50 protein-coding genes and 3 pseudogenes are annotated in these 57,081 nt (G+C 57.8%); 36 read left to right on the forward strand and 17 right to left on the reverse strand.

What is annotated here, in order from left to right:
- A pseudogene (locus tag IP89_RS03970) lies at positions 1-361 on the forward strand (methyl-accepting chemotaxis protein); the annotation flags it as partial.
- Positions 362-407: 46 nt separating this feature from the next.
- Here the strand turns inward: IP89_RS03970 and IP89_RS03975 are convergent.
- Together IP89_RS03975 and IP89_RS03980 are read right to left on the reverse strand one after the other, a co-directional pair.
- Entirely contained in the window at positions 408-2,384 is a 1,977-nt protein-coding gene (locus IP89_RS03975; RefSeq protein WP_043307904.1) for a choline BCCT transporter BetT, read from the reverse strand.
- 113 nt (positions 2,385-2,497) lie between these two features.
- Positions 2,498-3,769 (reverse strand): annotated as a pseudogene (locus IP89_RS03980) (YifB family Mg chelatase-like AAA ATPase); the annotation flags it as partial.
- A 132-nt stretch (positions 3,770-3,901) separates the two neighbouring features.
- On the opposite strand from IP89_RS03980, the gene IP89_RS03985 reads away from it, so the two are divergent.
- From IP89_RS03985 to IP89_RS22680, 4 genes are read left to right on the forward strand one after another with little or no spacing between them, the layout of a single operon-like run.
- Positions 3,902-4,612 carry a TnsA endonuclease N-terminal domain-containing protein gene (locus tag IP89_RS03985; protein ID WP_177326839.1) on the forward strand — a complete coding sequence of 237 codons (711 nt, stop codon included), beginning with the start codon at positions 3,902-3,904 and terminating at the stop codon, positions 4,610-4,612.
- Entirely contained in the window at positions 4,609-6,561 is a 1,953-nt protein-coding gene (locus IP89_RS03990; protein ID WP_043307905.1) for a DNA-binding domain-containing protein, read from the forward strand. Before IP89_RS03985 ends, IP89_RS03990 begins: the two co-directional genes overlap by 4 nt.
- A gap of 2 nt (positions 6,562-6,563) precedes the next feature.
- A complete protein-coding gene (locus IP89_RS22675; protein WP_052080948.1) occupies positions 6,564-7,457 on the forward strand; it encodes a TniB family NTP-binding protein in 894 nt (297 codons plus the stop codon).
- Positions 7,420-8,649, forward strand: a complete 1,230-nt coding sequence (locus IP89_RS22680) for a TniQ family protein (protein WP_081963178.1) — start codon at positions 7,420-7,422, stop codon at positions 8,647-8,649. The genes IP89_RS22675 and IP89_RS22680 overlap by 38 nt, the downstream gene beginning before the upstream one ends.
- A gap of 48 nt (positions 8,650-8,697) precedes the next feature.
- On the opposite strand, the gene IP89_RS04005 is transcribed toward IP89_RS22680, so the two are convergent.
- The 5 genes from IP89_RS04005 to IP89_RS04020 form a co-directional block, all read right to left on the reverse strand.
- Positions 8,698-9,987 carry an RES domain-containing protein gene (locus IP89_RS04005; protein WP_043307907.1) on the reverse strand — a complete coding sequence of 430 codons (1,290 nt, stop codon included), beginning with the start codon at positions 9,985-9,987 and terminating at the stop codon, positions 8,698-8,700.
- Positions 9,988-10,238: 251 nt separating this feature from the next.
- Positions 10,239-11,480: an MBL fold metallo-hydrolase gene (locus IP89_RS22880; RefSeq protein WP_081963162.1), complete on the reverse strand. Its 1,242-nt coding sequence runs from the start codon at positions 11,478-11,480 to the stop codon at positions 10,239-10,241.
- 732 nt (positions 11,481-12,212) lie between these two features.
- On the reverse strand, positions 12,213-13,718 hold the full coding sequence (locus IP89_RS22885; protein WP_081963163.1) for an HNH endonuclease signature motif containing protein: 1,506 nt from the start codon (positions 13,716-13,718) through the stop codon (positions 12,213-12,215).
- A gap of 482 nt (positions 13,719-14,200) precedes the next feature.
- Positions 14,201-14,455: a glutaredoxin 3 gene (gene grxC / locus IP89_RS04015; RefSeq protein WP_043307909.1), complete on the reverse strand. Its 255-nt coding sequence runs from the start codon at positions 14,453-14,455 to the stop codon at positions 14,201-14,203.
- A 13-nt stretch (positions 14,456-14,468) separates the two neighbouring features.
- Entirely contained in the window at positions 14,469-14,987 is a 519-nt protein-coding gene (locus IP89_RS04020; protein ID WP_017516865.1) for a carboxymuconolactone decarboxylase family protein, read from the reverse strand.
- A 128-nt stretch (positions 14,988-15,115) separates the two neighbouring features.
- Between IP89_RS04020 and IP89_RS04025 the strand changes: the two genes are divergently transcribed.
- On the forward strand, positions 15,116-15,940 hold the full coding sequence (locus IP89_RS04025; RefSeq protein WP_043308193.1) for an AraC family transcriptional regulator: 825 nt from the start codon (positions 15,116-15,118) through the stop codon (positions 15,938-15,940).
- A gap of 18 nt (positions 15,941-15,958) precedes the next feature.
- On the opposite strand, the gene IP89_RS04030 is transcribed toward IP89_RS04025, so the two are convergent.
- Positions 15,959-16,909 (reverse strand): GlxA family transcriptional regulator, encoded by a 951-nt coding sequence (locus IP89_RS04030; RefSeq protein ID WP_017516863.1) that lies wholly within the window; start codon positions 16,907-16,909, stop codon positions 15,959-15,961.
- Between the two features lie 110 nt (positions 16,910-17,019).
- Here IP89_RS04030 and IP89_RS04035 point away from each other — a divergent pair, with 110 nt between their 5' ends.
- From IP89_RS04035 to IP89_RS04045, 3 genes are read left to right on the forward strand one after another with little or no spacing between them, the layout of a single operon-like run.
- Entirely contained in the window at positions 17,020-17,820 is an 801-nt protein-coding gene (locus IP89_RS04035; protein WP_017516862.1) for an SDR family oxidoreductase, read from the forward strand.
- Between the two features lie 25 nt (positions 17,821-17,845).
- A complete protein-coding gene (locus IP89_RS04040; RefSeq protein WP_043307910.1) occupies positions 17,846-18,610 on the forward strand; it encodes an SDR family oxidoreductase in 765 nt (254 codons plus the stop codon).
- 56 nt (positions 18,611-18,666) lie between these two features.
- On the forward strand, positions 18,667-19,857 hold the full coding sequence (locus IP89_RS04045) for an MFS transporter (protein ID WP_043307911.1): 1,191 nt from the start codon (positions 18,667-18,669) through the stop codon (positions 19,855-19,857).
- Here IP89_RS04045 and IP89_RS04050 read toward each other — a convergent pair whose 3' ends face one another.
- Positions 19,858-20,433: a helix-turn-helix domain-containing protein gene (locus IP89_RS04050; protein ID WP_235154282.1), complete on the reverse strand. Its 576-nt coding sequence runs from the start codon at positions 20,431-20,433 to the stop codon at positions 19,858-19,860.
- Positions 20,434-20,506: 73 nt separating this feature from the next.
- On the opposite strand from IP89_RS04050, the gene IP89_RS04055 reads away from it, so the two are divergent.
- The 3 genes from IP89_RS04055 (at position 20,507) to IP89_RS04065 (ending at position 23,225) form a co-directional block, all read left to right on the forward strand.
- Positions 20,507-20,803, forward strand: a complete 297-nt coding sequence (locus IP89_RS04055) for a hypothetical protein (protein ID WP_043307912.1) — start codon at positions 20,507-20,509, stop codon at positions 20,801-20,803.
- Positions 20,804-20,819: 16 nt separating this feature from the next.
- Complete coding sequence (locus tag IP89_RS04060; protein ID WP_081963164.1) at positions 20,820-22,127, forward strand: DUF1329 domain-containing protein; 1,308 nt, start codon at positions 20,820-20,822, stop codon at positions 22,125-22,127.
- A 78-nt stretch (positions 22,128-22,205) separates the two neighbouring features.
- A complete protein-coding gene (locus tag IP89_RS04065; protein ID WP_043307914.1) occupies positions 22,206-23,225 on the forward strand; it encodes an NADP-dependent oxidoreductase in 1,020 nt (339 codons plus the stop codon).
- Between the two features lie 276 nt (positions 23,226-23,501).
- Here IP89_RS04065 and IP89_RS04070 read toward each other — a convergent pair whose 3' ends face one another.
- Positions 23,502-24,383 carry a LysR family transcriptional regulator gene (locus IP89_RS04070; RefSeq protein WP_081963165.1) on the reverse strand — a complete coding sequence of 294 codons (882 nt, stop codon included), beginning with the start codon at positions 24,381-24,383 and terminating at the stop codon, positions 23,502-23,504.
- Positions 24,384-24,493: 110 nt separating this feature from the next.
- Between IP89_RS04070 and IP89_RS04075 the strand changes: the two genes are divergently transcribed.
- The 6 genes from IP89_RS04075 to IP89_RS04100 all read left to right on the forward strand — a co-directional run bounded on the left by IP89_RS04075 (position 24,494) and on the right by IP89_RS04100 (position 29,312).
- A complete protein-coding gene (locus IP89_RS04075; RefSeq protein WP_218185984.1) occupies positions 24,494-25,660 on the forward strand; it encodes a PLP-dependent aspartate aminotransferase family protein in 1,167 nt (388 codons plus the stop codon).
- A gap of 92 nt (positions 25,661-25,752) precedes the next feature.
- A complete protein-coding gene (locus tag IP89_RS04080) occupies positions 25,753-26,568 on the forward strand; it encodes a transporter substrate-binding domain-containing protein (RefSeq protein ID WP_218185985.1) in 816 nt (271 codons plus the stop codon).
- Positions 26,569-26,588: 20 nt separating this feature from the next.
- On the forward strand, positions 26,589-27,335 hold the full coding sequence (locus tag IP89_RS04085; RefSeq protein ID WP_043307916.1) for an amino acid ABC transporter permease: 747 nt from the start codon (positions 26,589-26,591) through the stop codon (positions 27,333-27,335).
- Complete coding sequence (locus tag IP89_RS04090; RefSeq protein ID WP_043307917.1) at positions 27,332-28,018, forward strand: amino acid ABC transporter permease; 687 nt, start codon at positions 27,332-27,334, stop codon at positions 28,016-28,018. The genes IP89_RS04085 and IP89_RS04090 overlap by 4 nt, the downstream gene beginning before the upstream one ends.
- A 19-nt stretch (positions 28,019-28,037) precedes the next feature.
- Entirely contained in the window at positions 28,038-28,772 is a 735-nt protein-coding gene (locus IP89_RS04095) for an amino acid ABC transporter ATP-binding protein (protein ID WP_043308197.1), read from the forward strand.
- Between the two features lie 102 nt (positions 28,773-28,874).
- Complete coding sequence (locus tag IP89_RS04100) at positions 28,875-29,312, forward strand: AraC family transcriptional regulator (RefSeq protein ID WP_043307918.1); 438 nt, start codon at positions 28,875-28,877, stop codon at positions 29,310-29,312.
- A gap of 159 nt (positions 29,313-29,471) precedes the next feature.
- Here the strand turns inward: IP89_RS04100 and IP89_RS22890 are convergent, their stop codons facing one another.
- Positions 29,472-30,248: an alpha/beta fold hydrolase gene (locus IP89_RS22890; RefSeq protein ID WP_081963168.1), complete on the reverse strand. Its 777-nt coding sequence runs from the start codon at positions 30,246-30,248 to the stop codon at positions 29,472-29,474.
- 482 nt (positions 30,249-30,730) lie between these two features.
- Between IP89_RS22890 and IP89_RS04105 the strand changes: the two genes are divergently transcribed.
- The 4 genes from IP89_RS04105 (at position 30,731) to IP89_RS04120 (ending at position 35,320) form a co-directional block, all read left to right on the forward strand.
- Positions 30,731-31,417, forward strand: a complete 687-nt coding sequence (locus tag IP89_RS04105; RefSeq protein WP_043307919.1) for a hydrolase — start codon at positions 30,731-30,733, stop codon at positions 31,415-31,417.
- 65 nt (positions 31,418-31,482) lie between these two features.
- A complete protein-coding gene (locus IP89_RS04110; RefSeq protein WP_043307920.1) occupies positions 31,483-32,061 on the forward strand; it encodes an antibiotic biosynthesis monooxygenase in 579 nt (192 codons plus the stop codon).
- A 137-nt stretch (positions 32,062-32,198) separates the two neighbouring features.
- Positions 32,199-34,040 carry an amidohydrolase gene (locus IP89_RS04115; RefSeq protein WP_043307921.1) on the forward strand — a complete coding sequence of 614 codons (1,842 nt, stop codon included), beginning with the start codon at positions 32,199-32,201 and terminating at the stop codon, positions 34,038-34,040.
- Between the two features lie 50 nt (positions 34,041-34,090).
- Positions 34,091-35,320, forward strand: a complete 1,230-nt coding sequence (locus tag IP89_RS04120; protein WP_256203102.1) for an OprD family porin — start codon at positions 34,091-34,093, stop codon at positions 35,318-35,320.
- Positions 35,321-35,393: 73 nt separating this feature from the next.
- Here the strand turns inward: IP89_RS04120 and IP89_RS04125 are convergent, their stop codons facing one another.
- Positions 35,394-36,299, reverse strand: a complete 906-nt coding sequence (locus IP89_RS04125; protein ID WP_043307922.1) for a LysR family transcriptional regulator — start codon at positions 36,297-36,299, stop codon at positions 35,394-35,396.
- Between the two features lie 157 nt (positions 36,300-36,456).
- On the opposite strand from IP89_RS04125, the gene ycaC reads away from it, so the two are divergent.
- The 5 genes from ycaC (at position 36,457) to IP89_RS04150 (ending at position 42,975) form a co-directional block, all read left to right on the forward strand.
- Positions 36,457-37,086 (forward strand): isochorismate family cysteine hydrolase YcaC, encoded by a 630-nt coding sequence (gene ycaC, locus IP89_RS04130; protein WP_043307923.1) that lies wholly within the window; start codon positions 36,457-36,459, stop codon positions 37,084-37,086.
- A gap of 188 nt (positions 37,087-37,274) precedes the next feature.
- A complete protein-coding gene (locus IP89_RS04135; protein WP_043307924.1) occupies positions 37,275-37,727 on the forward strand; it encodes a RidA family protein in 453 nt (150 codons plus the stop codon).
- Between the two features lie 340 nt (positions 37,728-38,067).
- Positions 38,068-40,791, forward strand: coding sequence for a UvrD-helicase domain-containing protein (locus tag IP89_RS04140; RefSeq protein WP_052080950.1), 2,724 nt, complete (start codon positions 38,068-38,070; stop codon positions 40,789-40,791).
- Positions 40,788-41,729 (forward strand): DUF4238 domain-containing protein, encoded by a 942-nt coding sequence (locus IP89_RS04145; protein ID WP_081963170.1) that lies wholly within the window; start codon positions 40,788-40,790, stop codon positions 41,727-41,729. Before IP89_RS04140 ends, IP89_RS04145 begins: the two co-directional genes overlap by 4 nt.
- A gap of 10 nt (positions 41,730-41,739) precedes the next feature.
- Positions 41,740-42,975: an SH3 domain-containing protein gene (locus tag IP89_RS04150; protein ID WP_156114982.1), complete on the forward strand. Its 1,236-nt coding sequence runs from the start codon at positions 41,740-41,742 to the stop codon at positions 42,973-42,975.
- A 335-nt stretch (positions 42,976-43,310) separates the two neighbouring features.
- Here IP89_RS04150 and IP89_RS22895 read toward each other — a convergent pair whose 3' ends face one another.
- Positions 43,311-44,138 carry an inositol monophosphatase family protein gene (locus IP89_RS22895; protein ID WP_081963171.1) on the reverse strand — a complete coding sequence of 276 codons (828 nt, stop codon included), beginning with the start codon at positions 44,136-44,138 and terminating at the stop codon, positions 43,311-43,313.
- A 31-nt stretch (positions 44,139-44,169) separates the two neighbouring features.
- Positions 44,170-44,601 (reverse strand): hypothetical protein, encoded by a 432-nt coding sequence (locus tag IP89_RS04155; protein ID WP_043307927.1) that lies wholly within the window; start codon positions 44,599-44,601, stop codon positions 44,170-44,172.
- 105 nt (positions 44,602-44,706) lie between these two features.
- Between IP89_RS04155 and IP89_RS04160 the strand changes: the two genes are divergently transcribed.
- From IP89_RS04160 to IP89_RS04185, 6 genes are all read left to right on the forward strand, one after another.
- Positions 44,707-44,916 carry a carbon storage regulator gene (locus tag IP89_RS04160; RefSeq protein ID WP_043307928.1) on the forward strand — a complete coding sequence of 70 codons (210 nt, stop codon included), beginning with the start codon at positions 44,707-44,709 and terminating at the stop codon, positions 44,914-44,916.
- A gap of 102 nt (positions 44,917-45,018) precedes the next feature.
- Entirely contained in the window at positions 45,019-45,462 is a 444-nt protein-coding gene (locus tag IP89_RS04165) for a LexA family transcriptional regulator (RefSeq protein WP_052080951.1), read from the forward strand.
- Positions 45,459-46,733, forward strand: a complete 1,275-nt coding sequence (gene umuC, locus IP89_RS04170; RefSeq protein WP_043307929.1) for a translesion error-prone DNA polymerase V subunit UmuC — start codon at positions 45,459-45,461, stop codon at positions 46,731-46,733. Before IP89_RS04165 ends, umuC begins: the two co-directional genes overlap by 4 nt.
- Before the next feature lie 104 nt (positions 46,734-46,837).
- The gene (locus IP89_RS04175) at positions 46,838-47,428 is read left to right on the forward strand and encodes a DUF6088 family protein (protein WP_043307930.1); all 591 of its coding nucleotides are present in this window, start codon (positions 46,838-46,840) and stop codon (positions 47,426-47,428) included.
- Between the two features lie 241 nt (positions 47,429-47,669).
- The gene (locus IP89_RS04180) at positions 47,670-48,656 is read left to right on the forward strand and encodes an AAA family ATPase (protein WP_043307931.1); all 987 of its coding nucleotides are present in this window, start codon (positions 47,670-47,672) and stop codon (positions 48,654-48,656) included.
- Positions 48,657-48,680: 24 nt separating this feature from the next.
- On the forward strand, positions 48,681-51,113 hold the full coding sequence (locus IP89_RS04185; protein WP_043307932.1) for a S8 family peptidase: 2,433 nt from the start codon (positions 48,681-48,683) through the stop codon (positions 51,111-51,113).
- Here the strand turns inward: IP89_RS04185 and IP89_RS04190 are convergent, their stop codons facing one another.
- From IP89_RS04190 to IP89_RS04200, 3 genes and pseudogenes are all read right to left on the reverse strand, one after another.
- On the reverse strand, positions 51,114-52,916 hold the full coding sequence (locus IP89_RS04190; RefSeq protein WP_156114983.1) for a hypothetical protein: 1,803 nt from the start codon (positions 52,914-52,916) through the stop codon (positions 51,114-51,116). It lies immediately after the preceding gene.
- A 79-nt stretch (positions 52,917-52,995) separates the two neighbouring features.
- Positions 52,996-53,223 (reverse strand): annotated as a pseudogene (locus tag IP89_RS04195) (magnesium chelatase domain-containing protein); the annotation flags it as partial.
- Positions 53,224-53,256: 33 nt separating this feature from the next.
- Positions 53,257-53,517, reverse strand: coding sequence for an accessory factor UbiK family protein (locus tag IP89_RS04200; RefSeq protein ID WP_043307935.1), 261 nt, complete (start codon positions 53,515-53,517; stop codon positions 53,257-53,259).
- Between the two features lie 413 nt (positions 53,518-53,930).
- Here IP89_RS04200 and glnK point away from each other — a divergent pair, with 413 nt between their 5' ends.
- The 3 genes from glnK (at position 53,931) to IP89_RS04215 (ending at position 56,965) form a co-directional block, all read left to right on the forward strand.
- Positions 53,931-54,269: a P-II family nitrogen regulator gene (glnK, locus tag IP89_RS04205; RefSeq protein ID WP_021700071.1), complete on the forward strand. Its 339-nt coding sequence runs from the start codon at positions 53,931-53,933 to the stop codon at positions 54,267-54,269.
- Positions 54,270-54,304: 35 nt separating this feature from the next.
- Positions 54,305-55,621 (forward strand): ammonium transporter, encoded by a 1,317-nt coding sequence (locus tag IP89_RS04210; protein WP_043307936.1) that lies wholly within the window; start codon positions 54,305-54,307, stop codon positions 55,619-55,621.
- A 93-nt stretch (positions 55,622-55,714) separates the two neighbouring features.
- Positions 55,715-56,965, forward strand: coding sequence for an ammonium transporter (locus IP89_RS04215; protein ID WP_043307937.1), 1,251 nt, complete (start codon positions 55,715-55,717; stop codon positions 56,963-56,965).
- The last annotated feature ends 116 nt before the right edge of the window (positions 56,966-57,081 follow it).

The following is a 57,081-nucleotide window of genomic DNA, read 5'->3' on the forward strand; positions in this document are numbered from 1 at the left end:
CGAGGCGACCACCGAGATCTCCAGCATGATCGGCAGCATCCAGGAGGAAACCGCCAGCGCCATCCGTACCATGGAGCAGGGTCAGGCGCTGATGCAGGAAGGCCTGGCGCGCAACGTCAAGGTCGCCGCGGCGCTGGCGCAGATCGCCGAGCAGACCAACGAGGCCGGCGAACAGTTTGCCGCCATCACCACCGCCACCCAGGAACAGAGCAGCACCGCCACGCTGCTCAGCAGCAACCTGCAGAGCATCGCCCTGGCCAACAGCGAGCAGCGCGAGGTGGTGGCCAACCTGGCCGAGACCGCGCGCGAGATGGATCGCCTGGCCGCCGAGCTGCAGCGCGAGGTCAGCCGCTTCCAGTAACTCCATGCGCCATGAAAAAGCCCGGCCAGTGCCGGGCTTTTTTGTTTCAGCGCACCACGTGGAGGAAGTGCATGTGCTTCTCGTACTGGTCTAGCACGTCGCCGATCAGGTCGTCACGGCTCCAGCCCATCACGTCGTAGTCCTGGCCGCCTTCCTTCAAGTGCACCTCGGCGCGGAAGTACTTGCGCTCGTCGCGGCCGTCCTCCTGGCTGCCGACCAGGGCGAAGCTGGGCATCACGTAGGCCCGCGGGCGGATCAGGTAGATGAACTCGGGCGACTCCGGTGCGCCGAGCACCAGGCTGACGCGGCCGTCCTCACCATCTTCTATCTGCACCAGGCAGCCCTGCTTGCGCAGCTCCTCGGCCACCGCGTCCAGCGCCGGCCGGGCGACCTCGGCGAGGAAGCGCACCACGTGGGCGCGACGCGGGAACATCATCAGGTTGCGCAGGCGCCGCTGCCAGCCGCCGGCATGGCGTGGCGCCGGGCGCGAGGTGTTCAGCGCCTGGTAGCGGATGCCGCGCTTGGTGGCGTCGAGCTTGAGCGCCTTGAACAGGCCCCAGATGGCGCACATCAGCGCCAGGGTGAAGGGCAGGGCGCTGACGATGGTGGCGGTCTGCAGGGCCTTGAGGCCGTCGGCCAGGAGCAGGGCGATGGCCACCAGGCCCATGGAGGCGCTCCAGAAGATGCGCTGCCAGATCGGCGTGTTGGCGGCGCCGCCGGAGGCGAGCATGTCCACCACCATGGCGCCGGAGTCGGCCGAGGTGACGAAGAACACCACCACCATGATGATGGCCAGCACCGACAGCACCGAGGCGAAGGGGAAGTGCTCGAGGAAGGCGAACAGCGCCAGCGCCGAGTCGGCGTTCACCGCCGTGGCCAGGCCCTGCACCTTGTCGATCAGGATCATGTGGATGGCGGTATCGCCGAACACGGTCATCCACAGCAGGGTGAAGGCGGTCGGCACCAGCATCACCCCGGTGACGAACTCGCGCACCGTGCGCCCGCGCGAGATGCGCGCGATGAACAGGCCGACGAAGGGCGACCAGGCCAGCCACCAGCCCCAGTAGAACAGGGTCCAGCCGCCGATCCAGTCGTTCGGTTGGTAGGCGTAGAGGTTGAAGGTCTTGTTCACCAGGTCGGAGAGGTAGCCGCCGGTGTTCTGCACGAAGGTCTGCAAGATGAACACGGTCGGCCCCAGCACCAGGACCATCAGCAACAGCAGCACCGCCAGGCCCAGGTTGAGCTCGGACAGGCGGCGGATGCCGACGTCCAGGCCGCTGACTACCGAGAGCGTGGCCAGAGTGGTGGTGGCCAGGATCAGCACGATCTGCACCGGCACGTTGATCGGCACGCCGAACAGGTGGTTGAGGCCGCTGTTGATCTGGGTGACGCCGACGCCCAGCGAGGTGGCGACGCCGAGCACGGTGCCGAGGATGGCGAAGATGTCGACGGCGTGGCCAATGGGGCCGTGCACGCGCTCGCCGATCAACGGGTAGAGCGCCGAGCGCAGGGTCAGCGGCAGGCCGTGGCGGAAACTGAAGTAGGCGAGGATCAGCGCGACTATGGCGTAGATCGCCCAGGCATGCAGGCCCCAGTGGAAGAAGGTGATCTTCATCGCCTCGCGGGCGGCGTCCACGGTGCCGCCGACACCCACCGGCGGGTTGATGAAGTGCATCACCGGTTCGGCGACGCCGAAGAACATCAGGCCGATGCCCATACCGGCGGAAAACAGCATGGCGAACCAGGTGGTGCGGCTGTAGTCGGGCTCGCTGTGGTCGGGGCCGAGCTTGAGGTCGCCGTAGCGGCTGACGGCGAGGAATACCACCGCGATGAGGATCAGGGCGACGGCGAGGACATAGACCCAGCTGAGGTTGCCGATGATCCAGCCCTGCAGGTGGTTGAACAGGGCCTGGGTCTGCTCCTGGAGCAGCACGCTGAACAGGACTAGGGTGACGAGGAGGGTGGCGGAGCCGAAGAATACCGGCGGGTTGATGGTGGATTGCGAAGACTTATTTGCCTCCATTGAGCTAGCTCTCCTTGTGATCGGATGGGCCGCCAAGGGCGGGAGGCGGCGCATTCTAGCACAGGTTGATAGCTGAAATCTCTGGATGTATTGTTGCTGATAGATTTGTGCGCTTAATGCGCGGCGCTGGGCCGGTACTGCAGAGCTTCGGCCAGGTGCTGGCGCTGGATATCGGCGAGCCCCTCCAGGTCGGCCAGGGTGCGCGCCACCTTGAGCAGGCGGTGGGTGGCGCGCAGCGACAGGCGCAGGCGTTCGGCGGCCTGTTCCAGCCAGCGCTGGTCCTCGGCTCGCAAGGCGCAATGCTGGCGCAGCTGATCGAGGCCGAGGGCGGCATTGGCGCAGCCCTGGCGTTGCCGCTGGCGCTCACGGGCCGCGGCCACGCGAGCGGCGACTCGGGCGCTGCTGTTGTCGGCGTCGGGCGCGGCATTGAGGCTGGTGCTCTCGCGGGCGACGGTCAGGTGCAGGTCGATGCGGTCGAGCAGCGGGCCGGACAGCTTGTTGCGATAACGCTGTATCTGCTCCGGGGTGCAGCGGCACTGGCCGCTAGGGTCGCCCAGATAGCCGCAGGGGCAGGGGTTCATCGCTGCCACCAACTGGAAGCGGGCGGGGAAGCGCACCTTGTCACGGGCTCGGGCGATGACGATCTGCCCGCTCTCCAGTGGCTCGCGCAGTACCTCCAGCACCTTGCGGTCGAACTCCGGCAATTCGTCGAGAAAAAGCACGCCCTGGTGCGCCAGACTGATCTCGCCGGGTTGCGGACGACTGCCACCGCCGACCAGTGCCGGGCCAGACGCAGAGTGGTGCGGCTGGCGAAAAGGGCGCTGTGGCCAGGCGTTGAGCGGTGTGTGGCTGGCCACCGAGTGAATTGCCGCCACCTCCAGTGCTTCCTCCTCGCTCAGTGGCGGCAACAGGCCGGGCAGGCGGCTGGCCAGCAATGTCTTGCCGGTGCCGGGTGGCCCGCTGAGCAGCAGGTTGTGGCTGCCACTGGCGGCGATCAGCAGGGCGCGCTTGGCGGCCTGTTGGCCCTGCACCTCGGCCAGGTCGGGATAGGCCAGGGCGTCCTGGCGCAGGCCATTGGCCTGGTAGGGCTGGAGCGGCGTGTGGCCGTTGAGGTGGGCGGTGATCTGCAGCAGGTGGTCGGCGGCCAGTACGGTCAGGCCTGAGGCCAGGCAGGCTTCTTCGGCATTGGCGCTGGGCACCAGCAGGGTGCGTCCGGCAGCGCGGGCGGCCAGGGCGGCGGGCAAGACGCCCTGCACGGCGCGCAACTCGCCAGACAATGCCAGCTCGCCCAGGCATTCCAGTTCTGCCAGGGCGGTGCTTGGCACCTGGCCGTTGGCGGCGAGGATGCCGAGGGCGATGGCCAGGTCGAAGCGCCCACCGTCTTTAGTATTAAGGAAAATGCTATATGATAAAAAGACCACTTCGCGTGAGAAAAATGCGCCGTGCGCCCTCATATCAAAGGCGTGTCCACCTACCAGTTCCCCCAGCATCTAGACGAGATGATGGAGGGGCTGCACATGGCTGTCCGTAAGATCGGCCCTAGCTCCTACACCAATACCGGCTACATCCCGAACTCCAAGGGGGTGCGGGTACAGCGCACCGAGTCGATGTTGGAACAGCAGTTCCTTTCGCTGCTCGATTACGACAATCGCGTTCGGGGCTACCAGGCCCAACCGTTCAAAATTCGTTGGAGAGGTCCGACTGGGCGTTGGCGTGAGTTCACTCCGGATGTGATCGTCTCTTACACGGCAGACGCTCAAGTTGAAGAGCCTTGGCTCAAGCCCACCGTCTATGAGGTGAAAACTCGAAGAGAGCTGGAAGCGAAGTGGGTCGAGCTACGGCCTAAATTCCAGGCAGCTGTGAAGTGGGCTAGAGACTACGGCTGTCGTTTCAAGATCATCACCGACACCGAGATTCGTACGCCTTATCTGGTCAACGTCGAACACTTCATGCATTACCGCAGCTTCCGTTTGGGGGAACACCCAGATGCAGGTCGGATGCAGCGATTACTTCTCGAAGCGCTCTATGAAGGGAAAAAAGGTACCTCTAGGGAGGTGCTCACCTACATCACGAGCGACAAGATGGAGCAGGCTAGGCTGACCCCCTGGTTGTGGAATCTGGTGACCTTGGAGCTTGTAGGTGCGGACCTGACCCAACCGTTCAACATGAGCTCGCCGATCTGGATCACTGATCGTGGGGTGATTACGCTCGGAGTAATGCAGCAATGAGCACGTCGACCATTCACGTTGGGCCAGGTGCGATCCTGACGTTCGAAGAGCAGCTAGTTTGTGTGCTGCGGTTTGTCTCCACCACAGCAGTTGAAGTTTCGGTTGTCGAAACCGGCAAGAAAAAGACGATTCTGATTGCCGACATCAGCCGTTCGATGGGGAAGCGGGCAGAATTAAGTGCAGTTGAGCTTAATGAGGTCGATCCAGACGCATGGGAGGAAGCTGCCCATAAGTTTCACTGGCTAGAGCCCCTGATGTTCAGGCGGCGATCAGTTGCAGAAATTGGAGCGGTCGCTGAAGAGTTGCTTACCTCTCAACCAACTGTTTATCGCTGGCTGAACAAGCTGGAAGAGAGTCGTAACATTCGTTGCCTGCTGCGCCGCCGCCGTGGTGATGCAGGGACAAAGCGCCTGAGCACAGAAGTCGAGGCGGCGATCCAGCAGGTCATCAAGGAAAAGTATCTCAAGGCTGAAAAGCCCAGCCCAACTGCTGCCTACAGAGAACTGGAGGATAAATGCCGGGAGCTCGGACTGCAGTGCCCAGCTAAAGGGACATTCTTAAGTCGCCTGAACGAAATCCCCCCTTTTGATCGTGAGCTAGCGCGCAACGGGGAGAATGCCGCCTCGAAGTACCGGGCCAATGGCGGATCCTTGCCTGGTGTAAATGGACTCTATTCGCTCTGGCAAATTGACCATACCTGGGTGGATATAGAGCTCGTTGATTCTGTTGACCGAGTCGCTATCGGTCGTCCATGGATCACGGTTGTGATCGATACGTTCACGCGCATGGTGGTCGGTTGGTACATCTCATTTGACCCGCCGGGAACCATTGCAACAGGGCTTGCGATAACTAACGCGATACTGCCGAAAGACAACTGGATGCGAGATCTGGGGGTCAATTACGACTGGCCCTGTCAGGGTAAGCCGCGAGTCATCCATTCCGACAACGCGAAAGAGTTTCAAGGACGGGCGCTAGAGGCGGCGTCTCAGGAGCATGGGTTCGAATTTCGGTTCCGGAAGAAAAAGAAACCTCAGTACGGGGCTTACATTGAGCGCTATCTAGGCACTCTGAACACGAGAATCCACGAGATCAGCGGAACAACCTTCCAGAACGTGGGTGCTAAGGCCGAGTATGACTCTGCAGGCAACGCAGTGCTTACCTTGGAGAATTTCGAAAAATGGCTGGCCCACCTGATTTTAGGTGAGTACCACGTAGAGATTCATTCGGGCTTGAAGGGCAAGAGTGAAGGCCTAAAGAGTCCGTACGCAGAGGAGCCCCGAACTCCTCTACAACGCTTTTATGAGGGACTTTTTGGAACTGACGATTTCCCAGGAACCGGGGTTCTTCCCATCTCTGGGAACCCCGAGCAGTTGTATTTGGATTTCCTTCCAATCGTCAATCGAACCATCCAAACCTATGGGGTCCGCTGGGAGTGCATCGACTACTACGAGCCCGTCGTGGAAAGGTGGATTGGTTCGAAGTCGAAAACGAACAGCAACGAAGGCCGTGAGTTCGTTTTCAGATACGACCCCAGGAACATCAGTAAGCTCTATTTCTGGGAGCCTGATCTGAAGCAGTACTTTGAGATCGGCTACCGCAACATGAGCCGGCCTCCCATCAGCTTCTGGGAGCTGAAGGCCATACGCCGCTTTATCGATAACCGTGGGATAACTGTAGTGGATGAGGACACCATCTTCCGATCCCGCGAGGAACGACGTGCCATCGTCCACGATGCGACAAACCTGACTCGTGGTGCGGCCAGAGAGCGTGAGCGCGAGCGCGCCCACCGTAAGGTGGGGGCTAAGAAGTCAGCAGGCCCAGCGCAAGTAACGCTCCCGGAAACTCTGGCCGAGGAAAGCAAAACGCCCTCCAAGGGGCCGAATCGAGCCTCACCCGGCAAAATCGACCTGCAAAATCTTCCTGATTTTGAAGAGTTCGAAGAGGCCTAATCATGGTTGCGAAGATCATGCGCGAGCCCGTCTCACCCGAGGCGGCACAGCGCATCTTCGAGTTGAGGAAGGAAGTCTGGGTTGGCTATGAAGCCGCGCTAGAGGTGCGCTATCACCTTGAGCAGTTGATGATCCATCCTGACTCAAACCGAATGCCTTGCATGGCGCTGCTTGGCAGAAGTCAGAACGGCAAGTCCAGCATCCTGCAGAACTTCCTGAAGCGTAATCCGCCGGTGTCTGATCCCAATGCAGAGAAGGCATTGCTGCCTGTTCTGCTGATCGACATGCCTGCAGCTCCGATTGAGGGCCGGCTGTATTACCGGATCCTGAGCAAGTTCAATGTGGCTGGCTCTGCTCGTGAATCTGATGAGTCGATGCTCCACAGGATCTGCATCCTCCTGAGCCATCTGGAAACGAAGATGGTGATCATCGACGAGGCCTTCAACCTTAACGGTGGCTCGCATACCCAGCATCAGCGGATGCTCAACGCTATCAGGGGGATCTGCACGACACTGCGGGTGCCGGTCGTAATATCGGGAGTGCCTCAGATCGAACCGATCCTGGCCAGGGATGAGTCGATTGGGAACCGCTTCCGGCCGGTCTATCTCCCGGAATGGACCGACAAACGCCTCGAGGAATATGCCCGTTTCATCAAGACCATCCTGAAGCATTTCAAGCTGGCGAACCCCTCCAATCTGATGGACGAGAAGGCCTTGCTGCAACTCATTCATCTCAGCAAGGGCTTGCTAGGCGAGAGCGTGAAAATCCTTACGGTGCTGGCAGAGATGGCCATTCGCAGTGGCGACGAAATCATCGAGCCCAAGCACATCGACAAGAAGTATCTAGACGCGGCCGGCTATGTACCGCCTGCGACGGGGCGTTCTAAGCACTTTTGATCCTCGAAATCCTCTCCTGGCCTATCGCAGCCGGCCCCGAGAGGATGAGTCACTGTTGTCCTGGATGACTCGGCTTGCGCGAGGCAATGCGGTGAAGCTGCAATGTCTGGCGACGGACATCCTCGGGTTCAGCCCCCAGCTCCTCGCTCATGATTTGGATCGTTTGCCTGACGAGGAGCTGCTGGGACGGCTTGTGAAGCGTGTGGGGTGCACCTATGAGCAGGCCTACTCGACGGGGATGTGGGCATACCAGGGGCTGCTGTGGTTCGAGACACCCAAGGCGCGAGGTCCCGTCGACTGGCTGATGCCGATGGGGCGATCACCTCATGATCGCCGTCGGATCTCCTCGTACACAACTCAGATGTGTTGTGCTTGCCTGGCCAGCGACCCTATCCCCTATTTCCGACGTTACTGGCGACTGGCGCTTGCAGTGGTTTGCCCAGTCCATGGCATCTATCTGCGCGATTGCTGCCCTTGGTGCCACGGACCGATCGAGTTCCACACGACTGACTTCGGATGCCGGCTGCTCCCTTCGGTTGAGCCGATGATGCATTGCGGGAAGTGTGGGCACGACTGGTGTCACGAATCTTGGGATGAGCTTTCTGCACCAGAGAACCTTGTTTGGTTTCAGCGGCAGTTGTGCCAGCTGCTGGTCGACGGCTGGAGTGCGGAGCTACCTGGTGCTGGGATTCTGTCGCCGGCGTTCTTCTGCGGTTTGAAGTGCCTCCTGCAGCGGCTGAATCAGCCCGGCCGATGTCGGCGTTTGAGGGAGTATTTCGCTCTACGAGATGCAGAGCTTCTCTTCGACCCCTGCGAACATGCTTTGCAGCGCTTCGAATGCCTACGATTGGGCGATCGCGCTCGCTTGATGGGCATGGCGCAGGATCTGCTGATGAGCTGGCCTAACCAGTTCGGAGACATAGCGCGAGCCAGTCGGGTATCAAGCTCCTACTTCACCGACTATCGGCATCTGATGCCTTACTGGCTGCATGTAGCTATTCGGAACGAGCTATTCGATCAGGACTATGCGCCGTCGCAGCAGGAGCGTTCAGCTGCGAAGGACTATTTGTTGCGGCATGGTGGTACTGGCAGCGCAGACGAGGTGAATGGTCTCCTAGGCGTTGCATCTGTTAACCACAGGGTTGCTCAACGAAAACGATGGAACCCAAGGGGGCCAGGAGCTCGTGAGTAAAAGGGGATTTCTAGCCTCCGTAATCAAGAGTTTCCTATTCCACCTCACTTATTTGTCATCTAGGCCCAAGCGTCTGCGGGTCAAGTCGCTCATGTATAGCTCGTAGATTTTGGCGTACTCCTTGGCCTTCGTTTCAATGGCAGTAATCTTGTGGAATCGGATGGAGTCGGGAGCAACGATCAGGCTGGCCTGAGGGCCATGCGGGGGCTTGATAGGTGCAGCTTGGGGGGCTGGCCCGTCTGCTAGGTCATGCTTTTCCGGAGGTAGGTAGGCGAGGCGGCTCGATTCAGGGAAGAGAACTATGTTGGTTCCCGTCTCTCCTGTCTGGACCGATGGGAACACCAAGCCTTGCACAGACTTGCCGAAACGCAGCCTCAAGTACTCGAATACCACCTGCGTGGATAGATAGCTCAGCTCATCGTTTCTGCCCTTCGGGCGTGACATTTTTTTCACCAACGACCCAAGAAAGACTTTCCGGTGCAGCGACTCACGGCATCCCTTGTCCAGCAATGTAAGTGCAGGAGGCTCCACCTGATCCATTACAGTGAGATCCAGAAGTTTCACCTCGCTGACAGGTGTCAGGGCGACACTGACTACGTGATCGCCAGTAATGGAGCGGATTTCGCTAAGGCAGGTCTCTCGATCCAATGAGCAGTACAGGGCAGAAATACCATTTGGGGTCATTCGCTGACTGCTGGCCAGGTGTTTTGGGGTGGGCCCGAATTCGCTGGCAGGATTTCGAATTATCTCTTCAGCCTGTTTCTGGCTCTGTGCATGCCTGGCCCTGTAGAGCATTTCGCCATGTGTGACCGTGCGTAGCACTTCCGGCTTTAACTCACCCTCCTCGGTCAATAGCACCGAAAAGACTGAGTCCAGGAATTTGTCTGCACCTGCATTGAAGTAGCGGTGCTTGTATTGGACATCGTCAACGAACTTTTGCCAGCGATACTCGTAAACGTTTTGCTCCAAGCTTCCGTCATCGCCATAAAAGTGCGTTTCGTTCCCCTCGTTGTCCTTCCGGAACTCGGCTGGGACACCCTTGCAGAGATCATCAAAGTAAGGTTCATTTTCAAGCTCGAACCACTCCATGAGTACGATATCGATCTCCGAAACGGCAATGAAGTCTGAGCCGCAGTCGTAGAGCATGCAGAGCTCGTAGTTCGACAGATCGTCCTTGCCAGCAACGTTTTCGGCGACGCGCTCGTAGACGTAATTGAACAGCTGCGCTGACTCCACAGCATAGCCATGGCGGCCGCAGTATTTGCAGTCACCCTCTTTCCCGTGTGTGTCGAACAGTTTCTTGAGCGGATTCGGTGTCACGCAATCGATGCAGATCATAGGTTCTTCCCGGACCTTGGTATTCGTATCTGCCACAAGAGGCGGGTCGATCAACTCGTCGACGTTTCGACGCCTATCCTACACAGCGGCTCTCTTCGGTTTAGCCCACATCCCCTGACTGGTGCTTAGCGATCGTTATGGTGACCACTGGCTGCCAGCGCAAGCTTGTAGTCTGTTGTAGCGGCAGTTAATCGAGTACTCACGATCAGAGCGCCTTCTACTCAAACGGGCAGGTAGCTAGTGGGTAGGCCTCAGCAGTTGCAAAAGTGGCCATGGGTACGGATATGAGTTTCTGGGTATCGCCACCAGTAACCACTTTCAAAATGGATCAGTGCGGCCTGCAGCGGCTTTCCCCGACGGGGACAGTGAGTACATATTCGAAATGCAGGACTGAGTTGCCGATAGGTCGGTCCTGGGTGTCTTGGGGTACCACCGGAGCGCACCCAAAGCTCCACGTCCACTGTGTCAGCAAGGTGCTTATATGCTGAGAAATTACTCTCTGAGCCATGATGGGGGGCGGTTGCAATCACACGACGTGATGCATCCTCAGGCCACTGCAACCAACTCGAAGAGTAGTTAACGCCACTTCCCAGCGGCGAGTCGCCAGTGAACACGAAGCTTGGTAAGTCCCAATTCTCACTGGGAGACAGGAACACCAGGCACTCCTCATTTATCGGAGTAAGGCGCACCAAAAATGACAGTCCAGCCGGAGGCGGCGGGCTAGCAAGCTCAACTGCGTTAAGAGGAATTAGCAAGTCTTTATACCCACCGGCTGCTTGGCGAGTTTTCTCAAACTCCCCAAAATCAAACCAACGCACCGGGACCCTGTGATGTGCCGCTTGCACTGCAATCCGACGAATTCGCTCTGCAGTGTCGATCAGGCCTAGCCAGAAAGTAGCAACTACTTCGCGGGTCTTCCGCTTAGCACCCCAATGCCTAACTCGACTGCGACCACTTTGGAATGCTTTTGCAGCTTGTCCCGCAGACTTTACGCCGAATGGCAGTTCAATCACCCGCGGTTCAAGCTCCTCCCTATCTGGAGCCGACGGGGAGGGCTTATCACGCTCTATTTCACCATTTTTGGCTCTGTACTCCCTTCTTGTGTCGCTGACGTACGAGTGCATCAGCTCCTCGAACTCTGTAGGGGCGCCCTCAAATACGGGGGGGAGTACTAGTTTTTCCATGGAATTGACCAAATCGCCCACAACCTCCGCTGGGGTTGTTAGTAGTTCTGTTAGCGACTCAGCCCATGCTCCCGGCAGCCAGAACTCACCTACCGAAATGCCCGTGCGATCCAACAGATCAACAAGCCCACCTGCATGGTCATAGTCCGCGTGAGTGCAGACCACAATATCCAGATGATCCACGTTGTGCTCAGCCAGCGCTTTTGCAAGACGAACACTGCTCTTACCACCATCGACAAGAATGTCATGCTCCGAACGACGCAGTAAAAACGCGTCACCAGCAACCGGTAGCGCCACGAAATACGACATTTATTCCACCCAAAATCTTGAAAGTGCTTACTCGTGATGCTGCAAAGCTACTTCTGTCAGATAGCGCCCCACCAGCAGAGTCAGTATCCAGAGTTACTTTATGGCACCGCTTAGCCACCCTGTGGCGGAGCCGGCATCCTTCAAGGCAGACTCCTACCTCTCTCTAAACCATCAGGGGAAACACTCCAGGACGGCTAGAGCGGATGGTGCGCTTCCCGCTGAATCGCCGCGTGCAGATTTTTTTGCACATTTATCTGCATATTTTTTGTCTGCATCTGGACCAGATTTTACGCGGCTCTTGGCTGTGTCCAATGCCTGATAAAGGCGGATGTTTTGCAGATTTTTTTTGCAGATTTTCTATTGGATTTTCAGCATCCAGGCGGCGGTTTCGTAGCTGCCAGCCGCTGAAGGCTGCTATCGGCCAAAGCTGCCTGTTCCCTGGGCTACCCCGCATCGTTAGACAGTCTCGGCCTATGCTTTGGCCGTCTTCCGCCGGCTAGTGATGGGCAGAAACCAGCCCAAAGCGGATGGTTTCGAAGTGGCGCGAGCAGGCCTTCCTGGATGCCTATAGGCATCTACGAAACTAGGGCGACTCAAGATTCAATAGGGGTAACTACTATATATCACCCGGATCATTGATCGGAATTTGATCTAAGGATCCCTGCCCACCCGCAGAGCGGCGAGCTCTTGCTTTTAATATAACCCTTGCTATAACTAAAAGTCACACCGAGCTTAATAGCTGTACTTTACTATATAGTATTTCAATAATTCCCCTTCGTTATTGCAGTAGCTACATTCCCTGTAGCTATTCTTGCTTTTACCTTTGCATTTTGGACACACTTCTAGCTTATACAAGGACAAATCAAGATCATCTGCTTGCCCGGACGACATATAGCGTTCGCCACCACAGGCTATACAGTCCTCGCCATAAAGAGTGCCTTTACCTTTGCATGCAGGACATTTCACCTCAGCGTAAAGCGACGGATCAAAGTCCTGAGCGTACTTGCGAAGAACTTGTCTCTCTCCATGACAGTATGGACAATCGCCTCCATTGTGTCTCCCACTGCCCTCGCATAGAGGGCAGTCGTCATGCTCGTAGTCCGACATATCGATACTTTCTGCGTATCTGCGCAGGACTTTCTTATCACCGTCGCATATTCGGCAAAAGTCACCATGAAAACGTCCATTTCCATAGCACACAGGGCAGTCAACAAGATCATACTGGCTGTAATCAACGCGCTCTTCGTACCTGCGCTCTAGCTCTCCCTCTCCACCACAAACCCCACATTCGTCAAAGTGATAACGGCCCTTGCCTTCGCAAAGGCCACATTGGACTAAATCAAACTCTCTGAGATCAACATCAATGTCTTCGTCAATCGTGCCTTCACCATTGCACACAGGGCAGTCATAACTATTAACAGATCCTCTTTGAGCGCAAAGCGGACAACGCACCAAGCCACTTTCTTGTAAAAATTCGTTTTCGAATGACGCAACTTTCGAAAGAGTCGATGTGGTGGTAGAGTCTTTCCTAAGGCGTTCGGCAGAGAGCTCATGAATTATTTTGTCCAGAACAGGTTTAACCTTCTGGGTTTCAGAGCTTTTTGTTAGAGCCGGGACTATTTGAAGCGCTTCTTCCGCTAGCTGTTCAAATCTTTCATGCGCTGGAGAGAAAGGCTGTGAAAGTCTAGTTTTTAGCTCGCCGCAAATTCTCAATACGGACGCGAGCTGCTGGGTTGCTTCAGATTGAGTAGTCCAAAACAACCGCCTGAATGTTATTAAATAGCCTTTGATCCTCAATATATCTTGATTGTCCGCCCCCTTGGGGCCCAGATGACCATTATCAAATTTTGTATGATGGTTGGAGCAAAGCCATATCAGGTTGTGCGGATGGTTGCATTTGGATTTGTGGCTCGGCTCAATATGAGCCGCCTCACATGAGTCACCATTCTGCAGGCAAAGAGCACACTGAAGCCGAGCCTCTTGTTTGAGATCTTCTCTAATTCCTTTGGGAATATAGGGACGATTTGACTTGGGGGGCGTAGGCCAGGGGGACTTCAGCCAAGCGTTATAGTTTTCAAGTTCATTTTTATCGAATAAAAGTAATTCCCCAACTTTCGAGCACTGAAGCTTTCTCGTGTCGCCTGTTTTAACTGAGTTTTTAGTGAAGTATTCGAGTAGAGTTGGAGATAGCTCAAGAAAAACAGCTGCTTCATAAAGATCTAGGGGTTTGGTGTCCATTCCGATTTAGCCGTTAGAAAGGAGGAAGCTTCACGTAAGGGCTTCAGCCTATGCTCAACGGCGGCGGCTCAGCAGTCCCACGTAACCAGAAATTCTTTCAGAGCCCTTTATACACGACTACGCCTGTTGCTCAACGAACCGGAGCCGGGCTTTCGCGCCGACTACACGCTGTTTGATCGGCAGTTCGGATGACCGCTGTGCGTGGGTAATCACCCCTGGTTTCGTAGACACCTCGAACAGTTGCAACGGGATATGGATTCATCTTGTTGGGAGCGCCTGCTTCTGGCCGGATGCTACCGATCGTAAACGGCTGCATTCGGCCAAAAGCAGACGGTGGTGTCGGCGCCTACCGGCCAAAAGCTGTCGCTCGACGACTACTGGATTAGGGCAGGTACGAGCCTGGCGAGATAGATCCGTAGGAATCCAGAGGGATCGAAATGCCCCAGATAGGAAGGCTATCTGGGGCATTTGAACTATCAGCATCAGGGCTGCAGCAACAAATCTAATTCGCCCCTACGCTCAAGCCCAGCCAGGTCGTCAAAACCACCGACATGTACGTCACCAATGAATATCTGCGGCACCGTTCTGCGCTGAGATCGTTGCATCATCTCGGCTAAACGTTGCGGTGACGTCTCCACGTCAATTTCGACGGTGACAACGCCCTTGTTTGCCAGCAGCCTCTTGGCACTCAGGCAATAAGGACATTGCTGAGTTGTATAGACGGTTACCGTGTTCATGGTGATTGACCTTCTAGTGGGCCGACGGCGGGAAATCGATAGCCGTGCCAGCAATGTTGTTCAGGTAGTTGGTCAGGGTTAGCAAGGTGACTTGGGCCACCACCTCGATAATCTTGCTGTCGGTCAGGCCCGCTTCATGTGCGGCGGCGATTTGCCCATCGCTCAGTTGGCCACGGCTTTCGGTTATCTGCCGTGCCAGCGTGGCAACAGCGCTGAGTGAGCCCGAGCGCGCCTTCTGAATTTCGTCTGCACTCAGGCCAGCCTTGCCTCCAAAGAATGTGTGAGCGGCGATGCAGTAGTCGCAGCCGTTGACTTCGGAGGTGGCCAGTGCGGCAACCTCGCGCTCGGCAACGCTCAGCGAGCTTTTGCCTAGCGCTTGGGACAGGGCCAGGTAGCCATTCAGGGCGGCCGGTGCGTGGGCCAGTGTCTTGAAGGCGTTGGGGATGAAACCGAGACCTTTCTGCACGCCTTCGAGGGCGGTGCGCGAAGCAGCGGGGGCTTGTTCCAGGGTGAGAGCGGCGATACGAGTCATGGGTGTTCTCCAGTAGGTTGAGCGGTGAGCTTGTCGATCAAGCTTGGAGCCCATACTAGAAGTCGAAACTTCACTTTCGGATTCAGATCGTCGATGTTATGCAACAGATCGTCCAAATTGAGTCCGCCATGGATCGCTTATCCGTTCTGCTTAAGCACTTCAATCCACACGCCGCCACCTTCCATCAAGGGGCGTTCTGTGGCGTTACTGATATCTACGGACAAGGCAGTTATGGCCATGCCCATCTGCTGCGCTCCGGACGCTTGAGCTTCAGGGACAAGCACAATCAGCTCATCGAGCTGCTAGAGCCGAGCCTGATACTCGTGGCGCGGCCGTTGCAGCATCAGTTGATTGCCACTGAGGTGGATGCTGCCGAATTGGTCTGCGCCACCTTGCACTTCGATGGTGGGGCCAGCAACCCGCTGACCCTGGCATTGCCGGATTACATCGTGCAGCCACTTAGAGAGCTGCCAGGGCTCACTGGCAGTCTCGACTGGTTGTTTGCCGAGGCCTTCGGCGAAGAGTGTGGGCGCGATGTAGTGCTCAATCGCCTCTTCGAACTGATGCTGATCCAGCTGCTTCGCCATCTCATCGCTAATCGCAGCATCACTTCGGGAATGATGGCTGGGCTAGCTAACCCACGGCTGTCTCGCTCGCTCACGGCGATGCACAATGATCCGCAGCGCACCTGGTCAGTAGCGGATCTGGCCACGCTGGCGAGTATGTCGCGGGCAAGTTTCGCGGCGCATTTTCGCCAGGTGGTAGGCATGACTCCTGCAGAGTATCTGACCGATTGGCGCATCGGCCTGACACAGAAGCGCTTGCGTGAGGGGCGGCCCATTGCCGTGATTGCAGGCGAGGTCGGATACGAGAGCCCCTCGGCACTGGCGCGAACGTTCCGCCGTAAGGTGGGCAGCAGTCCGAGTGAATGGCTGCAGCAAAAGGACGCCTGAGCGTGTTCAAACGAGTGATTAGAGGCTTACGCCTCGGACATCCCGTCGTATCGCTTGCGGCGGAACACCAAAGCCGCGGATGAACACTTCGCGCATATGGCGACGATCACGGAAGCCGGTCTCCTTGGCGATCACGTCCAGTGAATGACGGCTCTGTTCGATCATCACCCGTGCCGCCTCAAGGCGCAGACGCTCGATGGCCTTGGCCGGGGATTGCCCGGTTTCGGTAGTGAACACGCGAGTGAACTGGCGCGGGCTGAGGTGCACGGCCTCGGCCAGCTCCTCGACGCTGAGCGGTTTGTGCAGGTTCTGCCGGGCATAGTTCAACGCGTTCTGGATGCGGTCGGATTTCGGCGCAAGGCTGAGCATTTCCGAATGCTGCGATTGCCCGCCCGAGCGGCGCTGATGCATGACCAGCTTGTGCGCCACCGAACGCGCCACTTCCGGTCCAAGATCCTTTTCCACCATACCGAGCGCCAGGTCTAGACCGGCGGTCATGCCCGCGGAGGTCCACACACTGCCATCGATGATGAAAATGCGATCGTCCTCAACGCTGATCTGCGGGTAGAGGCGCTGCAGAGCGGCACCATATGCCCAGTGGGTGGTGGCGCGACGGCCATCGAGCAGGCCGGCCTGGGCCAGCACAAAGCCGCCGGTGCAGATGCCTGCGACGCGTCGCGCTTGTTGCCCAGCCTGTCGCACAAACGCCAAGGCCGCCTCACTTGGCGGCGTATCCAGTGGCGTATTAACCCCGGCGATCATCCAGGTGTCGGCCAGACCCGGACTGTCCAGAGCCTGGGTTTCGATCCCCAGGCCCAGCGACGAGCGCACGATGCCGCCGGTGAGGGAGAAAAATGCGATGGAGTAGAACGGCGCTTCGGCCACGATGTTGGCGTATTCGAAAACGGTCTGGGTGGCGAGCGACAGCACCTGGAAGTTGTCGGAGAGTAGGTAGCCGATTCTGTGCATGGTCAGGTCTCGTTCTAGCGATGTCCTAAAACATGACTGTATACGTCATTTAGGTCTTTTCCAATTCTCGCCATGCTGTGTCCCAAGCCCACCCCACTTGGAGACACGTCATGAGCAACCCATCGAAAGGCACCGCACTGGTCACTGGCGCATCGTCGGGTATCGGTGCCCTCTACGCTGAGCGCCTGGCTCAGCGTGGTTATGACCTGATCTTGGTCGCCCGTAATCGCGACCGTCTGAACGACCTGGCACGCCGCATCACCGACGATACCCAGCGTGTGGTCGAGGTGCTGCAAGCCGATCTCGGCGACACCCAGAGCCTGGCCGCTGTCGAGGCCAAGCTCAAGGACGATGCGAGCATTACCCTGCTGGTCAACAACGCCGGCATCGGTACCCATACGCCGCTGCTCGACAGTGACGTCGGCCTGATGACACGGATGATCGACCTCAACGTGACCGCGTTGATGCGTTTGAGCTACGCCGCGATCCCCGGATTTGTTGCACGCGGCAACGGCGCGATCATCAACATTTCGTCCATCGTCAGCATCGCTCCGGAAGTGCTCAACGGCGTGTACGGAGGCAGCAAAGCGTTTGTCACTGCCTTCAGCCAGTCGCTGCATCACGAACTGGCCGACAAAGGTGTGCGTATCCAGGCTGTGCTGCCAGGGGCGACCGCCACCGAGTTCTGGGACAACGGCGGTCTGCCGCTGGAACATCTGGACCCCGCCATCGTGATGCCGGCCAGCGCCCTGGTCGACGCCGCACTGATCGACTTCGAGCGCGGTGAGCTGATTTCCATTCCATCCCTGCATGACGCCAGCCAATGGCAGGCCTACGAGTCCGCTCGCCAGGCCATGTTCAGCACCCTTTCCACTAACCAGCCTGCGCCGCGCTACAGCGCCCAGCATTGATCGAACCCACCTCAGGAGAACCAGCATGAAACTCAGCGGCAATACTATTTTTATCACCGGCGGTACCTCTGGCATCGGTCGCGGCTTGGCCGAAGCTTTCCATAAACGTGGCAACACCGTGATCATTGCCGGGCGCCGTCAAAGCCTGCTGGACGAGATTGCTCGCGCCAACCCCGGCATCGACACCGTGGTGCTGGACATCAACGATGCACAGCAGATCAAGCAGGTGGCGCATCAGGTGATTGAGCGCCATCCCAACCTCAACGTGGTGATCAACAACGCCGGCATCATGCCGTTCGACAATGCCGCTTCGGGTGATCTCGACGACGAGCAGGCGGTCGGCCTGCTGACGACCAACCTGCTGGGGCCAGTGCGTGTCAGCGCCGCCTTTGTCGAGCATCTCAAGCGTCAGCCGGACGCTACCATCATCAACAACAGCTCGGTGCTAGCGTTTATCCCGATTGCCGTCACGGCGCTGTACTCGGCGACCAAGGCCGCAATCCATTCCTACAGCATGTCGCAGCGTTTCATGCTGCGTGATACCAGCGTCAAGGTGCTGGAAATCGCGCCGCCATGGGTCGACACCGACCTGATCCACAAAAGCGGCGACCCACGTGCCATGCCGCTGGATGCCTTTATTGCCGAGACCCTGGCGAAGCTGGAAACGGCAACCACCGAGGTGATCGTCGATGGCATCACCGCGCTGCGTGCCAATGTCGGCCCCAACGAGCACGCCCTGGTGGAGCAATTCAACCAGTCGCTCATTGACAACCCCATCCCGGTTGCCTGAACCCGGCGCCCGATCTCTTCATGAGGTCGGGCGTTTCTGTATTTCTGGAGAGCACCATGCACAGCTCCATCTCAGCGGCTGATCGCCTGTCGTTACGTTTGCTCAGCCTGGCCTACTTCGTCCAGGCGGTCGGCGCGCTGTCGGTGGTCGGTAGCCTGGAGGCGATTGCCTCCGCCTGGACCTTGAGCAACGCGCAGAGTGCGTTGCTGATCACTGTGTTCGGCGTGACCTTCGCGGTTGCCGCGCCCTTGCTGCAGATGACCTTGGGCCATCTACGCCGTCGCTCGCAGGTGTTGCTTGGACTGTCGATCTTCAGCGCGTCGGCACTGTTGTTTGCTGTCGCGTCGAACTATGAAACGTTGCTGTTGGCTCGGGTACTGATGGGGCTGGGAGCAGGCTTTATCGGTCCCGTTCTGGGTGCCCTAGGATCGAACCTGGTCGCGCGTGAGCAACAAGGCAGCGCCATCGCCATCGTGTTGCTTGGGTTGAGCATCGCCGGCCTCGCCGGAATGCCGATCAGCGCCTGGATCGCCCATGAGTTCGGCGCGCGCAGCCTGTTCTTCGGCATTGGCGCCATTGGCCTGCTAACGGCAGCGATGATTGGGCTGTGGGTGCCAAATCGCGTGGCAGGACAACGCGCCGCGCTAGCCGATGTGTTGGTATTGCTCACACACGCCACCACGCTCAGTGCGTTTCTGGTGGTGTTCTTCGTGACCTCGGGTGTATTCACCACCTACGCCTTCCTTGCCCCGATCATTGGCAACGATTTCCATGGCAGCACAAATGACATCACTCTGGCTCTCGGCGTGCTGGGTGTGGCGGGTGTGTTGGGCAATCTGCTGGTCACGCGTCTGGCACTGCGAGCCAGTGCCGAACGTTTGCTGCTGCTCGGCATCGCGCTGCTGGCACTGGACCTGTTAGGCCTGGCAGTGATGCCAAGGCAGCTTGGTGGCTTGCTGCTGGCCCTGGTGGTCTGGGCGCTGGCGACCGACATTGTGTGGCCCTCGCAACAACGCCGCATCGTCGAGCTGATGCCCGAACAACGCGGCATTGCCCTGGCCCTGACATCCTCGTTCATGTTCGGTGGCATTGGCCTTGGCTCAGCTGCCGCGGGGTGGATCTATCCCGTGTTCGGCTACACCGGCTTGCTGGTTGCCTCGCTGATGTTTCTGCTGCTGGCCTTCGCCAGCCTACGTTTCTCCGAGCGCAGTGCTCGTGTGCAGGCACCCGTTTCTGGGCTGATCTGATCAGCGACTCATCTCGGCCTTCTGCTGAGCGGCCTGACGCAGCCTCTCCAGTCGCTCATGCGTCGACTCATCCGCGCCAGGGCCTGGGCGCAGGCTGAGATCTTCCAATGCGAGTGGCATACCGCTGATATCCGCGAGTTGGACCGGAGCCAACGTTGCGCCGGTCTTGCGATTGATGGGAATCAGCGGTGCACCTTCTGCCAGTGGGTTCCACTTATCACCCCACTGCAGCATGGCAATGATGATCACGTGAAGAGCTCGTCCTTTCTCAGTCAGGGCGTACTCGGTACCGCTGCCGACGGTGTTCTTTACGAGGATGCCGTAGTCCTGAAGCAGCTTCAGGCGCTTGGACAAGATTCCTTTGGATATCTCCAGGTTGCGCTGGAATTCATCGAACTTCGTCGTGCCCCAAAGCAGCTCGCGGATGATCAGCAGGTTCCACCAGTCGCCCAGTACATCCACCGAGCGGGCGACCGAACAATTGCGATCCTCGAAGGTAACTCGCTCCACGTGCAGATCTCCAAATGGATGGGGCGGACTGGTGCTGCTGATAAGAAACCAATTGACAGGTTTCATCATAGCACCTAATTTCTCGCCGCATGGTTCTGTAATAGAACCTAAAGATAGCCGCCCCCTTTGAGGTCACCCCATGATCAAGCAACTTTTAACTGCGACGGCTGTTCTCGTCGCCGTCACAGTGCAGGCCGAACCCCACGACAACTGCATCACTAGTGAACTGGAGGACCGCCTGATCACGGCGGATCTCGCGGTTGCCGCCGGCAATTGCCACTTGGGCCGTGCCAGTGATGAAAGCCAGGCGGTGTCGGCGTTGGAATACGCTCACAGCTGGTTCCTCCAGGCGCAAACGCTTGGTTCCAACCAGGCACGTCGGGGATTGGATTTGGTCGAGCAGAAACTGGCGCAGGTGGGGCAGGCTCATGACTAAGCCAATCACGATATCGATGCTGCTGGCTGCCATGACTGTGAGTGCTAGCCTCGCTGCAGCAGAGCAATTCACGCCGCTGGGCGCCGAGGCGGCCGGGAATGCTGACGGTTCCATTCCAGCTTGGACGGGTGGCTTCAGCCGCGGCGCAGTATGGAGTGACATCGGAAAGCAGTTCGTCGATCCCTTTGCTGACGACCCTGTGAAGTTCTCCATCGACGCCAGCAACCTGGAGACCTACCGGGACAACCTCACCCCCGGACAGATCGAGCAACTGCGCCGTAACCCGGACGGCTATCGCCTGAACGTCTACGAGACGAGACGTACTGCTAAGTACCCCGAGTACGTATACGCAGCCGCGGGCAGAAACTCAGAAACGGCCAGGCTGGTGCCGGGCGGGAATGGCGTGCTCGATTACAAGGGCTACTACCCCTTCATCCATCCCAAGAGTGGGGTGGAGGTGCTGTGGAACCATTTCATGCGCTATCGCGGTGGCAGCCTGCTGCGCACCCATACCCAGGTCATCACCCAGACGAACGGTTCCTTCAGCGAAGTCCAGCTCGAGGACCGTGCCGCTTGGCCGGAGAATCTCAGCGGATTCGACCCGGTGGGCGATGCCAACATCATGATCTTCTCGACGCAGAAGGTGACCGCTCCGGCTCGTCTGGCGGGCAACATCCTGCTGGTTCAGGAGACCATCGATCAGGTCAAGGAGCCGCGCCTGGCCTGGCTCTACAACGCCGGTCAACGCCGTGTGCGGCGTGCTCCACAGGTTGCCTATGACGGCCCTGGTACCGCCGCCGATGGCTTGCGCACTTCCGACAACTACGACATGTACACCGGCTCGCCGGATCGATACGACTGGAAGCTGGAAGGCAAGCAGGAAATCTACATTCCCTACAACAACTACCGTCTGACCAGCCGTGAGCTGACCTCAGACAAGCTGATCGAGAAGGGACATCTGAATCCGAACTACCTGCGCTATGAGAAGCACCGGGTGTGGAAGGTTGTCGGTACCCTCAAACCGGGCATGCGCCACATCTACGCCAAGCGCGTGTTCTATGTCGATGAGGACACTTGGCAGATCGCCCTGGCCGAGCATTACGACAGCCGTGGCGTGCTGTGGCGGCTTTCCGAAGGCTTCCATGTGCAATACGACTACGCCGATACGCCCTGGTACGCGGGGGAGGCCATCTATGACTTCACGAACGGCCGTTACCTGGTTTTCGGTCTGACCTACAACAGCGCACAGCCCATCACATTCGGCTTCAAGGCGAGCAAGTCGGAGTTCGTACCGGCTGCTCTCAGGTCCCAGGGGATTCGCTAACAGCAGTCGCGGGATCGTTCAATCATCCGGTGGCGCCGCACTGCGCCATCGATCACTTAGTGAACCCAGGTGATATCAATGAAAGCCTTCGTTATCGAGCGTTATGGAAAGCAGGAACCCTTGCTACAGGCCGATGTGCCAGAGCCGAAGTTGGGCGAGCGAGACGTACTGGTGCAGATTCACGCAGCCAGCATCAACCCGCTGGATCTGAAGATTCGTAGTGGTGCGCTCAAACGTATTCTGCCTCTACGTCTGCCGTTGGTACTGGGTAACGACCTGGCCGGTGTGGTGACGCGAGTCGGCGCCAAAGTTCAGAGCTTCAAGCCGGGCGATGAGGTCTATGCCCGCACCGATACCCGGCGCATCGGCACTTTCGCCGAATTCATCGCGGTGAGCGAGTCAAACGTTGCCTTGAAGCCAGCAAGCCTGAGCATGGTAGAGGCCGCCTCGATTCCTCTGGTTGGCCTCACAGCCTGGCAAGCGCTGGTGGAGAAGGGCAACCTGCGCAAAGGGCAGAAGGTCTTCATTCATGCGGGGGCTGGCGGCGTCGGTACTCTGGCGATTCAGCTAGCCAAGTACTTGGGGGCGAGCGTTGCCACCACCACTAGCGGTGCCAATCTTGCGCTTGTGAAAAGCCTCGGTGCGGATATCGCTATCGACTACAAGAAGGCTGACTTTTCCAAAACGCTGCGTGACTACGATCTCGTGCTGCATAGCTTGGGCACCGAAGAGCTGGAGAAATCGGTGGCTGTACTCAAGCCCGGCGGTCAGCTCATCACAATTTCCGGCCCACCCGACCCCGAGTTCGCCAAAAATGCTGGCATGCCCAAGCTGTTGCAACTGATCGTGGGGCTGCTGAGCCGGAAGATCCGAAAAAAGGCTAGGCAGCACCACGTCGATTACGCGTTCCTCTTTATGCAGCCTAGCGGCGAGCAGCTGCAGAAGATTGCCAAGATCATGGAGGATGGTGTCATCCGGCCGGTCATCGACAAGACATTCCCTTTCGAACAGACGGACAGTGCTCTGGCGTATGTCGAAACAGGGCGGGCTAGAGGAAAAGCCGTAGTGCAGGTTGTTGCTTCTGAAGATCGGACCTGAACCGCCGGTCTAATGATCAGGTGACTAGGTCAGCAAAGCTGGACGAGGCTAGGCTGATGACCGCAGCAAAGCTCCCCTGCCTTTGTACCGTCAGTCAGCTCTAATTTCGTCAGTAGGCAGGGCACTCACAACGGAAGCCTGCAGCGCCGTTAGCCGCCGCTCTCCAACGGCAGCAGTCGGCCAATAACGGACATCTGTCGCCTGCCCTTGGCGGCCCTTCACCAACAATTTTTCCGTTGGAAGTGGCGTGGTGATATCAGAGGTCAAAGCAGATATTCAGCGAGAAAGATAATCCTCGGCGATACGGATCAACATGTTTGCAGGAGCTGAAAGCGGAGCAGTCGCGCTATGGATGACCAGGGTATTGAAATGAATATCCTCCACCAGCGGGACAAGCTTCAAACCGGGCCATTCAAACGCGTCGAGGGCAATAGGATCGATCAGACCGATACCTGCGCCACTGACGACCAAGGATGCGATAGTCAAGGTATAAGGCGTTTCAATGGTGATTCGTAGCGCCTTGCCCGCAGAGGCCATCACACCGTTCAAGAAGCGCTGGGTCGAATCAGTGGAAGACAGCCCAAGATAGGAGTATTCCGCCAGATCCAAAACGGACACCTGCGGAAGGCCCGCTACCGGGTGGCCGGTGGGCACTGCAAGTAAAGCTCTCCGTCTAGCAATACTTCGAGCCACGATTCCGTGCGTATCAATTTCCTCAGCTGCAAAACCGATATCGCAGCGCCCGCTGGCGATCAGTTCGCGCACCTCATTTGATGAATTGATCTCCAAGCGAATAGCTAGGTCGGGCAACTGTCGCTGGAGCTCAGCCAAGAACTTCGGCATTGGGCCGTAGGCCATTGCCGGCAAGCAGGCGATGGAGAGTAAGCCGCTGCGTCCCTCGCGTAGGCTTTTGGCCTTCTTCTCCAACTGATCCATGCCGGAGTAGTGCTTTTCAACGTCCACGAATAGCGATTTGGCCTCGGGAGTCGGCCGGAGTCGCGAGGACTCTCGTTCGAAAAGCTTGAATCGCAGGTTGCTTTCCAGCTGCCCAATCAGTCGGCTCACGACAGGCTGCGAGGTGTGAATCATCTCGGCGGCCTTCACCGTGCTGCCCGTTACCATTACCGCCCGGAAGGCCTCGATCTGCCGATGGTTCATACTTACCTATATCAAATCAGGATTGATTCAAGACATCTTTGCATTGGAAGTTATACGGTCAATCGCACACCTTAGGAAGCCTACGCACATGGCGATCCCAAAGGCCTTCCGTGAAATATCTTTATCTGCCAGCCAATCTCCGTCACATACGCGCCGCAATGCCCGATTTCCATGCGCTGAATATGCCGGTTCACCGGGCTTCAACGCTGACGTATCCCTCTGCGCGGAGTTTCCTCAAGCGCCATGAGCGTATGCTCGATGGCTTCAGTTACGGCCTTTATGGCACGCCCACCGGCAAGGCACTGGAAAAAGAGATCGCGGCGATCGAGGGGGGAGAATTCAGCATTCTGCTACCCTCCGGCCTGGCTGCGGTGACTCATCCGATGCTGGCCCTGCTCAAGCAGGGTGACCATGTTCTACTGGCCGACTGTGTCTATGGCCCGACCCGAGATCTGTGCACGTCATTGTTGGCGCGGTATGGGATCACCCATACCTTCTTTCCCGCCGACGCCGCGACCATCGAGCCATGGCTCACCTGCGCGACCAAGCTAGTGGTGCTCGAGTCACCTGGTTCCTACACCATGGAGATCCAGGACATCGCCGCGATTGCGGCTCAGGCCCATCGGAAATCCTGCTTAGTCCTGATGGATAACGCGTGGGGACTCGGGCTGATTAACTGCTTCGAGCATGGTGTGGACATCGTCAGCACGTCGCTTTCGAAATACGCCAGTGGCCACTCGGACGTCTGCATGGGCGCTTGCACCGTCAGGGATCGCAAGCTGTATGAAAAACTGAAGATGTCTTTCATCACACTCGGCACAGGTGTCGGTGCAGATGACGCCTACCTCGTTCTGCGCGGGCTGCAAACGCTACCGGTGCGACTAGAGGAGCATGCTAAGCGTGGTTATCAGGTAGCTAAGTGGTTGACCACTCAGGCGCATGTAGCCGAGGTCTACTTCCCTTCGCTGGAAAGTGACAAGCAGCACGCGCGCTTTAAACGTTACTTCAGCGGCGGCAATGGCGTGATCAGTCTGACGTTGAATGAAGTGAGCCAAATCAAGATCGAGCGCTTCATCGACAGCCTCGAGCACTTCCAGATTGGTGCGAGCTGGGGTGGCACGCATAGCCTGATCGCACTGAGTGACATAAGCGGTTCACGCACCTCGGTGCCCTGGAATGGCTCGGCTTGGATTTTGCGTCTGCATATCGGTCTCGAGCCTTTGGACGTGTTACTGCGCGATCTCGAGAAAGCGTTCTCAACACTTGCCCGGGAATAACCCATTAGCTGAGACAAAGAATGAAAAAGTTGTCGACAGTCGCCCCCCTCTTGTTGGTCTCTCAGTTGGTCTTGGCACAGAGCACCGGCACGTTGGACAAGATCAAGGCTACCGGTGCAATCACACTTGGCACCCGGGAGGCGTCGACGCCCTTCAATTTCCTAGACGACAGTGGCCATCAGTCGGGTTTTGGTTGGGAGATATCTCTGCGTATCGCGAGACGTGCCCAGCAAGAATTGGAGCTACCCGAGTTGCAGATCAACATGCTGGGCCTTACGCCGCAAACACGCATTGCGCTGGTTGCCAATCAGACCGTCGACCTTGAATGCAGCTCCACCACCAACAACCGCGAGCGCCAAAAGCAGGTGTCGTTCTCCAACACCTACTTTGTGGCGGAAACACGCCTGCTGACTCACAAGGATTCAGGGGTGCGTGATTTCGCCGATCTCAAGGGCAAGACGGTCGCAGTCGAGGCCGGTACTACCTCCGAGCGCTTGTTGCGGACCCTTATTAGCGAAAGGGATCTGGATATCAGCATCCTGTTGACGAAGGACACCATCTCCAACTTCAACATGGTGGAGACAGGTCGGGCGATCGCCTCGATGGGCGACGACATCATCTTCTTCGGCAACATTGCTATCGCCAGAAAACCCGAGCAGTGGGCGGTAGTAGGTACCTCGCAGTCACACGAGGCCTACGGATGCATGCTGCGCAAGGATGATCCGGCCTTTAAGAAGCTGGCAGATTCGGTGATTAGCGAGATGCAGACGTCCGGGGAAATGCTCGAGCTGTACAACAAGTACTTCAACACGCGCATTGACGTTAACGGTGGCTTGGAGATTCAGGCTCCGCTGTCACGTGAAAACGCCCATCTCTACCAGAACCCCAACGACCGCCCGTTCCAATAATCCATTCAGGTACGCCTCTTATGAACTACAGCTGGGACTGGAGCATATTCTTCCAACCCTCCGTCACGGGCGAAGGCCTATATGGCGTGCTGCTGGCTGAAGGCGTGCTGTGGACGCTGGCGTTGTCATTGCTTTCCTGGGGCCTCGCGTTGGTGCTCGGAACCTTCACGGGCATCGCACGCAACTCGAGTAGCACCTCGCTGCGCTGGGCGTCGGCCGTCTATGTCCACTGCTTTCGTAACACGCCGCTCTTGGTGCAGCTGTTCCTTTGGTATTTCGTGATACCGGAGCTGTTGCCGGTTGAGTGGGGGAACGCGATCAAGCATATGGACCCCACCCTGAACCAGTTCTTGAGCGTCATCGTGTGCTTGACGCTGTACACCACGGCAGGGGTGGCGGAACAAGTGCGCGCGGGGCTCCGGTCAGTTCCTCCCGAGCAGGCCAGGGCCGCCAGGGCGATGGGCTTGAGTACGTGGCAGGTATACCGGCTAGTCCTGCTTCCGCAGGCGTTCCGCGTGGTACTGCCGCCGCTGACCTCCGACTTCATGAATGTGTTCAAGAACTCAGCTGCGGCCTTGACCATAGGCTTGATGGAGCTCACCGGGCAAAGCCGGCACCTCAGCGAGTTCACCGGCCAGCCGTTTGAATCGTTCATCGCCGCGACCCTGATCTACATGGCGATCACCTATCTGGTAGTGATCGTGATGCGTCGCATGGAGTCCAGCATGGCAGTTCCGGGCTTCATCACTGCGGGCTTTCCACGATGAACTACGACTTCGACTGGTCCGGGATCATTCCGGCGCTGCCCTACCTGGCTGAAGGGATGAAAACCACCTTGCTGTTGGTCGTGGTGGCCTTGGTACTGGGTTTCGCCTTGGGCTGCATGCTGGCGGTTGTCCGCCTCTATGGTCCGAAGTCTCTCGCCAAGCTGGCCGCCGAGTACGTGAATTTCTTCCGCGCCATTCCGCTGATTCTGACGATTTTCTGGATGTTCCTGCTGATGCCCTTCGTGTTGAGAAAGCTCACGGGCGACCCCTACCTGACGGTAGGCCCCCTGTACGCAGCCATCATTGCCCTAGTCCTCGCGGAGTCGGCCTACTTCTGCGAAATAGTTCGCGCGGGTATTAGCAGCGTGAAAAGCGGCCAGATGGCAGCGGGCAAAGCCTTGGGGATGAGCACGCTGCAGTGTTTGCGCTGGGTCGTGCTACCGCAGGCGCTGAGGAACATGAGCCCGTCCTTGGTCAACCAAGTTGTTGGTCTGCTCAAGGACACGTCCCTTGTGTACGTAATCAGCCTGAACGATTTCTTCGGCGCCGCCGGACAGATGGGCCTGCGGAACGGCCAGTTGGTGGAGTTCTACCTGTTTGCAGCCGCCGTCTATCTAGCGATCTGCAGCGCGGGAGTGGCCCTCGCCAACTACCTGCAGAAAAAGAACCAGCAAGCCTACTGAGCAGCGTGCGATGACAGCCATGATTGAAGCGAAGGAAGTCACTAAACACTACGGGGGCCTGGAAGTTCTCTCGAACTGCTCGATGTCAGTCGCACGAGGGGAAGTCGTAGTGATCTGTGGGCCGTCAGGCTCGGGCAAATCCACACTGCTCAAGACCCTAAATGGCTTAGAGCGGATTTCCAGTGGCGATATCGTAGTGGACGGTGTCTCGCTCACCCATGCCGAAACCGATTTTACAAAGCTCCGCAGCCGCATCGGTATCGTGTTTCAGAGCTTCGAACTGTTCCCTCACCTAAGCGTGCTCGAGAACCTTACGCTGGGGCAATTGCGGGTGCTCAAACGTAGCAAGTCTGAGTCAATCGAGCGGGCCGAGGAGTATCTGCAAAAGGTTGGAATGCTGGCTCAGCGCAATAAAGCTCCGGGCCAGTTATCTGGGGGCCAGCAACAACGGGTTGCTATTGCGAGAGCGCTGACCATGAACCCCATTGCCATGCTGTTGGATGAACCAACTTCAGCGCTCGATCCCGAAATGGTGTGTGAGGTTCTGGATGTCATGGTCAATCTCGCGGAGGAAGGCATGACTATGGTCTGTGTAACCCATGAAATGGGTTTTGCCCGCAAGGTAAGCGATCGAATGATCTTCATGGATCATGGACAGATCATCGAAGACTGCAGCACGGAAAGATTTTTCTGCGACGTTGAAAGCCGCCCCAGGCGAACACGGGACTTTGTCGACCAAATTCTGTCGCCCTAGCTAAGCAGCGGCCCTGGTTTGCGCTGCGCCAACTGCGCGATTTAAGAAGAAACCTCCCCTGGCTTCACCTACCTACTGGAATCCATTACAGGAGTGTCTGTTATGGCGAGTCTTTCGCACGCCTACTGTTTAACAAAAGCAGAGAAACTTGACGAAAAGAAGCGCGTAATAGGTGGGCTCGCGCCATGGAAGGAAGCTTTGGCTAAACAGATGATTGCCGACCATGCGGGGCGCTGGATTAGCGTTGTCGAGCTCGCCACGGCCTGTGCAATGTCACGAAGCCATTTCTCCAGGGCCTTCAAATCCAATACCGGCTATTCGCCCAAAGAGTGGAATCAACTGCAGCGAATCAGTCAGGCAAAGGAGATGCTCAGACAATCCGACCTGAGCCTTATACATATCAGTGCAGAATGCGGATTTTGCGACCAGTCGCATTTTTGCCGCACTTTTCTCAAGCTTGAGGGGATCAACCCGAAGGCATGGCGCCGTGCTGTTCGGCAGGACAAATCGGTGCCGAGCACGATCGAGCTTCGTCGGTAACGCATACAGCTGAATGATCGGCTCTTTTAAAGAAGGTCAGCGTCGTTCCAATTGTCTGGCTGACACGAAGCGCCAAGCTATAAAGTTGAGAAGTCTGGGCTCAAAACGCAGCCTTTGAGCTGCGTCATGTAAGTTGGCAAATGAGATTAGCGCCCTGATTTAATTTGCATTTGCTGCACTCTCAATAAGTCGTGCCACTTCTTCTGGGTGGGAGATCATGACCACATGCGAACCACCTTCGATTACGAGTGTTTCTCGTGACTTTGCTCGCTCGGCCATAAATTTCATTGCTTGCGGGGGTATATTCTTATCTGCGTCCCCATATACCCACCACGATGGAATTTTCCTCCAAGCCACCTCGGTGGGAACTTCATTTAGAGCAGCATCGGTCACTGGGCGCTGCGCAACAGCCATAAGTTTCGCATCAGCACTAGGTACATCCGCAGCGAATTGATTGTGAAATTTATCTTGCTGGATATACAGATCATTTGCGCCGCTGGAGAGCGCAACTGGTGGTGCCAATGTTGGACCTAAAGTGCTGCCGGGAAACATGCCACTCAGGGCAATAGCGCTTTCGCCCATGTCGGGTGCAAAGGCAGCAACGTAGACCAATGCTTTAACATTGACCTGATCATAAGCAGCATTGCTGATTACCGCACCACCATAGGAGTGGCCTACTAATACCGCTGGACTCTTCAAGCTTTGAAGTAGATCGTCGATAGATTGCGCGTCGCCTTTCAGGCTACGCAAAGGGTTCGCAGCTGCAATAACCGTGTATCCGTCGCTTTCAAGTATCTGAGTTACTCCGTTCCAGCTAGAGGAATCGGCGAAGGCGCCATGTACCAACACAATCGTAGGCTTGGTGGTGCCAGCCCAAGATGATGCGGCCGCAGCGATAGATAGCGCTATACCAGTTACAAGTTTCGTGAGCTTCATCGGAAAACTCCAATATAAATTAGTGGACCTTGAAGGTTCGCTGGTACAGCTGACACCTAGATTGTCTCGATGTGCTTTTTTTTGATTGCGCGGTGGACTGGGATTCAGGCTCAGAACGGAACTTGAGCTGATCGCGATTAGTGGAATCAAGTTTAGATTTGGCTTGATCGAGATTCCGATTCGTAACAAATTGCAAATGGATAAACGTTACGGCACAAACGTACAAATCAGAGCGTAGGATACTTACTAGAATGTCTGCGGTCGGCCTAGCTACACGTCGCCAAAGTTGGTTGCGCAGTAACTTTCATATACCGGCAGTATGAAAGGCCATTCAACTTGGCACAAATGAGCAGCTCCGATCTCTGAAGCAATCGGAGTCGGGGGAGATTTGCCTCGAAGTTTCCAAGTCTTCCGGAAAAAACGAAGCAGATGCGCCGTCGAGAGAAGCTCCAACACCCACTATCCGCAGACAGGTATCAACAATGAACAATCCAAAGACTGAAGTCCTAACCCCTCAGAACAGCCAGCTGATCTTCATCGACCACCAGCCCCAGATGGCTTTCGGCGTGCAGAGCATCGATCGGCAAACTCTGAAAAACAACACCGTCGCGCTCGCCAAGGCTGCGCAAATTTTCGACATTCCCACCACCATCACCACAGTAGAAACCGAGAGTTTCTCCGGCCACACATACCCCGAGCTGCTCGCTGTTTTTCCCGATGCCCCGCTGCTCGAGCGTACTTCGATGAACTCCTGGGATGACCAGAAGGTTCGCGATGCGCTGAAGAAAAATGGACGCAAAAAGATCGTTGTCGCCGGGCTTTGGACGGAGGTGTGCAACGCGACCTTCGCGCTGTCAGCGATGCACGATGCCGACTACGAGATCTACATGGTTGCAGACGCATCTGGCGGTACCACCAAGGAAGCGCACGACTACGCAATGCAACGCATGATCCAGGCTGGTGTTGTGCCGGTAACCTGGCAGCAGGTACTGCTGGAGTGGCAGCGCGACTGGAAGAACCGCGATACCTATGACGCCGTTATGAACCTGGTCAAAGAGCATTCGGGCGCCTACGGCATGGGCGTCGACTACGCCTATACCATGGTCCACAAAGCTCCTGAGCGTGTAGATCACGGCCCTACCTTGGCACCAGTCGCCGCACCTATTTGAGGTTTCGCCAGCCCCCACTAAGTGGGGGCTGTTCCTCAACTCACCATAGATGCGGAGATTGCCGTATGAATCGCACGCAAACTGAGACCGTCACGCTGGTGGTTCGCCATCAAGTACACCAGCAGCATGAGAAACGCTATGAAACCTGGTTGCATCAGACCACCGAAGCAGCCGGGCGCCGCCTCGGGCATTTGGGTGTCGATGTGGTTCGAGAACGCCAGGCCGACACCGTCAACTTCACCTGCGTGTTGCGTTTTGATCAGTTGCAGCACATGCAGAGTTGGCTCGACTCTGAAGAACGAAACCAACTAGTCGCCGAGGTACAACCTCTGCTGCGAGGTGGCGACAACACCGAGGTCTCGTTGGGTAAAGACTTCTGGTTTGTTCCCGGCGACGCGCAGTCGCCGCCCCCACTCTGGAAGCAGGCCGTAATCAGCTTTCTGGTGATCTTGCCGCTCAGCCTGCTGATTCCTGTCTTGTGGCAACCCCTGTTCCGCGTCGTGCCATGGTTCTCGGGTTACATAATGAGCAACGTGCTGATCACGTTGAGCATAGTTCTGCTCGTGGTTTACCTGTTCATGCCCATGGCCACACGTGTCTTTGCCGCCTGGCTGGCCCCTGCGACTAGAGCAGAACAATCATGAGTCAGGATCCAAAAGATCAAGGTCGTCGCCGCCTTCTCAAGGCAGGCGGAGTACTAGGCGCCGCCGGGGCTGTCTGGTCGGCTTTGCCCATTGCCGCTCTAGCCGGCACCTCTTCCCCAAGTTTTCCAGGAGGCAACATGAGTGCCGATCTCATCTTGTTCAACGGTCGTCTGCATACAGTCGACCAGGAAAAGCCACACGCCAGCGCCGTGGCCATCAAGGATGGTCGCTTCATCGCGGTGGGCAGTGATGCCGAAGCCATGGCTCTGCGCGGCGCCGCCACTCGCGTGGTCGACCTGCAAAAGCGCACTGTTGTACCGGGCCTCAACGACTCGCACCTGCACCTAATCCGTGGCGGTCTCAACTACAACCTGGAGCTGCGGTGGGAAGGCGTGCCATCGCTCGCCGATGCCCTTCGAATGCTCAAGGCTCAGGCCGATCGGACCCCAACTCCTCAGTGGGTGCGCGTGGTCGGTGGCTGGACCGAATTCCAGTTTGCGGAAAAACGCCTGCCTACCATCGAAGAACTGAACAAGGCGGCGCCCGATACCCCTGTGTTTGTCCTTCACCTATATGACCGCGCTTTGCTCAACCGCGCCGCGCTCCGCGCCGTCGGTTACGATCGCAACACGCCTAACCCGCCGGGTGGTGAGATCCAGCGCGATGCAAATGGCGACCCCACCGGTATGTTGATTGCTCGCCCCAACGCCCTAATCCTCTACGCCACCCTGGCCAAGGGACCGAAACTGCCGCTGGAGTACCAGGTGAACTCCACTCGCCAGTTCATGCGCGAACTCAACCGCCTGGGCGTTACCAGCGCCATTGACGCTGGAGGCGGCTACCAGAACTACCCTGAGGATTATCAGGTGATTCAGGAGCTCGCCGACAAGGATCAGCTCACCGTTCGCATCGCCTACAACCTGTTTACCCAGAAGCCGAAGGAAGAGCTGACCGACTTCAAGAATTGGACTGGTAGCGTCAAACTGCACCAAGGCGATGACTTCCTACGTCACAACGGCGCCGGCGAGATGCTGGTCTTTTCAGCCGCCGATTTTGAGGACTTCCTCGAGCCGCGTCCCGACCTAGCTCCGAGCATGGAGGACGAGCTGGAGCCAGTGGTGCGCCACTTGGTTGAGCAGCGCTGGCCGTTTCGCCTGCATGCCACATACGACGAGTCAATCTCACGCATGCTCGACGTGTTTGAGAAGGTCGACCATGACATCCCCTTCAACGGCCTCCCTTGGCTGTTCGACCATGCCGAAACCATCAGCCCGCGCAATATCGAGCGCGTGCGTGCCCTTGGTGGCGGCATCGCTATCCAGCATCGCATGGCCTTCCAGGGCGAGTACTTTATCGACCGCTACGGCGCCAAGGCCGCGGAGGCCACGCCGCCTATCCAGCGCATGCTGGCTGAGGGCGTACCGGTGGGTGCTGGCACCGACGCTACCCGCGTGGCCAGTTACAACCCATGGACCGCACTGTATTGGCTAGTCAGCGGAAAGACCGTCGGCGGGACCACGCTCTACCCTCAAGGACTGCCACGCACCACTGCGCTGCAGTTATTTACCCATGGCAGCGCTTGGTTCTCTAGCGAGCAAGGCAAGAAGGGCCAGATCAAGGTAGGCCAGCTCGCCGACTTGGTGGCACTGTCGGCGGATTTCTTCAGCGTGGAAGAAGAGCAGATCAAGTGGCTTGAGTCGGTACTCACCGTGGTCGGCGGCAAAGTAGTGCATGCCACCAGTGAGTTCGACAAGCTAGCTCCGCCGACCGTGCCGGTGATGCCAGACTGGTCACCGGTAGCAATAGTGCCAGGCCACTGGAGTCCCAACGCCGCCCCGTTGACCGCCAGCATCCACCAGTGCATCGGCTCTTGCGCAGTGCACCAACACCAGCACGACCGCGCCCGTCGCAGCAGCGTACCGGTCAGTGATCATCAAGGCTTCTGGGGTGCATTCGGGTGCTCGTGTTTCGCCTTCTGAGTCGAGCCTCCTGCGAGCCAGCGCCTCTTCTGGGCTGGCTGTTGGGCGTTCTGGCCAGCGGCAGCACCAGTCAGGCGTTTGCCGTGGATCCGACAACCACCGGCACCTGGAATCTGCTTCTACGCAACTATTATCTGCATAACGACTTACGTGACGATGCAGGGCAGCAGAGCTACCAGCAGGAATGGGCACAGGGTTTCCTCGGTGAGCTGCGCTCAGGCTTCACCGACGGGATGGTCGGGGTGGGGGCGGACGTGCACGGCTTCGTAGGTATCAAACTCGACGGTGGCCGAGGCCATGCCGGCACGGGCCTTCTGCCGGTTGATTCCGACGGCCGCAGTCATAACTACACATCCGCTGGCGGCGCGCTCAAACTGCGTGCCGGCAACCATCTGCTGCGCTATGGCGAAATGACTGTCGAAACCCCGGTATTCGATACCGGCGACAAACGTCTACAACCGGAGTATGCCACTGGCGTGATGCTCGACAGCGCTCCATCGCCTGATCTCCAGTTGCAAGCCGGGCGATTCACTCGCTTCAGGAATCAGGATGGCAGTTCGGGCCATGATGACTTCAGTGGCGTTGGCGCATCGACGGCGAACTCAGCCATCAGCCTCGCTGGTGTGCGCCTATTCGCTACCCGTGACATTAGTGGCGCCGCTTACATCTCACAGCTCGACGATACTTGGCGCCAGGTTTACCTTAACCTCAAAGCCAGCCGCACCGGATGGACGCTGGACGGCAACCTCTATCGAAGTCGTGATCAGGGCGCGGCGCGTGCCGGGAATATCGAGACGCTGGCCTACAGCCTGCTGGGAAGCTACCAGCTCGAAGCGCAGAATTTCTCTCTTGCCTACCAGCACGTCGACGGAGACACGCCTTTCGACTTCGTCGGTGGTGACTCGATCTACTTGGCCAACTCAGTGAAGTACTCCGACTTCAACTCGGCCGGGGAACGCTCCTGGCAAGCACGTTACGACCTGAACTTCGCAGCGTTCGGCGTTGCGGGCTTGAGCCTGATGGCGCGTTACGTGCGCGGGTACGGCATAGATGGATCGCATGCCCCTGCTGACGGTGCTTACGCTGATGCCCGCCTCCAGGGCGGTGGCAGGCATTGGGAACGGGACCTCGATCTGCGCTATACCGTGCAGCAAGGGCCGGTCAAAGATTTGCGCCTGAGCCTGTCGTACGTCAGCCATCGGGGCAACGACAACCAACTCCAGCGCGATATTGACCGCGTCTATTTCATCATCGAATACCCATTAAAGGGCATGCTCTGACATGGGTGTCACCAATCAACCGCAATGGGGTTTGCCCAACCACAGCACCCTCCGTTGTCCGTCGCTTGGCACATCAAGCCATGTCGCTTTCGCTGAACTCCTCGGCCAAAAAGTCGATCAGGGTGCGTACCGAGGGCAGCAGGCCACGGCGAGACGGGAAGATGGCGTGCACGATGCCGCACTTGGGCGACCAGCCCGGCAGCACTTCCACCAGCGTGCCGGCGGCCAGGTCGTCACGCACCGCCACCCGCGGCAGATGCACGATACCCACGCCAGCCAGCGCGCCGTTACGCAGGGCCAGCAGGTCGTCGGTGATCATCCGCGGCTTGTGCGCGATCACCAGCCGCGCATCGTCCGCACCCAGCAACTCCCACTGGTATTCGCGTTGGGCGCCCCCCCAGTGCAGGCTCGGCAAGCGGCCCAACTCATCGGGTGTGAAGCCTTTTGGCAACGTGGCCAAGAGTTCCGGCTGCCCCACCAGGCACTGAGTACTTGCGCCGAGCACCTTCATCACCATGTCGGTGTTCTCCAGCGGCGGGAAGCGCACTCGCAGGGCGACATCGAAGCCCTCGTGGAGCAGATCCACCCGGCGGTTGGTGCTCTCGACGTACAGCTCCACGAGTGGGTACTTGAGCATATAGCGGGTCAGCATCGGCCCGACCCAGGAGTTCAACAGCGTGGTAGGGCAGGCCAGGCGCACCAGGCCCCGCGGCTCGCAGCGATTGCGCTCGATCACCTCGGCCGCCCCCTCGGCCTCCACGCGCATCGCCAGGCAACGCTGGTAGTACTCCTGGCCGATCTCGGTGAGCGAGAGATGACGGCTGGTGCGATGCAACAGGCGCACGCCGAGCCGCTCCTCGAGCTGGGCGATGCGCCGGCTGAGCTTGGACTTGGGCATGTCCAGCGCGCGCCCGGCTGCGGCGAAGCCACCTTGCTCTACCACCTGGGTGAAGTAGTAGAGGCTGTTAAGGTCTTCCATAGATCGTTCTCCAAACAGAACGCTAGAGGCAATTTTTGTAGTCTAGTGGATTGGTCGTCTCGAATTTAATCTTTCTTCCATGCAGTGACGCACTGCAAAGCAAACCCAAATCACCGGCATAGCTGGAACCCACTGAAAGCAAATCGAGGACTTCACCATGACCAACGCCACCTACAACCGCCTGGACAAAGACAACGCCGTCGTTCTGCTGGTCGACCACCAGGCAGGCCTTCTCTCCCTGGTTCGCGACATCGATCCCGACAAGTTCAAGAACAACGTCCTGGCTCTCGCCGATCTCGCCAAGTTCTTCAACCTGCCGACCATCCTCACCACCAGTTTCGAAACCGGCCCCAATGGCCCGCTGATGCCTGAGCTGAAAGAACTGTTCCCGGACGCTCCCTACATCGCTCGTCCCGGCCAGATCAACGCCTGGGACAACGAAGACTTCGTCAAGGCGATCAAAGCCACCGGCAAAAAGCAGCTGATCATCGCCGGCGTGGTCACCGAGGTATGCGTTGCGTTCCCGGCCCTAGCGGCAATCGAAGAAGGCTTCGATGTGTTCGTCGCCACCGACGCTTCCGGGACCTTCGATCAGATCACCCGAGACTCCGCCTGGAGCCGCATGACACAGGCCGGCGCGCAGTTGATGAACTGGTTCGCCGTGGCCTGCGAGCTGCACCGCGACTGGCGCAATGACGTGGAAGGCCTGGCCAAGATCTGCTCCGACCACATTCCGGACTACCGCAACCTCATGACCAGCTACAGCGCCTTGGCTGCACGCAAGTGAACTCTCGTTGAGGCGGAACAAGAGCAAGTACAAGGTCTTGTTTGCCTGATGGTCGAGCACCGTTAGCGCAGGGAGGCCTTGAGCATAGAAGTGCCGAAGTACCGTTTTACTACGAGCATCTAGCAATCATTTCGATGACTGGTAGCTAACCCACACTGCAAGCAAATTTATCAATTGGAGAACATGTAATGGCTAACCAAAAGAATCTTCCGGCAAAGAAAACCTCGAGCTTCGGCGTGGCTTGGGAGGGGCTGTACGGCTATGTACAGGCCATTCAGGTAAAGGACACCATCTACCTTTCTGGACAGTTGAGCCACGATACCAATGGCAATCTCATAGCACCGGCCGCACTGAATGAGAATGGCAGCCCCATTGACTTCTCTACCATGGAAGACCAGATGCGGCAGACATACAGCAATATTGTCGATCTGCTGGCAGAGTTCGGTGCGACTCTGGATCATGTGGTTGAGGAGACGCTTTTTGTGATCGACGTGCCCGCAGCATTCGCGGCTGCCGGCAAGGTTCGCAAAGAGTTCTATGGCGCTGAAGTGCCACAAGTCGCTAGCAACCTGATTGGCGTATCTGGCCTGGCGTTCCCACAGCAACTGATCGAAATCACTATCCGTGCAGTGATTGAGTAATTCAGTTCCCGGACTGCTGTCAGCTCGACCGTGCATCAAATACAGCACGTGAGCTTTGGGGGCATGGCCGCTCGGCGAGCGGCCATGCATTTAGCTAGAGCGCTTGCTCCAAAAACGAAAGGTGCTCAGCAGGCCAGAAGAGTAAATCTCAACTGCTGCTACTCAGCGTCCGCTTTTGGCCGGTAGCGGCCCGTCGTCACCGGCTGTATTCGGCCAATAGCTGACCTTTCATCAAGTCCAAAGGCCGAACTTTCTACCTTGCTGCGGTTGAATCTTGGCGCCCTAGTACCCTGTTACGGATGCCATAATCGCTAATAGATGAGCCTCACGGACTGCGGCCTTGATCCTGAAGAACACCAAGTGGGGCGCGCGCTGCACCTTCTCCCCAACGTTCACTGCGTACTTCACGGAGACCGACCTGCGCATCGACTTTGCAGGCAAGGTTAATGAGTGGCTGCTGGTGGAGTTGACCGGCGCCGAGGCGAAGGAGGGACTGGTATGGACTGCTGTGACCATCAATCTACTCCAAGGCCCACCAGTACGCCTGGATGGTTTGGACAAAACCGAAGGTCAGCGCTGGGTAACAGCGCTTCAAGACACGCTCCTGAAGGCCTTGGCTGAGGCTGGAGTCGAGGCTGTCAGCAAATACGAAGCCTGGTCCAAGTCAGCGCTTGGCAACCTTCCAAAGAACTGCTGGCAGCCATCCTGGCAAGCTCAGGACCTCCTGAGACGAACCCCCCTCCCAAAGTTGGCCTCAGGGCTTGATTACAACGCCCTTGCCGCACACCCGGCTATCCGTACCGCCCAGCAGACTCACCCGCTACTCTTGCGTGCGCCCCCCCAGTCCCCCGATCAGTTGCTGGCCTCGGAGCTTGGGCAACTGAACGAACGGTTCTTCGAAGTACAGTCGAAGCTGCCTATGTTCGACACCCTAGAAACGTCTCCACTCACCCAGGAACAACGGCGGGCGGTGATCTGCTTCGACTCCAAGCTCCTGGTAGTGGCCGCCGCCGGCTCGGGTAAAACCGCCACGATGGTGGCCAAGGCTGCTTACGCGATAGCCATGGGCATTGCCCGGCCCGAGGAAATCCTCCTATTGGCCTTCAACGCCGATGCGGCAGATGAGCTCAAGGATCGCCTCGATCTGCGCCTGCAGAACCTCCCAGATGGCGACAAAGTGTCTACGCGCACCTTTCACCGGTTTGGCCTAGACGTGATCGGCGCTGCCACCAACGCCAAGCCTCGGCCAGCTCCCTGGTTGGAGAACGGCCAGGATCTGGTGAAAGTCGCCGAGCTGATGGCCGAGCTTGCACTTACGGACAAAGCATTCAACGTAAATCTGATGCTAGTACGCACGGTGTTCTCCACGTCGTTGGGTAGAACCAGCGTCGGTGAAGCGGAGCAAACCGCGGGTGGGGAGTCCCTGCTGACCTTACGTGGCGAGATCGTAAAAAGCCGCGAGGAGCAGCTGATCGCGGACTGGCTATTCTTTCACGGAGTCGAGTACCAATACGAGTCGCGCTACAAGCACGATACGGCCGACGCGCAGCACAGCCAGTACCACCCGGACTTCTACTACCCCGGTATCGATCTCTACCACGAGCACTTCGCCCTGGACGCGCACGGCAATCCGCCGCCGCACTTCAAGGACTATGCTGCCGGGATCGCATGGAAGCGCGCACTACACACCCAGCATCAGACCCAACTGATAGAAACCACCAGCCACACTCTGCGTATCGGCGAAGGCCTGGATGCGCTTGAGATGGCGCTGATCAGCCGCGGTGTGGAGCTGAAGCCAGACCCCGGCCGCCTGCCTCCTGGCCGTCCGCCGCTCGAGAACGAGGTGCTGGCGAAGATCATCCGTAACCTGATCAAGCACGCCAAAGGTAACCAGCTCGATGTCGCCGAACTCGCTACTCGATCGGCAAAGCTCGACCCACTGCGAGGGCCGCTGATCGTCAGCCTCTACGCAAAGGTCTTGGAGCTGTGGCAGAGAGACCTGTCCACTTCGAACACTGTCGATTTCGAGGACATGATTAGCATGGCCATCATCCACGCCGAAGAAGGCGTGAGGTACCGCTCGCCGTACAAGCTGGTGATTGCCGACGAGTACCAGGACTCATCCTTCGATCGCGCCCGTCTGCTCCGAGCCATTACCAGCCGGCTGGACACATTTCTAACTTGTGTCGGCGATGACTGGCAGTCGATCAACCGCTTCGCCGGTGCCGACATCGGTGTTATGCGTAACTTCGAACACTTCTTCGGCGGCGGCACCACCTTGATGCTAAGCCATACGTTCCGGTGCCCAGAGCAACTCTGCCAAGTTTCCAGCCACTTCGTGCAGCAGAATCCCCTTCAGCTACGCAAACAGGTTCAGACCACCTCAACAGTCAAAGGCAATGCTATCCAGTGCTATGCAGCGGCGTCCGAGGATGAGCAACTGGAGCTGATCGAACGCATGGTGTCGCGCATCACCATCAAACTGCGCTCAGTCTGGGAGGGGAGACGCAAACCGACGATCATGGTGCTTGGGCGGTACCGCAATGACCAGCCAGCGAACTGGAGCCGCCTGCAGAAGCTTTGCGGACAAGACACCGACCTCACCTACTCTACCGTGCACAGCAGCAAGGGCACCGAGGCTGACTACGTCCTGCTGGTGAACGTGGTGCGCGGGCGGCGGGGCTTCCCCAGCCAGATTGAAGATGACCCCATCCTGCAGATCGCGATGCCAGAGCCCGAGGAGTACCCATTCGCCGAAGAGCGCCGGCTGTTCTACGTCGCCCTCACACGCGCGCGGCGAGGATCATTCATCTTTACCCTCGAACACCGTGTATCGCCGTTCCTAACCGAGCTACAGGCGCAAGGCATGTTGACGATCGTCAACAGGGATGGGGCGCCTGTAATTGTCGAGCCCTGCCCAGTGTGCAAGGTGGGCATGAAACGGCTGAAGAACGGGCCCTATTCCAACTTCTACGGATGCTCGAATTTCCCGTCATGCAAGTGGACGGAGAGTGTCGAACGGAGTGACGGGCGATTCATGACGCATAACGAGAAAGACAATTGAAAAAGAGAAAGCACCATTATATATGGCAATTTTATTTGGATGCTTGGTCCAGTAAAGGAAAGTTATGGTGCTTGCGAGAAAGCGTATTTCCATCGTCAACCTTGAACGTTGCCCAGTCACGCGATTTTTATAGGCTTCAAAGGCTGACTGAGGGTGAGAAGAAATATATAAGATTTATGATAGGAAATTCTTTCCCTAGGGATATGTTTGGGTTGCATAGCGATATTCTGGCGCGACATACCAGGCCATTTCGCCTGGAGGATAAATTAAAAGAGCTAGGCGTGCTTGATGAGGAGGCTCAGAGCCTCGTGGATAAACTGATAAATGATACTGAGGAGGATTTTCATAGTGAGATCGAGGGTGGTAAAGCCCAAGACTGTCTAAAAATGTTGAGGCTAGGTGATATCTCCTTTTGGGAAAATAATAGCCTTCGCCTTGTGTTTCTGCATTTCCTAGCGCTTCAATATTTTAGAACAAAGAAAATGCAGGATAAGATTTTTGAGGCGAATTCTGGATTTTTGAAGCATGAGGCGGCTGCCAGGCTTGATATCGATCTGGCTCGGATGTGGGGGGTGACGCGTCAAATGGTGGCGCTAAATGTGACCAAATCTCTATATTACGATAGATCCTATTCTTTGGTTTTGTTGGATAACGTAAGTGATGTGAGCTTTATTGCTGGTGATAGCGCCGCACTAAATACATGTGCATTTAATGGGGCTGAGGCGAATCGGTTGGAGTTTTATTACCCTGTGTCTCCAAGATTCGCTGTGTTAGTTACTAATAATAGGGGTGGCTGCGAGAGGGATGTGGTTGGGGGCGAAGAGGTGGAGAAATACAATAGAATGATGCTTGATCATGCCCATGAGTTTGTGTTCTCAAACAACAAGAGGCAGTTGGATAATTACCGGGATTATTTTGTCCAGGACAGGGTTAGCTAGGGGGCTCGACTTGACCAGCGATGATAAGGGCGAAAAGGGCGTTCAAGTTTCTGCTAGCCGCGAGGTTTACAGGTTCTCAAGCGATGTGGAAGACAATCCCACAGTTAGAGCGATGCGAGCAGCCGTTCGGTCGTGGGAGGAAAGTCCGGCTATCAAAGCGATGCAGGCGGCAGCCAGGTCGCTGGACGAAAACCCGGCGCTGAAGGCCATGCAAGCTGTTGCCAGATCATGGGAGCAAAGCTCAACGATGGCTGCGATGCGGGCGGCGTCCATATCGCTGGAGGCGAACTCCAATCTCAAGGTGCTTCAAGATGCGGTTAGGTCGTGGGAGGAAAGCTCTTCCATGAAGGCGATTCGGGCTGCGGCGAAATTGCAGGCGGGAAATCCGACGCTGATGGCCATGCAGGATGCAGTCAGGTCGTGGGAGGAGAGCCCATCGACCCAGGCGATGCGTGCGTTTGCCCGATCGCAGGAAGAGAATCCCACGTTGATGTCGATGGCAGCTGCAGTTAGGTCACTGGAGAGGCAATCCTCGCACACAGCGCTGAAGGTCATTAAGGGGGTCGCGGGCGCTTGGGGGCTGAGCCCTGAGTTTAAGAGCGCAGTAGCTTTAGCCCAGACATTCTTCCTACACCCGGATCAGGGAATCAGCGCAGACCCGACCACGGCAGTGAGTGGGTTAGGACTTTCGCCAGGGCTGACAGTCGATGCCGTTCTGGATGAGTTGGCATCCCGAGCCAGCCAGCCATCCGAGCCGCAGATCGCTGAGGTAAGTCCTCCTCTCGCTGAGGAGGTGCGGGAGAGTACATCGACTACAAGAGAGACAAGTCCTCCATCGCCGCAAGCTCAGAGCCTCAGTACAGCGCCTACCTGGTTGCTGCTTGTTTGGCTGTGGTTCGTGGCTCCCACGTTGATGCTGATCGTGCATTGGGAGGATGCGCGGCAGGGCTTGGCCGATATCAATGCACGGCTTCCCCAGACAGAAAGCCTGAAAGTAGTTAGAGACTTTATCCGAATTGAACTGGCAGGGAAGCCAGGCGACATTCGTCTGGTTCACGGGAAGGGCGTGCACTTAAGGGAAGCTCCAGGAATGAAGGGCGCAATACTGCTGCATTTGCCCCCGGAGGCAGTTGTGGTTGTGCTTGAGAAGGTTGATCGTACCTGGCTTTTCGTATCGTACGAACATCAGGGGTACATGGTGGATGGGTACGTATCGACCAAGTTTTTGAAGAAGGTGCGCAAGTAGCGACTACAGAGTGTGGGCCTAGGCCAGCAGCCCGCCAACAGAGGCGGAGCTACTCATAACCAGCTTGTCGTTTGTGATGACCGGCCTTACGCAGACTCCAGTCCGGAAAATTATTCCAGGGCAATAATTATTGGCCTGGAATAATTCTATATAAAATCCCGCGGCGGCATGGAATTGCGCTGGCGGAAAGCTGGCCGCAATAAGGCGCCTTCTTTTGCCTATCGGTTGGTGAATTCTGTGTCTGGATTCGAATTAGGTAATTTTATGCGGAAATTCATAATTCGCTGGCCGCGCAGTCATATTCTCCCCCGATAGCCGTGCCTGGTTGAATTCACTCAGTAGCCGGAGGTGTCTCGGCGGTTACTGAACAATCGGCTCCAGTCTCTTTGGGCAAGGTCTCTGCAAGCTTCTGGAGCGCCGCCGAAGCAGCGTTGGGACACTGTCGCCATCTCAGCCTTTGAGTCGTATGAAATTGGATGCCCATCCTGATTGAGCAGTACGCCATGCGCGCCAATCAGTAGTGCATGACCCCCGGCGACATCATGGGCTGAAACCGGCACCAGGGATGCGCATGCGACAGCGTCACCAACTGCTACACGAGCCAGTCGGTAAGCAATGCTTGGCATCGGAATGAAGCCAGCAGGCGCGCACAGCTCAGCATTGAGCTCAGGCTTGTTGGCTGCTGCTGTGCTCACGAGCACATGACTGCCGGGCGCCAAGGTGGCATGCGCTAACTGCGAAAGCACTTCTCGACCATTGCGAATAACGTTGTTGCATCCTGTCGCCCAGGAGATGCAATCGGGGCCGCGATCAGGTGTGACGGGCGCGTATACCACCCCGAGAACAGGCTTGGCGTTGCGCAGGAGACCCACCGATACCGCTGATCCTTTCCGGCCCAGCAGGAAATCACTGGTTCCGTCATTGGGGTCCACTACCCAGCAGTACTCGTGATCAGTCAGGCGGGCCCCGGTCTCCTCTCCCCAGAAATCGCAATCCAGCAGATGAAGGAGCCCCTCCCGCAGTACGACTTCGATCTCTGCGTCGATCTCGGCCTTATCCCCGTGGCCTCGTGGCCCGTTTGGACGTTCCCACTCCGCAGCCAGCAGTGCACCTGCTGAAAGCACCTTGTCAGTTACTGGCTTCAGCAACTCTAAGCAGCTCATTGGGCCCTCCTGAGGCTAGGGATCCTGTGCCTTATAGCTCCGCCAACAGCGGCCACCGGTCATGGATCCAGGCATATTCAGCCGGTGCATCTGTGGTCACGATATAGATCCGCCGCTGCTCTCCTTCTCCCAGTATTAGGCACTCCAAAGCATAGCCTTCCGGTACATCGAACCAATGGGACTGCCTGTTCTTGTCGCCAGGATGACCATCCTTTTCCATGAAGCGGTGCACCATGGCTAGCCCTCGCAGCGGCCGGTACCTGGCCCATCCGCCGGCCTGCACAGTGCTGAGCCTTGCCCAGCCACCAGGTGGACCTTCGCCAGGCTCTTCCTTGCGCCGGCCCCACTGAATCCAATCGAGCTGGCCGGAGCCTTCCAGGAGCACTGGTAGGGCTGCCTTGGGACTGGGGAAGTAGATCTTCCAGACCTTCTCAGCCTCGCGGGCCTCAACACCTCCGCACATCGACTACCTCCTCGAGCTGCGCGCAGCTGCACATTCGGTGCTCGTCTTCCTGTTCTAGACTGCTCGCGCAGGACGCACATTCCCCAACCGGAAAAGGATTTCGCCATGGGATTTCTGACTGTCACTCGCCGCGAGGGCGAGACCATCCGCCTCACCATCGACCCCGGCGTTGACACCGAGAAACTACTCGTGCTGCTACTGCGCGATGGCATCACCATCCACATGCACCGTGGTCAGCGCGACGGGCATATCCGCGTGGGCATCGAGGCGCCGAAGCAGATCCAGATCAGCCGCGCTGAGTTGGTCGAGGACTGAGACCGTCCACTCCACCTGTCGGCGTCCCTCTCGGTTCTGATTGACCGGCGTCGGATCATCTCAAATACTGTTTATCCATACAGTATAGTTTTAGGTGTTCCGATGCCATCTCTCTCCATACTCCCCCGAGCTGAGTACCTCCGTGAGCGCTTACTCACCGATGTGGCCGAAGGCCTACGCATTACTGGCTTCCAATCGCCTGCCGAAGACGAGAAGGAATTCGGGTTGTCGCTCGACCTCCTCACCGAGATTGGCGCTCCCCACATGTGGACTCTGCAGGCGTTGGATATGTCCTTGGTGGGGTTCGCCATCTTCCAAGGCGACAAGCTCTTCGTTAACCGAGCGGCTACCCATGTGGATGACCGTCTGGTCGTAGTCGACCTAGGTAGCGATGGCTATCAGGTGCGCTTGGTCATGAGAGATATGTTTGGCGGGCGCTGGCTGCGAGCTGCTGAGTCGCACATACCGGATATACAGCTCGATGGTGATGTACCTATCGAGATCTTCGGCGTGGTGCGGTTCGTGCTCAGCCGGACCGCAGAATGAACACCTCTGGGCGTGTGTTCGCGTTGATCGACTGCAACTCCTTCTACTGCAGTTGCGAGCGCATCTGCCGGCCCGCTCTCAAACGCCGCCCCGTGGTGGTGTTATCGAACAACGATGGGTGCGTTATCGCTCGTAGCGCCGAGGCCAAGGCCCTCGGTATCGGCATGGGCGCGGCCTACTACAAGGTGCGTGCCGAGATGCGCCGCCAGGGCGTGGTGGCTTGCTCGAGCAACTACGCCCTGTATGCCGACATCAGCAATCGCGTGATGCGGATTATGGCCGAGATGCTGCCTGGCATTGAGGTCTACTCGATCGACGAAGCCTGGGGAGACATGACTGGCGTGCCTGACCTGGAAGGCCTCGGGCACCAGATTCGCGGCCGCCTTGCACGCGAGATTGGCATGCCTGTTGGGGTGGGAATCAGCACCACGAAGACCCTGGCCAAGCTGGCGAACTGGGCTGCGAAGAAGTGGAAGGGCACCGGAGGCGTGTTGGACCTGACCGATTCGGGGCGGCAGGAGAAGTTGCTTCGCCTGGCACCGGTGAGTGAGGTTTGGGGTGTTGGCCACCGCTCGGCGGCCAGACTGTCTGCACTGAAAATCTCCACTGCGTGGGATCTGGCCCGGTTCGATATCAGCACGCTCCGGGACACTTTCGGGGTGACCATGGAGCGCACCGCACGCGAGCTGCGGGGGATCAGCTGCATCGGCCTCCACGAGGGACCACCGCCGAAGGAGGCCATCTGCTCGAGCAAGATGTTCGGCGAACGCCAATCAGAACTGCCGCCCATTCGCGAGGCGTTGGCCGCCTACGTGAGCCGGGCCGCGGAAAAGCTACGCAGCCAGTCCTCGCTGTGCAGCACCATCCAAGTTGGCCTGCAGACCCAGTTGGCCGACCTTAAGGGACCGCGCTACGCCAATGCGGTCACCCTGGCCCTGCCGGCGGCAACTGATGACACTCGAGAGATTCTGGCGGTCGCTCAGCGAGGGCTGGGACAGATCTATCGACCTGGATACCCATTCTCGAAATGTTCCATCTTGCTGATGGACCTCAGCCAACGTGGTGAGCTGACACCGGACCTATTCGCACCTAAGCCTCGACCTGGTGCAGATCAGCTCATGGCGGCGATCGACCAGATCAACCTGAAGGAAGGTCGTGGTGCCATCCGCATAGGACGGATCCCCGAGAAGCCCAAGTGGGCCATGCGTCGCAACATGCTGAGCCAGCGCTACACGACGCATTGGGATGAGTTGATCGGGGTCCGCGGGTAGCGATCACGAGAAAGTTCCTGGCGTCACGGTTGATCATTGCTTGACCATTGTCAGAAACTAATTGAAACTTCTGACATGCGAGCGATGATAGTTGCCTGAGGCCTATGAAGACCCTTCCTGAATCGATCCTGGATCACAGCAGGCAGCTGCCCGAGGGCGGCATGCTCAGCCCTAAGGATTTTCTGCACCTGGGGAGCCGTGCAGCCGTGGATCAGGCGCTTTCACGATTGGCGAAGGCTGGGCACCTTATTCGTGCGGCTCGTGGGCTCTACGTAGCGTCCATTGCTGGCCAAGGAGAGCAAGGCGCACCGGCGATGGATAAGGTCATCAGCGGTCTGGCCTCGAAGAATCAGGAAGAGATCGCCCTCGACGGGGCGCGGTCGGCCCAGATGCTGGGTCTTTCGGCTCAAGTCCCAGATGGGGACGTGTTTCTCACCAGTGGGCGCACTCGGACGCTTAAGGTGGGAAATGTCGCGGCAGAGGTCAGGCATGCCCCGAGGTGGATGCTATTGCTCGCCGCCACGACTGCCGGTGCGGTAATTCGCGCTTTGGCCTGGCTGGGAGAGGCACATGTGGGGACGGCGATGGAGAGGCTGCGTCAGCAACTTACTCCTATCGACTGGCAGGCCCTGGTCTCGGTGCGATCGCTCCTGCCTTCCTGGATGGCGCTGGCGATTGGTCGTGAGGTGGTGTGACAGGTTGCAGTTCGGCGGAATTTCATGGGCAGCCGTTTAAGAGTGAACTAGGCTACGCCGCCATGCCAGCTGCCCTGCAACAAAGTGTTAGCTTCATGTGGTTTCAGATGTTTAATTAGGAATGGAGTCCCTGATTATGAAGATCAAAATGCGAGGCGGGTTATTGCAAGTTATGTAGTCGAGATAGGGTTTGTCGAAGTCTATATAAGCGAATAGAGCAATAATTCAGAGGGTGGTGATTATGGCCAATGGCAAAATTCTCAGGCAACTGTTCAGAGCAGGCACGACAGGCGACGCGGATGCGTTTCGCCTTGCCTCCAAAGCTGTCATCGAAGAAGAACGGCAGAAGCAGCACCATCTTCTGGCTAATGATCTAGAGCAGATCCTGTATGGCAGTGATTTAAATCTCAAGGCGTCCAACAATACGTCGCGGATTCACTATGACGTTCCTGTGGATAAAGAGCGTGGTTTACCACTGCTTGATATAAGAACTCCTAAGCGTTCCCTTGATGAAGTGATTCTTCCCCCCAGTAGTTCTGCTGCGCTGGAGGAAATTCTCGAGGAGAACCGTCGTGCCGATGTGCTGCGAAGCTACGGCATGAAACCCGCGGGCAAGGTGATCTTCTTCGGTCCACCTGGCTGCGGGAAAACACTGGCGGCAGAGGTCGTAGCCTTTGAGCTTGATCGGCCTCTAGCGATCGTCCGCTTGGATGCTTTGGTGTCCTCGTTCCTGGGTGAGACTGCGGCCAACCTGCGTAAGGTCTTCGACTTTATTGCCCAGCATCCGTTTGTGGTTCTTTTCGATGAGTTTGATGCGATCGGTAAAGAACGCGGCGATAGTGGTGATCATGGTGAGTTGAGGCGCGTTGTGAATGCCGTCCTTCAGATGATGGATTCATACGAAGGTCGCAGTTTGATTCTGGCTGCTACCAACCATGAGAAGATTTTGGACTCTGCTATTTGGCGGCGTTTCGATGAGTCCATCGAATTCCCGCTGCCCGATGAAAAGCAGTTGAAGGAAATCCTGTCGCTGAAGCTGCGAGGGATCCGTCGGCAATTCGAGATTGACGACAAAGAAGTATTGAAGGAATTTAAGGGTAAGAGCGGAGCGGACATCGAGCGCGTCATACGCCGTGCCGCCAAGCGGATGATCCTGCGGGAGCAAGAGTTTCTGACCATCAAGGAGCTGAAAAGCGCCCTTGTACGGGAGGACCTCAGGAAGTCCTAAACATGAGCCTTCAAGGAAGAAGCAGTGGCGACCTACAAGCATCTGAGCATTGCGCGGGAAGTACTTGATAACACTCGCCGGAAAAAGGGCAAGCCGCATTTCGTCACTCGCGAAGATCGCCGCGGACATGGTCTGAAGCTCAACGCCTACTTTGCTACGGCTGAAGGGCAAGCCAAGAAGCAAGTCGGCTCGTCAGCTAACTCCCCTTTCGTCCTCAAGTTGAAATATGAGGGCACTCTTAGTTTCTCCAATCTCTCGATCCATGGCCTGGACTTCATCAGTCAGGAGGGCAAGGAGCTTTGTGTGGTGTTCGCGACGGAGGCCGGCCTGGTCAAATTCGCTGATCACCTGGCGAAGCTAGGGGTCATGGATGATGTCTTGTCTCAGCGCCAGATTTTGGAAGCTATCGCGGGTGTAGAAGCCTGGTCTGCAGAGGATCGGAAGAGTTGGGCGCTAAAAAACATAGGGCTTCCGGACACCCCCACTTTCAAGCTTGATGTCGAGCTATGGCCTATCCAGGTCGCGTATCACCCGATCCGTAACAATCTCACGACTGCATTCGAAGCCTGGCTTGTCGCCGAGCGCATCAAAAAGCTCGACAGCATCAATCTGGACAGCCTCCTCATGTATCGAGTGGAGGTGACTCTTGAGCAAGCACAGCTGCTGCTGAATCAGCGCGATGTTCGCCTGGTAGACCTTATCCCTGCCACTGGGATCAGCGTTCAGCAGCTCAACCGGGACATCAACGAGCTGCCTCTCAACATCCCTTCGCCACCGGAAAACGCGGCGCGGGTCTGTATTCTGGATAGCGGTATCAATGGGAACCACCCGCTCTTGAAGCCAGCGATGGCGGAGAGCGCATCGTTTGTCGATGAAGAGGGGGAGGCTGATGAAGCTGGCCATGGTACCGCTGTGGCCGGCGTTGCTCTGTATGGAGACGTGGAGGGTTGTAACAACTCGAATTACTGGAGGCCGGAATTCTGGCTCTTCAACGGCAAGGTGATGAAGAAGTGCCCGCGTACTGGTAATGCGGTCTATGACGAGCTAACGCTCGAGGTTTCTTTGACGAAGGCTGTGGAGCATTTTGTTGCGCTTGGCTGCAAAATCTTCAACCTCTCTCTGGGGAACAGTAATGCTCCCTACGATGGTGCCCATGTCAGAGGACTGGCCTACATCCTGGATGTCCTTTCCCGGCGCTTTGACATCCTGTTCGTGGTCTCTACAGGCAACTTTCGTGGCTCCGAAAACCCACCGTTACCGGTCAATAGCTGGCGCGATGAGTACCCGGAATACCTGGTCGCCCCCCAGAGCGCGATCATCGACCCGGCTCCAGCAATGACGGTCTTGACGGTGGGGAGCATCTCCCGGCACAACGCCACTTTTGATAGCCAGAAACATCCAGAGATTTACCAGCTCTCACCTGCCTCAGAAAACCAGCCATCACCCTTTACTCGGCATGGGCCGTCGGTGAAAGGGGCTATTAAGCCTGAGCTCGTTGCAGCCGGCGGTAACTTTGCCAGCCCCATGAGGCAGGCTAACGCGCAGTGGACGCCGCATATGCGGGGTTTGGGTGTACTCACTCTCAACCACCAGTGGAGAGGGAACACCGTTTTCAAGGAGATCAGCGGAACGAGCTTGGCGGCACCGTACATCACTCACCTAGCCGGGCGCCTGCTGAACGAATACCCGGCGGCTTCAGCGAACATGCTTCGTGCACTGCTGGTCAATCAGGCCTATCTGCCAGACGAGGTTACCTCGTCGTTTTCTGAAGAGTTCAGAGAGGGCTACAAAACGGCTAAAGCTACTCGCAACCGGGATGTAGCAAGAGATGTGGCGGGTTATGGCGTAGTGAGTGAGACTGATCTCTTTCGGTCTACCGATAGCGTCGTCGTGTTGATGGCAGAGGAAGCCATCGAGAGCGAAGGATGCCAGTTCTTCGAGCTGCCATTACCAAATGATTACTTACGCTCAGCTCGCGGGACGCGAGAGCTAACAATAACGCTTGCATACTCACCGGTGGTCCGGACTACCCGGATTGAGTACTTGGCCACTCAGATTTATTACCGGTTGGTCGTAGGTTCGTCTTTGGAGGAGGTGCAGAAGCACTTCAACCAAGAAATGAAGAAGAAGACGGCGATACTAAAAGAAGCCAAGCATTCAAGCCGTGATATTCCAGAGCAGATGAGAAACCACGGTACGGTCCAGTCGTCCCGTTGGACGTTCAAGCAAGGCAAACCCGGTGAGAAGTGGTTTGTGGTCGTCGCCAGGGTGGATAAGGACTGGAGCCCTTCTGCGGCAGAGAAAGAGTCGTACTCGCTGGTTGTCACTGTCGCTGATAGGGATAACGAGCAGGCTCAGCTCTACACGCAGATCCAACAGCGGATTGCGGAGCAGGCTGTGGTGAGGGAGCAGGAAAGAGCTAAGCAGGCTGCTGCTCGTCTGAAGAGCAGGGGCTAATTACCAACTGTCCGGGAGCTCGAATTCCTTACAGGCTCTGCCGTGTGGGTGTACGGATTGAGCATCCACGATGCGCTCTAAGTACCGGTGCGCTGTGTCGCGGCTCGTCTCAAGGTCAGGAGCCTGTGAGTGGATAAGTCGCCCCCACTGGATATGTGGGCAACCGCCAGCGACCAAGGTAGCTTTGCTCTCGATTGCGCATGACATCAGCAAATCTTTGATGTCGGAGTCATCAATGAGCTCCTCGGCATCGCTCCAGAACACTATCGTCGAGTACTGCTGACTCCCGATCTGCTGGAGCTCAAGCAGGTAGCGGTATCGCTCCTGGTATTTGATCTCAGCCACGATGGCGAAGCGGCGCATCGTTTTCTTATCGTCGGCGTAGAGCCACTTCTTCTGTCGGCCGCTGATGGTTGAAGGGAAAACATTCACTGGGACAGTCCCAACGGTAGAAACGTCTGGCAGGACGGTGCAGTAGCGAATAGCAGCCTGGGTATAAAGCTCCATCCAGGCCAGTCTCTGGAGCACTGCGGAGTGTCCAAGCTCGTTGGGCGAGGCATCGATGTCGGTGGCCTGCTTAGGCACCTTGTCTGGACTCTGGCTCTCTTTCTTTCTCCGCAGCGCTCCGCTTACCCCGGTTCTTGCGACGGGTCCTCCTGTGCCCCTGCCAGGCACCACCGAGCCGGTATATACCGGTGCAGGAGGTAGTAAGCGAGCTTTAGCGCCACTCCGGTCCTCTACTTGATCCCTGCTGTGAGGTATCACGTCGACATCGCCGAACTCCGGAAAGCGGTCATCGATTGCGGGGTCTTCGATGGAGTTGCTCGACTCACCGGTGGGCGCTCGATCAGAGAGTGTGTCTGGTGGGGTGTCGTTATGCCCTTCAAAAGCTCCACATGCCGTTTGTCCATCGGCAGGAGGCCTATCCCCTTTGGCATCGGTTTCGCGTCCGGTCAGGAGGCGCAGGCACGGTGGTGGGCACTTACAGGACAAGATCTTGGTTATCAGCTTCCTCGTGCGGCCTGGTGTTTCTATCTGCCGGTAAAGGAATGCTGTCTCAGCCTCGACATCGATCGGGGGGAGCACGCTAACGAATGCATGATTTCCGGTCGCGTTCCGAACCGCCCAGAGCAGGTGCAGGTTCTTGGCCTGCTTCATGGCGTAGGGGCTGAAAGCGAAGCGGCTCAGATAGCGTGCATCAGCGTCCCTGACTTTCTTCCGAAGCATCATCGAGCCTGTACCGTGCTCGTCCAACTTTTCCTCGTAGAAGAGGTTTCCGTGCGGATCCAGGATGCTGCCGTCGAAAAGAGCACGGGTGAAGCTATCAGAGGTTGCGTAGAAGAACCGTAGGACCTCCGCGGCGGGGATTATGAGGCTGTATGGGTCATCACCCTGCCCAATGCCTAGGAAGTACCCGTTGAAGGCGTCATTGGCCGGCGGAGCGCCGTTCTTGCTCGCTGGGATAATGAGCTCGCCATTCTCGGTCGCCAGGCGGCGAAAGATCTTGAGATTGCTCGGCACGTAATTGAGCAGTTCGGACCCATAGCGGAGTTTGGGCTGAAACCGTTCATCTTTGGAGATGCGTCCATCGATGAGGACTGCCTCGTGGTAAAGCAGGGGCATTTCACCCACGGGCATTTGAACGACTTTGGTCTGCGGCTTTTCCAGATTTCGCAGCTTCACTAAGAAGCGGATGTCTGTCGAAGGGTTGCCGGGGGATGAGACGTGAGGTGCGGTTGCGCCGAATGCTGCGATTCGCCAGACCCCTTCCAAGGCCAGGGATTCATGTTGTACAGCCCCCATGCACCCTCACGATTTATCAACCGAACTGGCTAATTATCATTTGGGTTGGTCTTTTTATCAAATAGCGGTGGTCTTAACATTTAGGCAGGTCGGCGGGGGCCAGGTTGAGAGTTATGCGTCGGGCGGGGAAATCGAACCCGGAGTTCTGGATCGCGCTGCGCACGCGGTCCTTGCTTTCCTTCACCGCAGTTTCCGGCAGGCCGACCAGGGCCATGCCGGGCAGGCCGTTGGCCAGGTGCGCTTCGACGGTGACGCTGGGAGCCTCAACGCCCACCTGGGCGCGGCTGTGGACTATGGCCAGGGACATGGATCACTCCTTGATCGCATGCCCGCCGAAGGCTTACTCGGCGGGTGGTTTCTGTTGCGCTTCCAGTTCCGCCAGTTTGGCTTCGAGGGCTTCCAGGCGGGCGCGGGTGCGAGCCAGTACGGCCATCTGGCTATCGAACTCCTCGCGGCTGACCAGGTCCAGCTTGCTGAAGGCACTCTGTAGCAAGGCCTTGAACTGGGTCTCGAATTCACTGCGCGGCAGCGGGCTGTCGCCGCTGAACAGACGCGAGGCGTGGCTGGCGAGGGTGTCGAGAATGGCTTTGGGCGGCAGCATGGCGGGCATTTCCGATGACAAACGGCGGCCAGTGTAGCACGCGGCTCCTGGCGCCCAGGCGGGGCGGGCAGGTGCACGATTTTTGATCATGCTGGGCGCGAGCGGTGCACTAATGTTGTGCAATGACCTGCCAGTCGATTTTTCGTGAAATCGCCATGGACCGGCTAAATGCATGAAAAAGTGGCCTTTTGGCATAGCTGGCAAGCTTTCTGCTTAACACCCTGTGACGCGTGCACCGATGCAGTACCGGTGCACACGATGAGGCGGGGGAGTGCCTCAACGGATGCGGTTGGTTGGCATCGAATCGTCAGGTAACCAGGGCGGACGATGCGTTTCAAAAGCCAGACACTGCGCTTAGACTTGAGCCGGGTTCGTTTTCCTGGGGCGAGTCCATCCATACGGGAGAGAGTTTCATGAAGCTAGTCACTGCCATCATCAAGCCGTTCAAGCTGGACGACGTGCGCGAGTCGCTGTCGGAGATCGGCGTGCAGGGCATCACCGTGACCGAAGTCAAAGGCTTCGGTCGGCAGAAGGGCCACACCGAGCTGTATCGCGGCGCGGAATACGTGGTCGATTTCCTGCCCAAGGTGAAGATCGACGTGGCCATCGCCGACGACCAGCTGGATCGGGTCATCGAGGCGATCACCAAGGCGGCCAACACCGGCAAGATCGGTGACGGCAAGATCTTCGTCGTCAATCTGGAACAGGCCATCCGCATCCGTACCGGCGAAACCGGCACCGACGCAGTTTAAGCCTCAGAACCCAACACGCCCCAGGAGAAAAACACATGACTCTGCGTAAGATCGCAGGGCTAGGAGCCCTCTTGTCCCTCGTAACCCCTGGCCTGGCCATGGCTGACGAGGTTGTCCTCAACTCCGGCGACACCGCCTGGATGCTGACCGCCACCGCTCTGGTGCTGTTCATGACCATCCCTGGCCTGGCGCTGTTCTACAGCGGCATGGTTCGCTCCAAGAACGTTCTGTCGGTGATGATGCAGTGCTTCGCCATCACCGGTCTGATCAGCATCCTCTGGGTGGTCTACGGCTACAGCCTGGCCTTCGACACCACCGGCATGGAGAAGGGTGTTACCAACTTCAACTCCTTCGTCGGCGGTCTGAACAAGGCCTTCCTCAGTGGCCTGACCACTGACAGCCTGATCGCGGCCTTCCCGGAAAGCGTGTTCATCACCTTCCAGATGACCTTCGCCATCATCACCCCGGCTCTGATCGTCGGTGCCTTCGCCGAGCGCATGAAGTTCTCCGCGATGCTGATCTTCATGGCCGTATGGTTCACCCTGGTCTACGCCCCGATGTGCCACATGGTCTGGTCCGGTGACGGCGCCTTCCTGTGGGATGCCGGCGTCCTCGACTTCGCTGGTGGCACCGTGGTGCACATCAACGCCGGTATCGCTGGCCTGGTGGCGTGCATCGTGCTGGGCAAGCGCAAGGGCTACCCGACCACCCCGATGGCTCCGCACAACCTGGGCTACACCCTGGTCGGTGCCGCCATGCTGTGGATCGGCTGGTTCGGCTTCAACGCCGGCTCCGCAGTAGCCGCCAACGGCACTGCCGGTATGGCCATGCTGGTTACCCAGATCGCCACCGCCGCCGCTGCTCTGGGCTGGATGTTCGCCGAGTGGATCACCCACGGTAAGCCGAGCGCCCTGGGCATCGCCTCCGGTGTGGTTGCCGGTCTGGTCGCCATCACCCCGGCTGCTGGCACCGCCGGCCCGATGGGCGCCCTGGTCATCGGCCTGGCTTCCGGCGTGATCTGCTTCTTCTGCGCCACCAGCCTCAAGCGCAAGCTGGGCTACGACGACTCCCTGGACGCCTTCGGCGTACACGGCATCGGCGGTATCGTCGGCGCCATCCTGACCGGCGTGTTCGCCGCTCCGGCCCTGGGTGGCTTCGGCACTGTCGAGGACATCGGTGCCCAGGTGCTGGTGCAGTTCGAAGGTGTTGCAGTCACCGTCGTCTACACCGCCGTGGTGACCTTCGTCATCCTCAAGGTGCTGGACCTGGTGATGGGCCTGCGCGTCAACGAAGAAGCCGAGACCGTTGGCCTCGACCTCTCCGAGCACAACGAGCGCGGCTACAACCTGTAAGCCCTTCTGCTGTAGCAAACGCCCGGTCCGCCGGGCGTTTTTCTGTCTGCGCCAACGGCGGCGCAAGGTGCAACCGGTACAACGGAGTACTCGATGGAAAGCACGGCCTTGATTCCCCTGCAGTATGCGCTGGATACCTTCTATCTTCTGATCTGCGGTGCCATGGTGATGTGGATGGCAGCTGGCTTCGCCATGCTCGAGTCCGGCCTGGTACGCGCCAAGAACACTGCCGAGATCCTCACCAAGAACATCGTGCTCTACGCCCTGGCTTGCGTGATGTATCTGCTGGTCGGCTACTACCTGATGTATGGCGGCGCCCACGGTGGCGTGCTGCCCAACTTCGGCTTCCTGATCGGCAGCGAGCATGCGGTCGATGTGGTGGCTGCCGGTGGCGAGGATGCGCCGGGTTATTCCAAACGCGCCGACTTCTTCTTCCAGGTGGTGTTCACCGCCACCTGCATGTCGATCGTCTCTGGCGCGGTGGCCGAGCGCATGAAACTGTGGGCGTTCCTCGCCTTCGCGGTGGTCATGTGCGGCCTGATCTACCCGATCGAGGGCTACTGGACCTGGGGCGGCGGCTTCCTCAAGCAGCTCGGCTTCAAGGACTTCGCCGGCTCCGGCATCGTCCACCTGGCGGGTGCATCGGCGGCGCTGGCCGGCGTCATCCTGCTCGGCGCGCGCAAGGGCAAGTACGGCAGCCAGGGGCAGATCAACGCCATTCCGGGGGCCAACCTGCCGCTGGCGACGCTGGGCACGCTGATCCTCTGGTTCGGCTGGTTCGGCTTCAATGGTGGCTCGCAGCTCAGCGTCAGCAGCATCGAGGATGCCAATACGGTGGCCACGGTGTTCGTCAACACCAACCTGGCCGCATCCGGCGGCCTGTTGGCGGCGCTGGTGGTGGCGCGCGTGCTGTTCGGCAAGGCCGACCTGACCATGATCCTCAACGGCGCGCTGGCCGGCCTGGTGTCGATCACCGCCGAGCCGGCCACGCCGAGCGCCGCGCAGGCGGTGCTGATCGGCGCGGTCGGCGGTGTGCTGGTGGTGTTCAGCATCCTCATGCTGGAGCGCCTGCGCATCGACGATCCGGTCGGTGCCATCTCGGTGCATGGCACCAGCGGCATCTGGGGGCTGCTGGCCGTGCCGCTGACCAACAGCAGCGCCAGCCTCAGCGTGCAGATGCTCGGCGCGGCCTGCATCTTCGCCTGGGTGTTCGTCGCCAGCCTGGTGATCTGGGGCGTGATCCAGCTAGTCATGGGCCTGCGCGTCAGCGAGGAGGACGAGTACGAGGGGGTCGACATTGTCGAGTGCGGCATGGAGGCCTATCCCGAGTTCACTCGCAAGTAGACCAAAGGGCGCCTCGGGCGCCCTTTTTCATCCTGCACAAAACGCGGAAAATTCCCGCTCCGGCCAGGTGAAATGGCCGGCGACAGGCTCTAAAATGCGCCGCCATCGGATGCTGC

The sequence above is a fragment of the Pseudomonas sp. ML96 genome (genome assembly GCF_000761545.1).
GTDB lineage: Bacteria > Pseudomonadota > Gammaproteobacteria > Pseudomonadales > Pseudomonadaceae > Aquipseudomonas.

What these genes read in the sequence shown, in the direction of transcription:
- IP89_RS03975 (WP_043307904.1), bottom strand. Translation starts at nt 2,384, where the DNA reads ATGGAGGCAAATAAGTCTTCGCAATCCACCATCAACCCGCCGGTATTC.
- IP89_RS03985 (WP_177326839.1), top strand. Translation starts at nt 3,902, where the DNA reads ATGGCTGTCCGTAAGATCGGCCCTAGCTCCTACACCAATACCGGCTAC.
- IP89_RS03990 (WP_043307905.1), top strand. Translation starts at nt 4,609, where the DNA reads ATGAGCACGTCGACCATTCACGTTGGGCCAGGTGCGATCCTGACGTTC.
- IP89_RS22675 (WP_052080948.1), top strand. Translation starts at nt 6,564, where the DNA reads ATGGTTGCGAAGATCATGCGCGAGCCCGTCTCACCCGAGGCGGCACAG.
- IP89_RS22680 (WP_081963178.1), top strand. Translation starts at nt 7,420, where the DNA reads ATGTACCGCCTGCGACGGGGCGTTCTAAGCACTTTTGATCCTCGAAAT.
- IP89_RS04005 (WP_043307907.1), bottom strand. Translation starts at nt 9,987, where the DNA reads ATGATCTGCATCGATTGCGTGACACCGAATCCGCTCAAGAAACTGTTC.
- IP89_RS22880 (WP_081963162.1), bottom strand. Translation starts at nt 11,480, where the DNA reads ATGTCGTATTTCGTGGCGCTACCGGTTGCTGGTGACGCGTTTTTACTG.
- IP89_RS22885 (WP_081963163.1), bottom strand. Translation starts at nt 13,718, where the DNA reads ATGGACACCAAACCCCTAGATCTTTATGAAGCAGCTGTTTTTCTTGAG.
- grxC (WP_043307909.1), bottom strand. Translation starts at nt 14,455, where the DNA reads ATGAACACGGTAACCGTCTATACAACTCAGCAATGTCCTTATTGCCTG.
- IP89_RS04020 (WP_017516865.1), bottom strand. Translation starts at nt 14,987, where the DNA reads ATGACTCGTATCGCCGCTCTCACCCTGGAACAAGCCCCCGCTGCTTCG.
- IP89_RS04025 (WP_043308193.1), top strand. Translation starts at nt 15,116, where the DNA reads ATGGATCGCTTATCCGTTCTGCTTAAGCACTTCAATCCACACGCCGCC.
- IP89_RS04030 (WP_017516863.1), bottom strand. Translation starts at nt 16,909, where the DNA reads ATGCACAGAATCGGCTACCTACTCTCCGACAACTTCCAGGTGCTGTCG.
- IP89_RS04035 (WP_017516862.1), top strand. Translation starts at nt 17,020, where the DNA reads ATGAGCAACCCATCGAAAGGCACCGCACTGGTCACTGGCGCATCGTCG.
- IP89_RS04040 (WP_043307910.1), top strand. Translation starts at nt 17,846, where the DNA reads ATGAAACTCAGCGGCAATACTATTTTTATCACCGGCGGTACCTCTGGC.
- IP89_RS04045 (WP_043307911.1), top strand. Translation starts at nt 18,667, where the DNA reads ATGCACAGCTCCATCTCAGCGGCTGATCGCCTGTCGTTACGTTTGCTC.
- IP89_RS04050 (WP_235154282.1), bottom strand. Translation starts at nt 20,433, where the DNA reads ATGAAACCTGTCAATTGGTTTCTTATCAGCAGCACCAGTCCGCCCCAT.
- IP89_RS04055 (WP_043307912.1), top strand. Translation starts at nt 20,507, where the DNA reads ATGATCAAGCAACTTTTAACTGCGACGGCTGTTCTCGTCGCCGTCACA.
- IP89_RS04060 (WP_081963164.1), top strand. Translation starts at nt 20,820, where the DNA reads ATGCTGCTGGCTGCCATGACTGTGAGTGCTAGCCTCGCTGCAGCAGAG.
- IP89_RS04065 (WP_043307914.1), top strand. Translation starts at nt 22,206, where the DNA reads ATGAAAGCCTTCGTTATCGAGCGTTATGGAAAGCAGGAACCCTTGCTA.
- IP89_RS04070 (WP_081963165.1), bottom strand. Translation starts at nt 24,383, where the DNA reads ATGAACCATCGGCAGATCGAGGCCTTCCGGGCGGTAATGGTAACGGGC.
- IP89_RS04085 (WP_043307916.1), top strand. Translation starts at nt 26,589, where the DNA reads ATGAACTACAGCTGGGACTGGAGCATATTCTTCCAACCCTCCGTCACG.
- IP89_RS04090 (WP_043307917.1), top strand. Translation starts at nt 27,332, where the DNA reads ATGAACTACGACTTCGACTGGTCCGGGATCATTCCGGCGCTGCCCTAC.
- IP89_RS04095 (WP_043308197.1), top strand. Translation starts at nt 28,038, where the DNA reads ATGATTGAAGCGAAGGAAGTCACTAAACACTACGGGGGCCTGGAAGTT.
- IP89_RS04100 (WP_043307918.1), top strand. Translation starts at nt 28,875, where the DNA reads ATGGCGAGTCTTTCGCACGCCTACTGTTTAACAAAAGCAGAGAAACTT.
- IP89_RS22890 (WP_081963168.1), bottom strand. Translation starts at nt 30,248, where the DNA reads ATGAAGCTCACGAAACTTGTAACTGGTATAGCGCTATCTATCGCTGCG.
- IP89_RS04105 (WP_043307919.1), top strand. Translation starts at nt 30,731, where the DNA reads ATGAACAATCCAAAGACTGAAGTCCTAACCCCTCAGAACAGCCAGCTG.
- IP89_RS04110 (WP_043307920.1), top strand. Translation starts at nt 31,483, where the DNA reads ATGAATCGCACGCAAACTGAGACCGTCACGCTGGTGGTTCGCCATCAA.
- IP89_RS04115 (WP_043307921.1), top strand. Translation starts at nt 32,199, where the DNA reads ATGAGTGCCGATCTCATCTTGTTCAACGGTCGTCTGCATACAGTCGAC.
- IP89_RS04125 (WP_043307922.1), bottom strand. Translation starts at nt 36,299, where the DNA reads ATGGAAGACCTTAACAGCCTCTACTACTTCACCCAGGTGGTAGAGCAA.
- ycaC (WP_043307923.1), top strand. Translation starts at nt 36,457, where the DNA reads ATGACCAACGCCACCTACAACCGCCTGGACAAAGACAACGCCGTCGTT.
- IP89_RS04135 (WP_043307924.1), top strand. Translation starts at nt 37,275, where the DNA reads ATGGCTAACCAAAAGAATCTTCCGGCAAAGAAAACCTCGAGCTTCGGC.
- IP89_RS22895 (WP_081963171.1), bottom strand. Translation starts at nt 44,138, where the DNA reads ATGAGCTGCTTAGAGTTGCTGAAGCCAGTAACTGACAAGGTGCTTTCA.
- IP89_RS04155 (WP_043307927.1), bottom strand. Translation starts at nt 44,601, where the DNA reads ATGTGCGGAGGTGTTGAGGCCCGCGAGGCTGAGAAGGTCTGGAAGATC.
- IP89_RS04160 (WP_043307928.1), top strand. Translation starts at nt 44,707, where the DNA reads ATGGGATTTCTGACTGTCACTCGCCGCGAGGGCGAGACCATCCGCCTC.
- IP89_RS04165 (WP_052080951.1), top strand. Translation starts at nt 45,019, where the DNA reads ATGCCATCTCTCTCCATACTCCCCCGAGCTGAGTACCTCCGTGAGCGC.
- umuC (WP_043307929.1), top strand. Translation starts at nt 45,459, where the DNA reads ATGAACACCTCTGGGCGTGTGTTCGCGTTGATCGACTGCAACTCCTTC.
- IP89_RS04175 (WP_043307930.1), top strand. Translation starts at nt 46,838, where the DNA reads ATGAAGACCCTTCCTGAATCGATCCTGGATCACAGCAGGCAGCTGCCC.
- IP89_RS04180 (WP_043307931.1), top strand. Translation starts at nt 47,670, where the DNA reads ATGGCCAATGGCAAAATTCTCAGGCAACTGTTCAGAGCAGGCACGACA.
- IP89_RS04190 (WP_156114983.1), bottom strand. Translation starts at nt 52,916, where the DNA reads ATGGGGGCTGTACAACATGAATCCCTGGCCTTGGAAGGGGTCTGGCGA.
- IP89_RS04200 (WP_043307935.1), bottom strand. Translation starts at nt 53,517, where the DNA reads ATGCTGCCGCCCAAAGCCATTCTCGACACCCTCGCCAGCCACGCCTCG.
- glnK (WP_021700071.1), top strand. Translation starts at nt 53,931, where the DNA reads ATGAAGCTAGTCACTGCCATCATCAAGCCGTTCAAGCTGGACGACGTG.
- IP89_RS04210 (WP_043307936.1), top strand. Translation starts at nt 54,305, where the DNA reads ATGACTCTGCGTAAGATCGCAGGGCTAGGAGCCCTCTTGTCCCTCGTA.
- IP89_RS04215 (WP_043307937.1), top strand. Translation starts at nt 55,715, where the DNA reads ATGGAAAGCACGGCCTTGATTCCCCTGCAGTATGCGCTGGATACCTTC.